Source organism: Candidatus Electronema sp. JC, from assembly GCF_048287365.2.
Classification (GTDB): Bacteria; Desulfobacterota; Desulfobulbia; order Desulfobulbales; family Desulfobulbaceae; genus Electronema.
In genome coordinates, this window is sequence record NZ_JBLWEM020000040.1 from 1 (window position 1) to 56,938 (window position 56,938).

A 56,938-nucleotide genomic window follows, 5' to 3' on the forward strand; every position below is an offset into this window, starting at 1 on the left:
CGCGACTTTGATCCGCATGAGTTTGTTGACGCGCTGTTCAGCCGTGATGACGCGGACAGCGAACCGCAATCAGTCTGATCCGCCAGCCTCCTGATGGGAAACCGGCAATCCAGTACGCCCGGCTGCGGCGGCTGCCTCCTGATCACCGTCCTTATTCTGCTGGCCATTGGCGGTTGGCAGGCAGTGGGGAATTTTGTGACATGGCTCTTCTATCTTGCCGTCGCTGTTCCGCTGGTTGGAGCCGCCGCCTTCTTCGGCTTCGTCTATTCCATGCGCAAGCGGGCCGCCGCCTATGAACGCTCGCAGACTGCCAGCCACAACCGTTTCGTCCATCTTTTAGTCAATATTCTCGTCTGCATCGCCAAGGAGGACGGACGCTTCACCCAGTCTGAGCTGCGGACGATGCTCGACTTCTTCCAGAACTCGCTCCGCTACAATCAGGAGCAGATGTACTGGGTCAAGCAGCTGATCAAAGAAGCTAAAGACCGCAGCCAGGACTTGGAGCAGCTGCTGACTGAATTCCGCAGCAGCTTCGCCTACGAGCCGCGCTTGATCCTGCTGGAGTTGATCTATCAGATTATCTACACTACCAAACCGGTGCTGGAGCAGGAGCTGGAACTTGCCCGCCGCATCGCCGCCTTCCTTCAGATCAGTGCCTATGAACGGCAGACCATTGAGAACAAGTACCGTCACGGCCACCATGCCAGTGGCGCAAGTCCGGCGACACCGGCCAGCCAGGAGCTGCGGTACCGCACGGTCTTAGGCGTGGAAGAGAACGCCGACTTTGCCGCAATCAAAAAAGCCTACCGCCAGCTTTCCATGCAGTATCATCCTGACAAAGTCGCCCATCTCGGCGCGGAGTTCAAGCGCGTGGCCGAGGAGAAGATGAAGGAGATCAACGCGGCCTACGACTATTTCCGCAAGAAGTTTGAACGGGCGTAGAACAGTCACTACGTCGTTTGACATGCAGTCGCGCACGTGCTACTGTGTGGATGAATGTGTAAACAAGTTGATTATCATCCCAAGGAGCATCGTATGGCCACCAATCTTGCAATTGACATGGAACTGCTTGAAGAAGCTCGTGAACTCGGTCAGCTTCGCACCAAAAAAGAAACGGTCAACTTGGCCTTGAGAGAATTTGTGAACCGGCGCAGGCAGCGTGAAATCACGAAACTCTTTAGGACAATGGAGCCTGACGCTTGGTATGATTATAAAAAGGCGCGGTTCCGGTGAACGTTATTGTTGATACGGTGATCTGGTCTTTGGCTTTGCGGCGGAGCGACCCAGACGAACGTGTCTGTCACGAGCTGACCCAGCTTATTGAGGAGCAACGAGTTCTGCTGCTGGGGCCGGTGCGGCAGGAAATTCTTTCCGGGTATTCGGAAGAAAGCAAATTTGAGCTGCTGCGGAACCATCTGAGCTGCTTTGCTGATGAACCGATCCTTGATGAGGATTACATCAGGGCGGCCCAATATCACAACCTGTGCCGCCGCAAAGGAATTCAAGGGTCGCACATTGATTTTCTGATCTGCTCCTGCTCATTCCGTCTTCAGGCGGCAATTTACACCCGTGATCAAGATTTCCAGCAGTACAGCAAAGTCCTTCCCATTCTTCTACATCAAGAAGACAGACGATAATTTCCTGTGATGGCAATCGAAAGTGATGCGCTTTTCTCTTCTGACTTCTGAAAGAATCACTAAAATGTTTCGCAGCAGCATGTGGGATTACCAATTCCAGTTCCTAATGAGTCAGACAGGTACGTGTAAAATACTATTCAAACTTCTTGATGAAGACTTTACACCTGAAGTCTTCTTAGTCGGAATTTTAACAAAGGAAAGAAATGACAGGTCTCCGGCCTGCGTATATCCAGAAGATGATTTCTGTATACACTCCAGTGCGTTCAATATGGTTTTGAAAACGGCAGAAGAAATTCTGCAAGGATACCCAGAAAGACAATTGAGGAGAAATCATCCATTAGAGAGAGAAAGACAAGATGATGATGAACTTTGGCGTAGATCGGTTAGAGACGCAATCCGGCAGGTGATTGAAAATAATTCTAATAAGCTGCAAGATATGGTGTACTTTGTTGCTTATCCTGCAACAGTAGAAGGTTACTTGGTTTCTGTCGTTATAGGTCTTCAGCAAGACATCCTAAAAAAATACTCAGACCTTACACTGGACTCCGTGCCATTACACGAATTTCTGAGCATACCAGTTGCAAAATCCTTAACAGATGCAGTAGTGGAATCGTACCTTAATAAGGTTTACGGAGAGTTGCAATTATCAGAACCAGGTTATGAAAAAAGTAAACTGAATGCAGAAGAAATTCTTCGTGATGGTGCAAATCGGTTTATGATGGGCTTGGCGTTTAGAGTGGATCAAGGTGCTGAAAGACGGTATAGTTTTCTGAGTTCCTGCACAAACATAGCTCGAACATACTATGAAGGGACAGAAGGGGCTGGCACCATAGTTCTCGCTCGCAAAGACCATCCTTCCCTTGAACAAGTGATTCAATTCCAAACACCCTCTAAACTCTGGGAAACCAAAGCGTCAAGAAAATTGTTACAACTCGCCTCGCAAGATTTTGCTTTACATACTAACTCCGAGGACTTGTTCGGACTCGTTAAAAAAAAGAAATTTGACGATCAACAAGAAGAGTTATTCACTATTAACGTTTTAGGCCATCACCACTGGACAGTCTCTCATAATGAACAGATTCTCATGGGAGTACGATACGGACAACCATATCTTCCTAAACCACCATTTGATGAAAATAAACTCGGAAAAGATATTTCTGTAATATTTAAAGAAGATATCACTCAAGAAAGTATTGATCTCATTGTCACGTTGGTTCGCGAAGCTGAACGTGAGCGTCATGGCACTATGCTTGTTATAAGTTCTATAGCGAAAGAAGAAGCCGAACGTCTCTCTAAAGGGGGAACTCGCATTTCACCTAAAACGCTTACAGCAGACCTGCTTCGCAATCTCACCTCAATAGACGGCGCAGTTCTATTAAACCCCGAAGGTACCTGCTATGCACTTGGTGTAATTCTCGACGGAATAGCCACCAAGTACGAAAGTTCTGCGAGAGGGGCCAGATATAATTCTGCCATTCGATATATTCACAGTAGCAAGTACCCAGCGTTAGCTGTGGTTGTATCAGAAGATGGGGGTGTAGATTTTATCTCTAATTTAAATTTTGATGAACATCAATAACCTTTTTGAAGACGGCCAGCCAGGAGTAGCGGCACCGCGCCGTTCTCGGCTCGGAGTTCAAGCGTGTGGCCGAGGAGAAGATGAAGGAGATCAACGCGGCGTATGATTATTTCCGCAAGAAGTTTGAGCGGCAGCAGGGCTGATCACAACAAAGGAGGCCGTCATGAACCGCCGCACCTTTCTCCGTCAGAGCGGCAGGCTCGGAGCCGCCGCTCTGGCTGCGGCCGCTTTTCCCAAGCTCGCCAAAGCGAAGTCCAAACCCACTGTCAATGTGGTGGGCACGCATGTCACCCTGCTGGAGCCGATCCGGCAGCGGGCCGAGCAGGATTTGGGCATCAATCTTGAGTTTCATCCCGGCGGCGACGCGGAAGTGCTGCTCAAAGCCGCCACGGATCCAACAGCTTTTGATCTCTACGAGCAGTGGTCGAACAGCATCAAGGTGCTCTGGCAGGCCAAGACCATTCAGCCCATCGACACCCGTCGGCTGACCTGCTGGTCTGAGATCGGCAGCCTGAGCAAGACCGGCCTTATCTCGGAAAAAGCCCGGCGCGGTCTCGGCGACGCGCCGGACAAGATCCTCTTTGTCCAGCCGGACGGACGGCTCGGCGGCAGCGAGACAGAGGATATCAGTTTCCTGCCCTATGTCCATAACGTGGACTCCTTCGGCTACAACTCCGCCGTGGTGCCGAAGGGCATTCCTTATGAGACCGAAAGCTGGGGCTGGCTCTTGGACGAACGCTGGCGCGGCAAGGTGGCCATTGTCAATTCGCCGGAAATCGGCGTGTTCGATCTCGCCCTGGCGGTGCGGGCCAAAGGGCTGATGGACTTCCGCGACATGGGCGGCATGAGCCGCGAAGAGGTGGATCAGCTCTTTGCAATTCTGATTGATTTCAAACGGCGGGGGCAGTTCCGGGGCGTGTGGACTTCAGTGCCGCATTCGGTGGAGCTGATGGCCTCCGGCGAGGTGGCGATTCAGAGCATGTTCTCGCCCGGTGTCAGCGCGCTCAACGGCATGGGCATCCCCTGCATCTACGCCGCGCCGAAAGAGGGCTACCGCGCCTGGCACGGAGTGATGTGCCTATCCCGCGCCTGCGTCGGCGAGCGGCAGGAGGCGGCCTACGCCTTCATGAACTGGTGGCTGTCAGGCTGGCCAGGGGCCTTCATCGCCCGGCAGGGCTATTACATCTCCAACCCGCAGCGCTCCAGGCCCTTCATGTCGCAGGCTGAGTGGGATTACTGGTACGAAGGCAAGCCCGCCGCCGAGGCGCTGCCGGGCACGGACGGCAAGATTGCCGTGCAGCCTGGCGAGGTGCGCACCGGCGGCTCCTACGTCAAGCGCTTTGAGAACATCGCGGTCTGGAACACGGTCATGGACACCTATGAGTACATCCTGACCAAGTGGAATGAATTTGTGCTGGCATAGGAGGCCGGAACGGTGACGGATTTTCTCCTGCGGACGGTCGTCCTGAAGAAGCGCATCGCCTTGGGCTACATCGTCACCGGTCTGGTGGCCTTCATGATCGCCCTGCTCTCGTACAGCGCCTTCAACCGGCTGGCGGCGGATTTCCGGCAGATCGTCCTTTTCAGCCGTCATTCCGCCGACAACATGGCCTTCACCCGCCAGATGAGCGAGATGCAGCGGCAGGCCCTGATCTACATCTACGAAGGGCACAGCTCGGCAGGCGCGCAGGTCGGCGAGATTTACAAACAGATGATGGACAGCATCGTCCGCAACCGCGAGCTGGACCGGATCGGAGCCGAAGCGGTGGTCGGGCTGGCCCGCAGGCATCTGGAGTTTTACTACGAGGCATTTCAGGAAGTGCGGCGGCAGCGGCAGCTGCAAGAGCGCCTTGTCAAAAGCGAATTCCGAGTCCATGCCACCAGGGCGCAGCAGCTGATCGAGGACGCGGTGCGGGACATTGGCGGCCGAGACCAAGGATCCACGCTCATTTCCGCGCTGATGCTCAACTCGCTTCTGCAAATTGAGAAAAACGCCTACCGCTATTTTGACTCGCTTGACGCCGCGTTTATTGATTCAGCGACATCAAGCATTCAGTCAACCCGCACGATGCTCTCCTCTTTGAGCCGCCGGCCTGAGTCTTCCAGCGGCAAAACAGCTGAGATCGCCGCCGTGCTCGACCGCTACGAGAGCACTTTTCTTGAGGCGGTGCAGCGCACCAGAGGCTATCTGTATTTGGTCAATGTGGTGATGGCCGCGCAGGCCTATGAGACCATTTACCAGTCGAACAAGCTCTCGGCCATGATGATCAGGGAAACCGAGCGGATTCAGGATGAAGCGTTCCGGCACATCGGCTCGCGGATGCGGCTCCTGCTGATCTCCATCGGCCTGCTGCTGCTCTTCATCGGCCTCTTCTCCTATCTCATCAGCCGGAGCATCACTCTGCCGCTCAAGCGGCTGACCGAGACCTTCAAGCTGCTCTCCTCCGGCTCGGCTGATGCCGAAATTCCGCCCTGCCAGCTCCAGGACGAGCTGGGCGAACTCACCGGTGCGGCGGCGAGCTTCAAGAAGAAAAACATTGAGCTGCGGGCGAGCAAGAAGGAGCTGGAGCGCTCCAATGACGAGCTGGAGCAGTTTGTCTACACGGTCTCGCACGATCTCAAGTCGCCGATTGTCACCAGCATGGGCTTCATCGGCATCATCCGCAAGCTGGCGGCGCAGGGCAAGGCTGAGCAGGCTGTCGGGATGCTGGAGAAAGTGGTCAAGGCCAATGAGCGGATGAGCCAGCTGATCAACGACCTGCTCGAACTGAGCCGGGTCGGACGGATTGACATGGACAAGAAGCTGATAAACCTCAATGCGCTGCTGGCGGATTTCGCCCGCACGCAGGCCGAGCGGCTGAAAGCGGCCCAGTTCACCCTGAGCATCGGGCCGGAGATGCCGTCAGTGCAGGCCAACGAGAGCCGCACGCTCCAAGTTTTCGAGAACATTCTTTCCAACGCCCTCAAATATGTGCGCAACGAGAACGAGGGCGGCCGTTTGGAGATCAGCGCCGAAGAGGACGGGCGTTGGCACCATATTTACTGTGCCGACAACGGACCGGGCATTCCGGCGGAGTACCGGGAAAAAATTTTCGGCCTTTTCTACCGGCTGGATGTCAACATCGAAGGCACCGGCATCGGCTTGGCCGTGGCCAAAAAAATTATGAAATTTCACGGCGGCGACATCCAAGCGGAGGAGCGGTCCGGCGGCGGTGCGGTTTTTCATCTGACCTTCCCGAAAACAGAGCTGGACAGCGCCGCTTTGCGGAATCCGGAAACGCTGCATGATGAAAACGGATAATTTCATGCGGGGCTGACAAACCGATCAAGCCCTTGCTTCGTATTATTTTTTGTTTTCAGTCCTGCCTGCTGAGACATAATAAGCGGGAGCTGCTCCCGCCCATTTCTCTTTTTATATGGAGGAAACCATGAAAGCCGCAGTTTTTTCCGCTGTGTTTTTGCTGCTCGGCCTTTTTTCCTCGCTGGCAGCCGCTGAGGAAACGTATCAGCTTAAAGATTTGGAGCAGGAGGCGCAGAAGTTCGCCGCCGGATACGCCCGCTCCAGCGTCAGTCCGCCCAGATCTGACGAAGCAGCCGTTCTTCTGCAAGCCGCTGCAATTCTGACAGCTGCGGACGACTGCTCCGCCGCTGTGGGGCTGCATAAGCAGGCGGCGTGGCGGGCAAGTCATCTGTCGGCAGATTTCTGGGCTTCGCTGGCCAAAACGGAGAGCTGCGCAGGCAACTGGACAGCGGCCAGCCAGAGCGGCTGGCTGGCCTGCCTGGCCGCAGAAAATGATTCTGCCGTGCGGAAGGAGGCCCTCGCCCTGACCGGCAAAGCCTTGGAAAACCGCACCACAAGCTACAGCAACTGGACTCCGGCGGCGATCAGCGTCTATGAGCTGCTGGCCAAGCTCGGCGACAGCGAAGATGCCGCCCGTCTGCGCAAAAAACAGGAGGACGCTCAGACTGCCGAGAACAAAAAGCAGGCTGAGGCGCTGGCCCGGCAGCGTGCGGCGGAAAAGGCGGCTCATGAGGCGAAGCTGGCTGAACTGCGGCGGAAGCAGTCGGAAGAGAAGGTGCTGAAAATTCAGCGCGCCGAGGCGGACACCGACAGCAGCCGGCCCAAGCTCTGCCTCAGCTTCAATGAGGATCTGCCCAGCCCGGACGCGTTCCACTACGGGGATTATATTCAGGTCGAGCCTCCTGTTTCGGCGGATTTCTCCGTTGATGAGCGCAGGCTGTGCATCGGCGGGGCGGAGTATGGCTTGACCTACACCGTGACAGTCCGCAGCGGCATGAAGATCAAGGAACGGACGCTGTCGGAAACGGCCAGCCGGACTATTGAAACGGAACACCGCGAGCCTTCCCTCTGGTTCAATCAGAGCGATTACGTCCTTGCCGACCGCAGCAGCCGGGGCATCGGCCTGAACACCATCAACGTGGACAAGGTGCGGTTCCAGCTCTTCCGCGTTCATGAGCGCAACATCCTCGGCAGCTTTGTGCAGGAAAATTTCCGCAAGAAGCTGAGCGGCTATGATCTTGACAGCATCAAAGACAGCGTCGGCGAGCAGGTCTGGCAGGGCAGCGCGGAGATCACGCCGGAGCAGGACAAGGTGATGACCAGCGCGGTTGTTCTGCCGCAGGAGGTGCTGGCGGTCGCGCCCGGTCTCTACGTGCTGGTTGCCGAGCGGATCAAGCCGGATCAGCGCGCCGGTTCGGAGGATGAAGAGGATGACTATGAATCCCGCTGGGAAGGCCGGGCCAGCCAGTGGGTGGTGGTTTCCGACATCGGCCTCAGCACCTATCAGGGCAGCGACGGATTGACTGTGGCCGCCCGCAGCTTGGACACCGCCCTGCCCATCGCCGGGCTGGAGATAGGCCTGTATGCCCGCAACAACAGCCCCTTGGCCACGCTGACCACTGACGCGCAGGGTTTGGTCCGCTTTGCTCCCGGCCTGCTGCAAGGCAAGGGCGGGCAGGCCGCGTTCCACCTCATGTCAGCGGACAGCAAGCACGGCTTCACCTTCCTCCAGCTGGAGCAGGCGCCGTTCGACCTCAGCGACCGGGGCGTGAGCGGCAGAACCGCGCCCGGCCCGCTTGATGCCTATCTCTACACCGAGCGCGGCATTTACCGGCCCGGCGAGACCGTGCATCTGGCGGCCATAGTCCGCGACCGGCTGGCGCGGCCCGCCGCTGTTCCGCCCATGACCCTGCAAATCAGCGGCCCGGACGGCAAGGTGCTGATTGAACGGCAGCTCAAGCCGGACGCTGCGGGCGGCTACGCGGACAGCATCAGCTTGGCGAATTCGGCCCGCTCCGGCAATTGGACTGCGGCCTTGTATGCCGATGTCGAAGACAAACCGGTCGGACAGACCGTCTTTCAGGTGAAATCCTTCAAGCCGCCGCGTTTGGAGCTGCGCTTGGAGCCGAAGGGCGAGCTGGACGAGCAGAACAAGGCGGCAGTGGCGGTGCAGGCGGATTATTTCTACGGCTCGCCGGGATCGGATTTGTCAGTCAGGGCGAAGATGAGCTTGCAGCATGAGCCGCATCCTTTTGCCGACTATGCCCAGTTCTATTTCGGCAAGGACAAGGTCGAGCCGGGGCTGGCCGAGATTGAGCTGAATGAGATCAAAACCGATGCGAACGGCCACGGCCTGCTGCCGCTGCTTCTTGAAGGGCAGCAGAATGCCACGCTCCAGCCGCTCAAGGCGGTGGTCAGCGTGGATGTGCTCGACATTGACGGCAGGGCGGTCAACGCGGCAGCCAGCCTGCCAGTGCGGCATCTGAAAGAATATCTCGGTGTGAAGCCCGGCTTTGCTGATCTGCGCATTCCTGAGTCGAGCGAGGCCAAGTTTGAGATCATCGCCTTGGACAGCAAAGGCCAGCCGCAGGAAAAAGGCCAAGCCGAATGGCAGCTGGTGCGCGAGGAGATTGATTATCAATGGTTCCGCAAAGACGGCGACTGGGCCTACGAGCGGATTGTCCGCGACAAGGAGGAGCAGCGCGGCGAGCTGGCTTGGGACAAGGCCGGGCCGCAGCCGCTGGCCATGCCGACAGGCTGGGGCCAGTACCGCTTGGAGCTGCTGAACAAGGACAAAGTGCTGCTCACCACGCTGCGCTTCACCGCAGGCGAGCAGCTTGTCGGCGAGAGCGAAACCCCGGATTCGGTCAAGGTGGTGCTCGATCGCTCCGGCTACAAGGTCGGCGAGACCGCCAAGCTGACCGTGACCGCGCCGTACCAAGGCCAAGCCAGCTTGGTGCTGGCCAACACCGCCGTGAACGGGGTGCGCAATTTTGCCCTCAGCGGCAAAGAGCAGACCATTGACATCCCGGTGGAAGACGGCTGGGGCGCGGGTGTCTATGCCTTGGTCACGGTCTATCGTCCCGGCAAGGAAGCGAAAAAAGGCGCAGACCGTGCGGTCGGTTTAGTTTGGCTGCCGGTGGATCCGGCGGACAAACGGCTGGAAGTGGCGGTCAACGCCCCGGAGCAGACCCGTCCCCGACAGGTGCTGCAAGTGCCGGTTGCGGTCAAAGGCGCGGAGGCGGGCAGCGAAATCCGCCTGACCTTGGCCGCAGTGGATGAAGGCGTGCTTCAGCTGACCAACTTCGTCTCGCCTGACCCTATTGCTTGGTTCTTCGCCAAACCACAGCTTGGCCTCGACCTGCGCGACATGTACGGCCAGCTCATCATTCCGCCGGAGAGCAAGCCGCTCGTGCTGCGCGAAGGTGCGGGCGAGGACGGCCTGCGTGGTGCACCGCAGTCGAACGTGAAGGTGGTCTCTCTCTTCTCCGGCGTGATCAAGGCTGGGCCGGACGGCATCGCCACCGTGCCCTTGGACATTCCCGATTTCAACGGCAGGCTGCGGCTGATGGCGGTCGCTTGGTCAAAAGAGAAAAGCGGCGCGGCGAGCAAAGCCATGCAGGTCAACGATCCAGTGGTGGTTTCGCCCTCGCTGCCGCGCTATCTGGCCGACGGCGACCGCTCCAGCATCCAGCTGCTGATTGAGAACATTGACGGCCCAGCTGGCGAGTATCAGGCCGCATGGACAGCGGAAGGCGCGGTGCGGCTGGAGCAGGACAGCTCCGCCGCCGTCGAGCTGCTGCCCAAGAAGCGGCAGAGCCTCAGCTTTCCGGTAACAGCTTCCGGCATCGGCAATGGCAAGCTGCATCTGAGCATGACCGGGCCGGAAGGCTACAGCTATAAAGGTGCATTTGACCTTAATGTGCGGGGCAAATATCTGCCTGCGCTGACCCGGACGTACAGCAAGCTCGATCCCGGCGCGGCGATCACTCTGAGCAAAGATAGCCTTAGCGGGCTTTATCCGGCAACCGCCAAGGTCGCCCTCAGCGTGTCGTCAAGGCCCAACGTGGATGTGGCCGGGCTGCTCGGCGAGCTGGACCGCTACCCGCACGGCTGCTTGGAGCAGCTCACCAGCCGCGCCCTGCCGCTGCTCTACGCCAACGAGCTGGCCGCCCGCTTCGAGTATCCGGCGGACAGGAAGCTGCAAGGCCGGGTGCAGGGTGCGATCGAGCTGATTCTGCAAAAGCAGCGCGGCGAAGGCAGCTTCGGCCTTTGGTCGGATGAGAGCAGCGAGGAGCCGTGGCTTTCGGCCTACGCGATGGATTTTCTGGGCCGGGCCAAAGCGAAAGGCTTTGACGTGCCGGATTATTTCTACAAAAAAGGACTGAGCTGGCTGACAGACGAGGTCAGGCGCGGCAGCGGCAGCCACAGGCGCATTGAAGCCTTGGCTTATGCCCACTGGGTGCTGGCAAAAGCTGGTCAAGCCCGGCACGAGGAGGCCCGTTATCTGTTCGACACCAAATTCGACAGCATCGGCTCGCCGCTGGCCCAAGCCCAGCTGGCCGGAACACTGGCCCTGCTCGGCGATCACGAGCGGGCGATCAACGGACTGAAGACCGCCTTGCGGGCGGCGGACACCGAGGCCGCCTCGTGGTGGAGCTACGGCTCGCGGCTGCGCGACTTGGCCTCTGTTATCAGCATTATCGGCGAGACCGGCCTGAAGGAGCTTGATCCGGCTCCGGCGTGGCAGGAGCTGACCAGCCAGATGAGCAAGAGGCGGTACTTGTCCACCCAGGAGCAGGCCGCGCTGATCATGGCCGCCCTGACCTTGGACAAGGGTCAGCCGCTCAATCTGGAGGTGACTGGAATCGATCTGCCCAAACCGCAGCCGCCGAAGCCGGAGGAGACCGGCAGTGCCTCGCTGCTGGGCCGCTTCTTCTCATCCCTCAGCAGCAAGCCGGAGGAAGAGAAAAAACCGGAGCCGGAGAAGAAATCCTTTATCTCCTTCAGCCGCAGCGGCGAGTCCCTGCTGACGAATCCGGTCACGCTGCGCAACAACGGCCAAGCCGCTGTCTGGCTGGTGACGACCGTGCAGGGCGCGCCGATCAGCGAGCCTGCGCCGGTGCAGAACGGCTTCACTGTCCGGCGGACGTGGTTCAACACTTCCGGCGAGCCGCTGACTTTGGACAAAGTGCCGCAGAGCGAGCTGGCTGTGGTGAAGGTCGAAGGCGAGGCGGATGCCGGACTGGACGCGCAGTCCCTGTTGATTGACCTGCTGCCTGCGGGCTTTGAAATTGAAAAAGCCATTGTCAGCGGCACGGACAGCGCAGCGTCCTTCAACTGGCTGCCGGAACTCAGCGCGGCGGAATACACCGACGCACGGGACGACCGCTTCATCGCCGCCTTCAGCACCCAGTCGCTGCCGAAAATGGAGGGCAACAGCAGGCTGCGGCCCTTCCGCTTCGCTTATTTAGTGCGGGCGGTCACGCCGGGCAGCTACGCCCTGCCGCCCGCCGAGGTGGAGGCCATGTACCGGCCTAAATACCGGGCGCGGAACATGGCAGGCGCGGTGACAGTGGTGCGGGAGCAGTAGGCCGCGCGTCCGCTTCTTGCAAGGGCTGGCCGCTGCAAAGCTGCCAGCCCTTCTTTTCATCGCCGGGGCAATTAATTGTTGAACTGAAGGCGGCGATGCAGGTATATCAAAGACGGCCTCCGCGCGCGGGCCGTTCCGGCTGCCGGGGCAGTCCGAGATTTCTCTCACCTTTGCAAGATGACGCTATGATTCTGAAAAACGACAAGCTGCTCCGCAGCCGCTGCTTTGTCGGCGGCGGCTGGGTGGATTCAGCAGCAGGAAGAACCATTGAGGTGCGCAATCCGGCCACGGGCGAGCTGATCGGCGCAGTCCCGTCCTTGGGCCGCAAGGAGACCAAACAGGCCATCGCCGCCGCCGAGGCCGCCTGGCCGGGCTGGCGGGACCGCACCGCTCATGAGCGCAGCCGCATCATCCGCCGCTGGCACGAGCTGATCGTCGCCAATCAGCACGATCTGGCGGCAATCATGACTGCGGAGCAAGGCAAGCCGTTGTCTGAGGCCTTGGGCGAGGTGCTGTACGGGGCCAGCTTTGTCGAGTGGTTTGCCGAAGAGGCGAAGCGGGTCTATGGCGACACCATCCCCATGGCCCAGCCGGGCAAGCGGATCATCGTCCTCAAGCAGCCGGTCGGAGTTTGCGCGGCGATCACGCCGTGGAACTTCCCCTCCTCGATGATCACCCGCAAGGCTGCCCCGGCCTTGGCCGCAGGCTGCACAGTGGTGGTCAAGCCCGCTGTCCAGACCCCGTTTTCCGCCCTCGCTTTGGCCGCGCTGGCCGAGGAGGCCGGTTTTCCGCCCGGCGTGTTCAACGTCCTCACCGGCCCGGCGCAGGAAATCGGCGGCGAGCTGTGCGCCAATCCGGCGGTGCGCAAACTGAGCTTCACCGGCTCGACCGAGGTGGGCAAGGTGCTGATGCGGCAGTGCGCGGACACGGTGAAAAAGCTCTCGCTGGAGCTGGGCGGCCACGCGCCGTTTATCGTTTTTGACGATGCCGACCTTAATGAGGCGGTGGCCGGGGCTATCGCCTCGAAATACCGCAATTCCGGCCAGACCTGCGTCTGCGCCAACCGCTTCATCATCCAGCGCGGCATTTATCAGAAATTCGCCGAGCGGCTGATCAGCGCGGTGCGCGAGCAGCTTAGGGTCGGCAGCGGCTTTGACGCGGACGTGACCCAAGGCCCGCTGATTGACCTCAATGCGATTGGCCGGATGGAGCAGCAGGTCAAGGACGCGCTCGACAAAGGGGCGCGGCTCGGCTGCGGCGGAAAACGGGTTGAAAGGGCAGGCTTTTTCTTTGAGCCAACCGTGCTGCTGGACGTGACCCCGGCCATGCGCATTGCGCAGGAGGAAACCTTCGGCCCCATCGCGCCGCTCTTCTCCTTTGCCACGGAAGAAGAGGCGGTCGCGCTGGCCAACGACACGCCCTACGGCCTCGCCTCCTATTTTTACAGCCGCGACATAGGCCGCTGCTGGCGGATGGCGGAGCAGCTCGAATACGGCATGGTCGGCATCAACACCGGCATCATGTCCACGGAGTCCGCGCCCTTTGGCGGGATCAAGGAGTCCGGCATGGGCCGCGAAGGCTCGAAGTACGGCATTGAGGAGTATTTGGAGCTAAAATACCTCTGTCTGGCCGGAATCGAGCGGTGAGCCGCTTGGACGAAAAACTGACTGCTTTTGACCGCCAGCACATCTGGCATCCCTACACCTCGATGACCGCACCGCTGCCGGTTTATGAGGCGGAGTCGGCCAGCGGCGTGCGCATCCGACTGAGGGACGGGCGCGAGCTGATTGACGGCATGTCCTCGTGGTGGGCGGCGATTCATGGCTACAGCCATCCTGCGCTCATCGCCGCTGTCCGCGCTCAGGCGGAGAAAATGGCCCATGTCATGTTCGGCGGCCTGACCCACGAGCCTGCGGTGGAATTGTGCCGCCTCCTGCTGGAGCTGGCTCCCGCCGGGCTGGACAAGATTTTTCTCTGTGACTCCGGCTCAGTGGCGGTGGAGGTGGCGATGAAAATGGCCCTCCAGTTCCAGCAGGCGCGGGGTCTGGCGGAGAAATGCCGTTTTCTCACGGTGCGCGGCGGCTACCACGGCGACACCTTTCACGCCATGTCGGTCTGCGATCCGGTCACGGGAATGCACAGTCTCTTCAGCCGCGTCCTGCCGCAGCAGTTTTTCGCCCCCCGTCCGCAGTGCCGCTTCGGCGCGGACTGGCAGCCAGAGGATATCGCCGAGCTGGCCGCGCTCTTGGCTCAGCATCAGCATGAAATCGCGGCGGTGATCATCGAGCCGATAGTCCAGGGCGCAGGCGGGATGTGGTTCTATCATCCCCAGTATCTGCGCGAGCTGCGCCAGCTCTGCGGCCAGTTTGATGTCCTGCTGATTTTTGACGAAATCGCCACCGGCTTTGGCCGCACCGGCAAAATGTTTGCCGCCGAACACGCCGGAGTCAGCCCGGACATCCTTTGTCTTGGCAAGGCGTTGACGGGCGGGGTGATGACCTTGGCTGCCACGCTCTGCACAGACCGCGTCGCCCGCGCCATTTCCGAAGGCAGGCCGGGCCTTTTCATGCACGGCCCGACCTTTATGGGCAATCCCTTGGCTTGCGCCGCTGCCGCCGCTTCGATTCAACTGCTGCGGCAGGGCGGCTGGCAGACGCAGGTGCGGGCGATTGAGCGGCAGCTGCGCGAGGAGCTGGAGCCTGCCCGACGCTTGGCCAGTGTCGCTGACGTGCGGACGCTGGGAGCGATTGGGGTGATCGAAATGCGGCAGCCGGTGAACATGGCCGCCTTGCAGGAGTTTTTTGTGACCCAAGGAGTCTGGATCCGCCCTTTCGGCAGGCTGATTTATCTGATGCCGCCCTACATCATCGCCGAGGCCGATCTGACCAGGCTCTGCGCCGCCGCTGTCCGGGCCGCGCAGCGTTGAACACCAACTTTTTTCGGCACGACGCGAACATGGCAGACGCAGGGATCCGGCGCTTCACCCGGGTGAATTTCAATCACAATGTGGAGCTGAATTTCAGCGGCAGAATTTACGACGCGCAAAAAATCTGCAATCTCAGCCTCGGCGGCTTCTGCGTCAGGGGGCAGTTTGACCAGCAGATCGGCGACATCTGCGCTGTCGAGCTGCGGGAGGCTGCCGGAAAGCCGCTCAATTTTCATGCGGAAGGCAAGGTGGTCTGGATCGGCGGGAACAGCATGGCCGTGGAGTTCACCGCCATGGATCATGACAGTTTCCTCTGCCTCCAGACCGCCCTGCTCTATCAGGCTGACGATCCGCTGCTGCTTGGCACGGAATTTGGCCGCGATGATGTGGCCTACGATCTGCTGGACAGACAATAACACCTGTTTCTTGCAGGAGACTGTCAGAATTCACTCTGCACGGAAATTCCATGAACACAACAGTCCAGCGCGTCACCCGGCGCATCATCGAGCGCAGCAAAGCCAGCCGGGAAAGCTACTTGGCGCGGACAGCGGCGGCCAAGGGCAGCAGCCCTTTCCGCAAGAAGCTGCCGTGCAGCAACTTCGCTCACGACCTCGCGGGCTGCCCTGCCTGCCGCCCTGCCTTGCTGAACGACAAGGTGCCGAACATCGCTGTCATCTCCGCCTACAACGACGTAGTCTCCGCGCATCAGCCGCTGGGCCGCTATCCTGAGCTGATCAAAGAGGCGGTGGCTGAAGCGGGCGGCACGGCCCAGTTTGCGGGCGGCGTTCCTGCGATGTGCGACGGCATCACCCAAGGCGAGCCGGGCATGGATTTGAGCCTGATGAGCCGGGACGTGATCGCCCTTGCCACGGTGATTGCCCTGTCACACAACGTCTTTGACGGCGCGCTGCTGCTCGGCGTTTGTGACAAGATCGTGCCCGGCCTGCTCATGGGCGGGCTGCAATACGGCCACCTGCCGATGATCTTGGTGCCTGCCGGGCCGATGACTTCCGGCATCAGCAACCGCGAGAAGAATCAGGTGCGCGAACGCTTTGCCAAGGGCGAGGCCACGCACGAAGAGCTGCTGGCCTCGGAGCTGCAAGCCTACCACAGCCCCGGCACCTGCACCTTTTACGGCACGGCCAATTCCAACCAGCTGATGGCTGAAATGCTTGGTCTGCATCTGCCGGGCGCGTCTTTTGTCAACGCCGAGACTCCGCTGCGCGATGCCCTGACTCAAGCCGCCGCCCGCCGCGTCGCCGCGCTCACGCATCTGGGCAAGGAATATACGCCGCTGGCCGAGGTGATCAGCGAAAAGGCGGTGGTTAATGCGATGGTCGGTTTGCTGGCAACAGGCGGCTCGACGAATGAGACCATGCACCTCGTGGCCATCGCCAAAGCCGCAGGCATCAGCATTAACTGGGATGATTTCGCCGAGCTGTCTGCCGCTGTGCCGCTCTTGGTGCGCATTTACCCCAACGGCTCTGGCGACATCAACTCCTTCCAGCAGGCAGGCGGCATGGCGTTGCTCATTCGCGAGCTGCTGACGGGCGGCTTCCTGCACGAAGACGTGCAGACTGTGGCCGGGCCGGGCTTCAGCCAGTATATGGAAGAGCCTGTGCTTACGGGAGAAAAAGCGGTCTGGCAGAAAGGGCCGGAGCAGAGCCGCGACCCGGCCATCATTGCCACGTTAGATACGCCTTTTGCCCAAGTGAGCGGCATCAAGGTGCTGTCTGGCAATCTGGGCCGGGCGATCATGAAGATATCCGCTTTGGCGGACGGCGAGAACGCCTGCGTCGAGGCCCCGGCGATGGTCTTTCACAGCCAGCAGGAGCTGGAGCAGGCGTTCAAGGACGGGCGGATGAACCGCGACTTGGTGGCCGTGCTGCGCTTCCAAGGGCCGCGAGCCAATGGAATGCCGGAGCTGCACAAACTGATCACCTTCCTGTCCATCCTCATGGATCAGGGGCGCAAGGTCGGCTTGGTCACGGACGGGCGGCTGTCGGGCGCGTCCGGCAAGGTGCCTTTCGCTATCCACTGCACCCCGGAGGCTTTGGCAGGCGGGCTGATAGCAAAAGTGCAGAACGGCGACCTCATCCGCATGGATGCGCGGAGCAATCTGCTTGAGCTGAAAGTCAGTCAAGAGATATTGGCAGAACGGCAGCCAGCTCCGCCGCCGCCAGAGTCCGCCGCGCCGGGACATGGAATCTTTGCCGCCCTGCGGAGGGGATTGTCCGGGGCTGAGGAGGGGGCGAGTGCGGTGCTATAAGAAGGCACCCTTCGACTTCGCTCAGGATGCCTTCGCTGCCCTGAGTGCGGCAGAAACAACGTGTCGCTCTTATTTGAAGGCTTCAGCAAAGAACTCGTCTTTCTTTAAACTCTCCTGCCAGCTTCTATGTCTCTCAACAGATTCCTTTCTCTTCGTTTTCGGGAGGGCAAGAAAACGAAGGGCCTCCACCTCGCCGAGCTTCTCGATGAGTATTTCAGCAGCTTTTCTTATAAGCTCTTCTTCAGCCAGAAAGACAGCAGCTTTCATTGCAGTTCCTCCTTTAGAACAAATTCAATCGGGTTATAAACAGACACCCGCACATCTTCCTTGCGACTTTTTTTGATCAGCTTGTCATCACAGGTGATGAAGACATCGGCTGTCACTTCAGCATACGCTAAATGAGCGGAATCAGCCAGCCCGAATCCTGAGCTGTGCAGCTGCTCGGCCCGCTTTGCTGCCTGTGCTTTATCAACTGCAACGTCTGACTGAAATCTTGCCAGCAGGGTCAACAGCTCAATCCGTTCAGCAAAGTTTGATATTGCCGATACTTCCAGAGTATGCACGCGGGACGCAACAGCCTGATATGTTCCGTCCCGGATCTTGCTCAAAATCAGATGAACCGCGTCTGTTTCCAGCCGAACACGCATCAGCCGCTGATCATCATAAGGCCGACAGATGGCGCAGACATCAAGGTATAACTTCATGCTTCTTCAGATGCTGACAATGGTGAGGCATTGCTCATCACGCAACCGTATCTACACCGCCACATCCAGCACATCCACCAGCCTGCCCTGATAGCTGTTGCGGATCATCTCCCAGAGTGCGGCGTAATTGTTCACATTGATTTCCAAGCTGCTCACGGCGGAGCCGATGAAACCCGGCAGAGTGTATTCTCCGTTCTGCGTCACTGGAATTTCCGCGCCGCTGGCGCCGTCATCCTTCATGTCGGTGAGCGAGAAAAGCAGCCGCTCTTCGACCAAGTCCTGAATCACCTGAATGCGCAGGCGTTCGTTGGCCGAGACCGAGCCGCCGCTGACCACGACATGCGGCGCGGCTGCGCTGCCGGTGAGGATGCCGGTCTCAGGCGGATGCGGGTGCCCCAGATTGGGAACGGCCAGCGGGCTGCGCAGCCTGCGCTGATAGGTGCCGGTGCGCGGGGTGCCGTGTTCGGTGTACTGGGTGGTCAGGATGATGGTGTATTCGTTGTTCCACGGGTGGGGCTGAGCCGGGATGTCGGGCGCAAGCAGGATCTCGGAGTTGGAGACCGTGCCGAAGGTGCTCTGCTTGGTCTCGCCGCCCGCCGTGCCCCGGATCACGCAGCTGCAATCCGGGTCGTCCTCGTCAAAGTACAGATTGCTGCCGGTCAGACGCAGCAGACCAGCCGGGTTGAGCACGTCAGGCAGCTTGAGCTTGGTGTCTTCAGCCGAGTTGATGTGCGGGAGCTTCTCGTTCATGGGCAGGCGTTCCAGCTTGGCTTCCGCCCGCAGTCTGCGCATGAAATCACGGGTGCCCCTGATGCTCGCCTGGAGCATGTCCTCATCATCAGGCAGGGGCGCGTCAGGGCTGGCCAAACGCCCTTGGGCGGAGATTCCGAAGATAAAGGCATTGGGCAGGGTGACTTGATCGCCGTTGATCATCCTCCCCTGAACCCAGTCCATGATCAGCGGGGCAAGCGAGCGCACCAGATCGGCGTTGTAAACAGGATGCGCGGCGGAGATGTCAGCGGCCATTTCCTCGTAGCCCGCGATGTTTCGGGGAATGATCTGAATGCGGCAGGAAACAGGTTTGGTGAGCGCGTTGACTGCTGGTCGCCATTGCAGAGTGGCCATGATTATTCTCCTGTGAAAAAGGCGGGATAAGCGAGGTGGGACGCTGCTGATTTTGGCAAAATACAGCGGTGCGACATGCCTGTCAAGGAAAATATGACGCAGCCGTGCTGAAGAATGCAGAAAGACGGACTGCGGGCGTGCTTATGGTGATTGCACTCCCGTGCGACTGCAAGTTGCACGAGAGTGCGACGGCAGATACTTCTCTCGATCAACGATGAATTGCACGGGAGTGCAATGGTGGATACTTCTTCAGTGCGATGGCGGATTGCACGGGAGTGCTTTTAGTGATGCTGCGGGAGTGAAAAATGCCTCGCCTGATTGCAGGGGCGAAAAATCTTTCGCCCCTGCAAGCGCGTCAAATCAGCCGCACCGCGCCCTTGTCCGCCGAGGCGGCGAACTGCGCGTAAACTTTCAGCGCCTTGGGCACCTTGCGCTGCCGCTGCGGCGTGAAGGCCGCAGCGCCCCGCAGCTCCTCCTCTTTACGGCGGCGGGCCAGCTCCTCCGCGCTGATTTGCAGATTGATGCTGCGCTCCGGGATGTTGATGTCGATCAGGTCGCCCTCGCGCACCAAGGCGATCGCGCCGCCGCCAGCCGCCTCAGGCGAGACATGGCCGATGGACAGCCCGGCGGTGCCGCCGGAGAAGCGCCCGTCCGTGACCAAGGCGCAGAGCTTGCCGAGCTGCTTGGACTTCAAATAGGAAGTGGGATAGAGCATCTCCTGCATTCCCGGCCCGCCTTTCGGCCCTTCATAGAGGATGAAGACCACGTCGCCTGCTGCGACCTGTCCGCCGAGTATGCCCTCGCAGGCCGCCTCCTGCGAGTGGAAAACCTTGGCCTTGCCCTGGAAATGCAGAATGGACGGGTCAACTCCGGCGGTTTTGACAATGCAGCCTTTTTCGGCAATGTTGCCGTACAGCACCGCAAGGCCGCCGTCCTGCGAATAGCAATGGGCCGCGCTGCGGATGCAGCCCTTCTCGCGGTCATTGTCCAAGGTCTCGTACACGCTGTTCTGCGAGCCAAGCTCCAAGTTGCGGCCCGCTCCGGCAGGCGCGCTGGCGTAGAGCTGGAAGGCTTCCGGGGCCGCGCTGCGGCGCATGATGTCGAAGCGGTCAAGGGCTTCAGCCAAGGTCAGGCCGTCGGCCCGCCGCACAGAGGTGTCCAGCAGGCCCATGCGGTCCAATTCGCCCATGATGCCGAGGATGCCGCCGGCGCGGTTCACGTCCTCGACATGATAGTGCGAGGAGGGCGAGACCTTGCAGAGGTTTGGCGCCTTGCGGGAGAGCGCGTCAATGTCCTGCATGGTGAAGTCAACGCCCGCCTCGTGGGCGACGGCGAGGATGTGCAGCACGGTGTTGGTCGAGCCGCCCATGGCGATGTCCAAGGCCATCGCGTTGCAGAAGGCCGCCTTGGCAGCAATCGAGCGCGGCAGGACGGAAGCGTCGCCGCGTCCGTACCACGCCTCGCACATCTCGACAATCCGCCGCGCCGCTTTCTCGAACAAGGCCAGACGATTGACGTGGGTGGCCACCACCGTGCCGTTGCCGGGCAGAGCCAAGCCGAGCGCCTCGTTGAGGCAGTTCATCGAATTGGCAGTGAACATGCCGGAGCAGGAGCCGCAGGTCGGGCAGGCGCAGCGTTCCACCTCCGCCACTTCCTCGTCGGAAACCGTGCTGTCTCCGGCCATGACCATCGCGTCGATCAGGTCAAAGCCGCGCTCCTTGCCTTTGATTCTTCCTGCCTCCATCGGCCCGCCGGAGACGAAAATCGCCGGGATGTTCAGCCGCATGGCCGCCATCATCATGCCCGGCGTGATTTTGTCGCAATTGCTGATGCAGATCATGCCGTCAACCTTGTGGGCGTTGCACATGTATTCGACTGAATCCGCAATCAGCTCGCGCGAGGGCAGCGAGTAGAGCATTCCGTCGTGGCCCATGGCGATGCCGTCGTCAATGGCGATGGTGTTGAACTCAGCCGCAAAGCAGCCCTGCTCCTCGATCATCGCCTTGACCTGCTGGCCGATCTCATGCAGATGGACGTGGCCAGGCACAAACTGGGTGAAGGAGTTGACCACGGCGATGACCGGTTTGCCGAGCTGCTCCTCAGTCATGCCGTTGGCCCGCCAGAGGGCGCGCGCTCCGGCCATTCTCCGGCCCTGGGTGGTCTCGCTGCTGCGAAGGGGGATGGACATGATTGTTTCTCCTTATATGCTGCGGGCTGCGTTGCCCATTGTTTTCCGCACACTGTACACCGCGCCAAGGCTGGCGGGAACATAATTTTCCTGACTGTGGACTTTGCTGCGGAAAATATGGTATCTTGTCCCGCAGCTGAATTGCTGCTTCAGACAAAAAACAACGTCGGCATCCTCTGTGCCGCTCCCTTTTCAGCCTCAGATGACCGCGCCGCTCACCCTCGGCTATTCGCCCTGCCCCAACGACACCTTCATCTTCTGCGGCCTGACGCAGGGAAACATCCCGCTCCGTCATCTCCGCTTTGCCCAGCCAGCACTTGAAGACGTGGAGACGCTCAACAGCTGGGCCATGCAAGGCCGTCTTGATGTGACCAAACTCTCCGTCCACGCTCTTGGCCATGCGCTCGATCGCTACACCCTGCTGGACTCCGGCGCGGCCTTGGGCAGGGGCTGCGGGCCGCTGCTGGTTACAGCGCGGGCTGGCAGCGGGCCAGCCTCCTCATGGACGGTCGCCATTCCCGGCCAATTGACCACCGCCGCCCTGCTGCTCCGTCTTTTTCTCGGCCAGCCCTGCCGCGCCATCGTCATGCGTTTTGACCGGATCATGGATGCCGTGCTGGCAGGCGAGGCAGACGCGGGCTTGGTCATTCATGAAAGCCGCTTCACCTATCAGGCGCGGGGGCTGCGCTGCGTGCAGGATTTGGGCGCATGGTGGGAGGAGGAGACCGGCCTGCCGATCCCGCTGGGCTGCATAGCCGCCCGCCGCAGCCTGATGCCTGAGCTGACGGCGGAGATAGAACAAGCGATCGCTGCCAGCATCCGCTGGGCGCAGGCGCATCCGGCAGACTGCCTCGGCTATATCCGCCAGCACGCCCAAGAGCTGGACGAGGCGGTGACTGCCGCGCACATCGGCCTGTATGTGAATAACTTTTCTTTGAGCTTGGGCGAGGAAGGCAGGGCGGCGGTGCGGGAGCTGCTGCGCCGGGGGCAGGAGGCTGGACTGTTTTCGCCCTCGGCCTGGCTCACTTCTTAAACAGCCCGACTACAAAGAGCAGGATTGAAGCCCGGCCACAGAGGTGACTATTATTGCAACACTAAATTGACGGGTAAAGGCAGGGCAAACGCATGACTTTCAGAATGAATTTATAAGGTTAAACAGTAAAAAATAAAACACGAACAATTTCAATTAGTTACAATTTCAAGCCATGTGTTTTTTATATTAAATAAAATCAAGATATTGCAACTTTAACCCTGTAATCATTTGAAATTTTATAGTTTGCATGCAAGATACACGAAAAATGTTATCTGTTTGATATTATTTCAAATATAAAAGTCATGCGTTTGCCCTGCGGGTAAAGGTGCTTCAGTAGACCTCTTGCATAAGTCCTGTTAGACTTTCTTGAACGGCGTTCTGCTGTTTTTGTGAATTTTTGCAATTCCCTGATATCCGGCATCGGCAAGAATAAGGACATGCGGCGGCAAAGGCGGCGATGACCTGCTGGCGGAATTCTTCGCGCAGGTCAACGAGATGCAGCGGAATGCCGAGCTGATCAGCCACCGCCTGCGCTTTGGCGGCATGTTCTCCGCTCTCCGGCAGCAGGAGCATGAAAAAACCCTGCACAGCAAAGCCCTGCTCCAGCAGCAGAGCGGCGGCGGTTGTGGAGTCAACCCCGCCGCTTAGGGCGATGCCGATGAGACGAGCGGAGGGAATCATTTGTGAAGTATGTGCAGACAGTAAAAAACGATGATGATGGCACTTGTTTTTTTGTCGCGCTCGAACTTGACGTTAGATTTTTTTTGCTACTGCCTCATGTTTTTTGATGAAGTGGTTCAGTATGAGCCAGTGATTACGAACCTGCCCTCTAATTTTACTGTTCTTCATATTGAAATGCGCCATGTTTGCATACGTCAGATAGTTTCCCCATTCATGTCGGTAGGACTTTTTCCACTTTTTTTCATCCTCATTAAAATCCCACTGCATCTTTCTTCTTGCACCAAGATAAGAAAATTTTTTAAACAGTCTTCGTCTAAATATTTCTCCACGTCCATCTTCGTAATTTGAAAATTTCGCGTAGAAAGATCCGCGCTTAACTGAATTTTTCATTCTTCTGTAAAAACTCGACAAGCTTGACGATTTCAAGTACGTGAAACTACCGTTAAACTCAAAACCTAAATAGGTAAATCTTCTTCCTATATTTAGGTTACCATTTGGGAGAATTTTGCCGCAGACGTAACCCTGTGGTGAACACTGAAATTTATATGAATTTGTCTTGCTTGCCTGAATTTCCAGATCGTATTCTTTTATCGTGGTCAGCACCAAGTTGCAGAGTCTTTCCCCTGAACTTTCAGGTGTTACTACAACAATATCATCAGAGTATCGCCGGTAGAGACCGCCGCACTCTTTAACTGCCTCTGCTATTTTCGAGTCAAAGTCCATAAGGTATAAGTTAGCAAGGATGGAACTTATTGGGGAACCCTGGGGAATTCCTTTCTCGCGCTTCGACTTCGATAGCGTTCCGTCAGTATTTTTGATGAATTTATTTGCTTTTATAATTCCAGCAGGTCGAATTTTCGACCTTAACTCTTTTGTCGTGCAGAATGCGACGATCTCTTGGTTTCTTAGATTTTCAATATCTTTAACCGCAACTCGTTCAATCGCACCAGACTTTCCATATTTAATCAAATCATTTTTGGTCACATTAAATAACGACTTGATATCTATGAACGAAAACTTGGTAATAGCTTTGAAAATATTATAATGGTCTGGAGGTAGTCGTTCAAGCCGCAGAAGGCTGGCCCAAGCGTATTTCAGTCGTAAGTGATTCAGATTGTCGAAGAAGCTCTTTATGTCAAATGTTATGGCCACGAGGACTGGTGTTTTTTGCCGCCGAATGAACGAGAATACTTCTTCTGCGAAATCAACATTGTTCATTCCGCGCCGTTTTGTCGGATGTGGAATGTTTCGGTAGGCCGTTACAAAGTCCGAGAGATTTCGACGAACCAGTTCCTCTTCATAGATTTTTCCAATCTTGGTCGTGTAATAACTGAAGACGTTTGAGTCTATATGGTTGGCATAGAATATCTCACGAATTTTTTCACTTTTCTTGCGCAGTCCTTCATTGGTTATCTCGTCAGTAAACTCGTCGTACTCTTTCCTGAATTTCCGAGTTAGCATTGTCCGATGGATAAAAGGAAAGAAGGCGTGCTTGGCGACATTTGCAGGGTTGCTTACATACTTCTCGACCCAAAGACGATCCGATTCAACCAGCGGAAGTCCAATGTGAGGATACTTTTTGATCCTGAACCAGTCATTTATTCGTTTCATAAAAATTGGGGCATGAAAGCAGAAGCATATCAGGGAGCTTGCCATAGTAAGTAGTACATGCTACTTCGACACTATAACTGTAGTGCCACCCCCTTCACGCTGGGATACAAATCACTGTGCTATTATTATGTACCACTACGCTCGCGATGACGCAGGCAAGGAGAGAAGATAACATGGACACAGCATCGTTGATCGAGTTTGTCGGGATAGTAACCAATCTTTGGCTGAATAATCCTTGCGCTACTCAAATAAACGATCCCTGACCCCTACAGGCCAGGCGACGGTTAAGAAACGTACTACTTGGCTCTGCTTTCACACCCCAGACACAACAATACTTCATTTTCTCTATTGAGTAAACAAAATTTTCACGAAATTATCTGCTCGCTTCGTTCACCGCTGCCTTTATGCTGCTTGGAATAACCGTAACTAACTGCATAACGATATAATGTTGTCGGGTCAATATCAATAATTCCGTTACAGAATTCGAGGCAACCCCATTCGGAATCAATTCGTGCTGAATTTAGATCACTCTCTGAAATGTATCTTCCAACAAGAGGATGAATGTCAACGGTAAACATTTCTCCATTTGCAAAAAACAACAAAAAATTGAATCCATAATTTTTAAAACTTTCCAGCTTCATTGTTACTCTAACGGCTTAATTGGATGGAAATTTTGAGTCTCCCACATCTCTATAAGTTCCTGCTGATGAATCTCTGCCCATTCTCGAACAAGCTGACGGCACCGTTTAGGCAAGCTGCCTTCTATGATGTTCATATTCTCAAGCTCCATCACTGCAACATATTCGCCATATTTTATGTGGATATGCCGTGGCGGATGCTCGTTGTCAATCAAGAACATCCGAATGATAATTCCGTGAAATCGGCAAATTTCTGGCATTCTTCGTGGCTGTAAATTGTAAACGGGCAAACCCTCAGCAGCTTGGCTGCACCACTCCCAGAGACTAAAACCGAACGCCGTTCTTGTCAACAGGGAAGATGCGGCAGCTCTCCCGCCGCCGCAGACCGGCAGAAAACGGCTTTTATTTTTTGACAATCCCGTCTGTCAGTGCTAAACCCCATGCTGAAGGCTTGATCCTGAATCCGAACTCCGCCCGTCCATGCCCGTTTACGACCGCAGCAAGCTGAACGACCTGCTCCGCGAGATTAGCGGCGGCGCGCCGTGCCCGGCCCTGCTGCTTTTCGGCGAACGCTCGCTTTGCCAGCAGGCTGCCGAGCAAGTCTGCACGGCCCTCTGCACCAAGGGCGGCACGGTACATGCCATTGATGGCGACAGCGAAGACCACGGCAGCACCTTGGCCAAGCTACGCAGCTTCAGCCTGCTCGGCGGCAGGCAGGTCTTCCGAGTCAACGGCAGCAGGATTTTCCATTCTAAGAATGTCGCTGAGGCCATCTGGAAAAAGGCGGTCAAAGCCTGGGAGGAAGGCAGCCCGGACAAGGCGGCCAAGCAGCTCCGGGCCATGCTCGCTGCTACCGGATTAGACAGCGCGGATGATCCCGGCAGCCTGAGCGAGGAGCAATGGAAAAAGTGCTTCGGTTTTGCCAAGCCCGCAGGCAATCTGAGTTGGACCGGCACGCTGCTTGATCAGATGGAGGCGGTTAAATCCGGTCTTTCCGCCGGAGACGCGGGCGAGCTGCTGCTGGCGGCCTTGGAAAGCGGCCTGCCCAAGAACAATACGCTGCTCCTGCTGGCTGAGGAGCTAGACAAGCGCAAGAAGCTGTATAAATCCTTCAGCGCGAAATTTGCCGTGCTCGATCTGAGCGTGGACACCGGCTCCTCGTCGCAGGCGAAAAAAGAGCAGGAGGCCGTGCTGCGCGAGCAAATCGGCAAGACGCTGCAAGAGTTCGGCAAAACGCTGGACAAGGGCGTGATCGAGCAGCTGCTGGAGCGGGTCGGTTTTCATCCGGCGGCGGCGGTGATGGAGACGGAAAAGCTGATTCTCTCGGTCGGCGACGCGCCTCGGATCACGCTCGACGACCTCAACCGCATGGTGGGCCGCACCCGCGAGGAGGCGGTCTTTGAGCTGACCGAGGCGGTGGGCAATAAAAATTTGGAAAAAGCCCTCTTCATCGCGGGCCGCCTGCAAGAAAACGGCATCCACGGTTTGGCGGTGCTGGCAACCCTGCGCAATTACGTCCGCAGCCTGCTCCTTTTCCGCTCGCTGCTGGAGCAGGAGCAGTACCGCTGGCGGCCCGGCATCGCGGCCAATGTCTTTCAGGAGCAGTGCCTGCCGCTGCTCAAGGCCAATCCGCGCTGGCAGAGCGAGCTGTCCGGCCATCCCTATGCTTTGTATATGAAATTCAAAACCGCCGCCGGATTTCCGCTGCCGCTGCTCCGGCACTGGATGCAGCTCCTGCTCGCCGCTGACCGGCGGCTGAAAGGATCGCCGGTGGCCGCCGACACTGTGGTGCAGCACCTGCTTTTGGCCATGAGCATAAGGACATGATAACATCATGATAAAATCATGATCAGAGAAAGGGAACTTGCAAAATTGAGGCGCGGCATTATACAATACAGATAGGAAGCGTTTTTTTCCTGTTCCGGCAGGCCCCTGCGCGCGGGCCAAGCAGCCGGGGCGCAAATTCAGCACAGCGGTCAGCAGCAGCATGGGCACCACCACCTGTTCAGGAACACGTGAAGAGACCTTGACAAGAGACCGGGAGAAGCTCCAAGAGCCTCCCTACTACAAGGTGCTTCTGCACAACGACGACTACACGACAATGGATTTTGTTGTCATGATACTGGAGATGATTTTTGGCAAAAGCACGGAGGAGGCCACTGCCATCATGCTCAACGTCCATCATCAGGGCCAAGGCGTGGCCGGTGTCTACACCCGTGAAATCGGCGAAACCAAGGTCGCGGAAGTGCATCAGCTGGCCCGGAAGAATCAGTTTCCCCTGAGATGCTCCTTGGAGCGGGCCTGAGCAGCCGCGCATGAACCGGAATTTAAATTTTTCACATAGAAGGCGGCCATCATGTTAAGTCGAAAATTAGAGCTGGCCCTCATCAAGGCCATCAAAGAAGCGAAATCGAAGAGGCATGAGTATGTGACAGTCGAGCACATGCTCTGGGGACTGCTCCATGATGAAACCGCCACTCAAATTATTGAAAAATGCGGCGGCAGCAATGAATCGCTGAAAGAGCGGCTGGAAGAGTTCCTTTCCGCAGGCATTCCCCTGCTCCAGACCGGCAAGGCCGAGCCGTCCCAGACTGTGGCCTTCAACCGTGTTTTGCAGCGGGCGGTCAATCATGTTCAGAGCGCGGGCAAGCGCGAGGTGGACACCGGCGACGTGCTGGTTTCCATTTTCGCCGAGCCGGACTCGCATGCCGTGTATTTCCTCGGCAGCGAAGGCGTGGGCCGGATGGAGGTGATGGAGTATCTTTCCCACCAGATGGCTGAGAGCAGCGCGCCCAAGAATGGCCCGCTGCCCATGGCCCGCCAGGCCGAGCAGCCGGACAGCCCAGCCAAGGAGCAGAAAAAGAAAGCCGAGGGCGAGGATCCGCTGGAGCTGTACACGGTCAACTTTGCCGAGCTGGCCGCCAGCGGCAAGATTGACCCGCTCATCGGCAGGGGCAAGGAGCTGGAGCGGATGATGCAGGTGCTCTGCCGCCGCCGCAAGAACAACCCGCTGTTAGTCGGCGAGCCGGGCGTGGGCAAGACCGCCATCGCCGAGGGCTTGGCTCTGCGTATTCATGAGGATGCCGTGACCCGCAAAAGCGAGCAGCCCGATCCGGCCAAATTCGTTCCGGCTTTGCTGCAAGACACGACGATTTACATGCTCGACATGGGCGCATTGGTTGCTGGCACCAAGTACCGGGGCGATTTCGAGAAGCGGCTGAAGGCGGTGGTGAACACGGTGGAGAAAATGGAGCGGGCCATCCTCTTCATTGACGAGATGCACACCATCGTCGGCGCAGGCGCGACCAGCGGCGGCTCAATGGACGCATCGAATCTGCTCAAGCCCGCGCTTCAGTCGGGCAGCCTGCGCTGCATCGGCTCGACCACCTACGAGGAGTATAAAAACCACATTGAGAAAGACCGCGCCCTGTCGCGCCGCTTCCAGAAAATTGATGTGGAGGAGCCGTCAGTGGAGGACACCTGCGCCATTCTGCGCGGCCTTCAGCCCCGCTACGAGCAGCACCATCAGCTCACCTACTCGGAAGCGGCGATTTCCGCCGCCGCCGAGCTGGCCAACCGCTACATCAATGACCGCTTCCTGCCGGACAAGGCCATTGACGTGATGGACGAGGTCGGCGCGGCCATGCGCCTGGCTGGAAAGACCGGCTCGGTCGTCACGCTGGCCGATGTCGAGGCCATTGTCGGCAAAATGGCGCGGGTGCCGGTGGTTTCCAAGGTCAATAACAAGACCGAGGGCCTGCGTCACTTGGAGCGCGACCTGAAGGCGGTGATTTTCGGCCAGGACGAGGCCATCATCGAGGTGGCGCGGGCGGTGAAGCGGGCCAGAGCAGGCTTGGGCAATCCCAACTCCCCTGCCGGTTCCTTCCTTTTCGCCGGACCGACCGGCGTGGGCAAGACCGAAGTCGCCCGCCAGCTCGCCCAGTCGCTCTCCGTTCATTTTGAGCGGATCGACATGAGCGAGTACATGGAGAAGCACGCGGTCTCGCGGCTGATCGGTGCGCCTCCGGGCTATGTCGGCTTTGAGCAAGGCGGCCTGCTCACTGACGCGATCCGCAAGCACCCGCACACCGTGCTGCTGCTGGATGAGATCGAAAAAGCGCACCCGGATGTCTTCTCGATCCTGCTTCAGGTTATGGATCACTCCACCCTGACCGACAACAGCGGCAGGCGGGCGGATTTCCGCAACGTGATCCTGATCATGACCACCAACGCGGGCGCGCGGGAGATGACCGAGCGGACTATCGGCTTCACCGGCGATTCCAAGGGCAAGGAGCAGAAGGCATTGAAAAATCTTTTCTCGCCGGAGTTCCGCAACCGCTTGGACAGCATCATCACCTTCCATCCGCTGCCGATGACAGCGGTGGAGCAGATTGTCGGCAAGATGATCCATGAGCTGGAAGGACAGCTGGCTGACAAGAACGTGCGCATCAGCCTGACCACGGCGGCCCGCAAATGGCTGGCCGGACAGGGCTACGACCCGGCCTTCGGCGCGCGGCCCATGCGCCGCCTGATCATGAAGGAGATCGGCGACGTGCTGACCGAAGAAATCCTCTTTGGCAAACTGAGCAAGGGCGGCAAGGTGCAGGTCGGGTGCAGCAAAGGCAAAATCACCTTCGAATATTCCTGATCCGTCCGGCAGGCTGCCCGCAGTTCCTCCGCAGCCTGCTGTTTTTTCTTCCATGCGCAACTTGACAGTCATGCACCGGATGCAGCGTGTCATTTTTTTGCGGCTGATCCGAGATGCGTCAAGATGATTGCATTCATTTCGTGTTCATACGTATTTCCCCAGCCGTCACCCGGCGTTCACCGCCGCAGCGGTCAAGTATAACATACCGTCCGTCCTCAGCAAGCCCTGCGCCGACCGCCGGAGTCATTCCTTGCCCGCTGTCATATTCCAGCGGTCTGCCGAGGAGATAATCCCTCTGCCGCCACGCGGCCAGCACCGCCACCTTGTCTTCTTTCAGCCGCTCCGGCGCGGCCAGCAGCTCATTGACCAAAAGCGGCAGCAGCTCGGCAGGACTGATGACCGCGCCTGCTTCGGCCAAGGTGATGATTTTGTTGCGCAGCTCCGGCGGGAAATCCTCCGGCAATGCGGCGACGTTGATGCCGACTCCGATCACGACAAATTCCGGCAGACCAGCCCGCAGCGGCCCGCTTTCCGTGAGAATGCCGCCGAGCTTTCTCTCGGCAAGATAGAGATCATTCGGCCACTTGAGCAGCGGCTGCACACCTGCCGCCTTGTGCAGGCCAGCGGCCAAGCCGACCCCGGCGGCCAAAGTCAGCAGCGGCAAATCCGCAGGCTCCAGCTCTGGCCGCAGAATCAGCGAGAAATACAGACCGCCGGGCGGCGAGCAGAACTGCTTGCCGCCGCGCCCGCGCCCGCCGCTCTGCTGATCGGCATGAACCACCGTGCCCTGCTCCGCGCCTTGACGGGCAAGATCAAGGGCATGGCTGCTGGTGGATCCGAGGACTGAAAAATGATGCAGCAGCATCAGGCGATGGACGGCGGGCTGCTCAGTTTCATCGGCATGACGATGCCGAGAAAGCCGGGATCCGCTGCCGAGCTGATCAGGCAGGGACTTTCGTCCGAGCTGACTGAGGCGGAAAGCGCGTCGCCTTCCAGCACCGACAAAGCCTCGATGAAGTAGCGACAGTTGAAGCCCATGCAGAGGTCGTGGCCGCTGTAGGTGATCTCAATCTCATCCCGCGCCGAGCCGAAATCTGCATTATCCGAACTGAGAATCAGCCGGTTGCCTTGGGCCTCAAAGCGGATGGCGTGGAAGATGTCCTCGGTGAAAAGGTTGATCCGCTTCAGCGATTCGAGGAAGAGATTCTTGTTGATGATCATGCTGTTGTCCTGCGGCAGCGAGCGCAGAATGTTCTCGAAATCCGGGAAATCGCCCTCCATCAGGCGGATGATGAGAACCGAGCTGTCGCTTTTCAGCACCAGCTTTTTCTGCTCCACGCCCATCCGGCAGGTGTCCAATTCCTCGCAGAATTTGCGCAGCTGCTGCACGCCCCGGCGCGGAATGAGGATGCTCTGGCCGAAATCCAGCCCGGCCATTGCGGCGGCCTCGCGGTTCATGATGCTCAGGCGGTGGCCGTCGGACGTGACCATCCGCAGCATGGTCTTGCCCTCCTCCTCGCGCTTTTGCAGCAGGGCGGCGGTGAGGTTGTACATGTTCTCGCGGTCAGCAGCGATGGAGAAGCTGGTCTTGTCGATCAGGTCGCAGAGCGCTTCGGCCTCGATGTCCGCCAGTGCCTGCTCGTCGTAGTGTTCAAACTGGGGGAATTCCTCGCTCACCATGCCCGCGAGGCGGTAGGTGCTGCTGCCCGCGCTGATCCGCACCCAGTTTTTCTCCTCCTCCTTGAAATTCACGGTCTCCGAGCGGGACTCGCGGGCCAGCTCAAAGAGCTTCTTCGCAGGCAAGGTCAGGCTGCCCTGCTCAAAAACCTCGGCGGACACGGTCTGGCGCAGGCTCACCTCCAAGTCGGTGCCGGTGAAGACCACCTCATTGCTGCCAACCTCCAGCAGGACGTTGGAGAGAATGGCCAATGTGCCCTTTTTGCTGGCGATGTTCTGCTGCGCGCTGACCGCGTCCAACAGGTCTTTCCGGGCGATGTTGAAATTGAACGGCATGACAACTGCTCCTTTGTTTATATAGAAAAGTTTGTTGATATTGGGGCTGTTGATTTGTTGATAAGCGGCCTAAGCTGCTGAATTCAATAAAGACAGCCTGTTGATAAGTTGTGAGTTCTTTTGTTGAAAACTCGCGCCGTTCCCGGCCTGCCCGCCAGTTATCAACAGGTTGTGAACAAGTTATCAACAAGTTTTCAACAGGGGGCGGCGCAGGGGCTGAAGAAGAAAATATACCAATTCGCCGCCGTGGTGACGATCTTTTCTTCTCCTGCCGGTTGCAATTCCGCCCGGATTGAGGTAACTCTGCGGGGAACTCAACCCCCGCGCGCCCATGCTCCATCTGATCAGCCTGAACTGCCGCTACACCCACTCCTGTCTGGCCCAGTTCTGCCTGCGGGCCGAGCTGGAACGCCGCCTGCCGGAACTGCCAGTCCGCCTCAGCCAGTTCACGCTCAACGACCCGTATTACGCGACCTTGCTGCGGATCAGCGGCCAGCCTGCTCATGCTGTACTTTTCTCGGTCTATGTCTGGAATCACGCCTATGTCCGCCGTTTGATCAACGATTTGGCTCGACTGCGGCCAGAGCTGCCGATTATTCTCGGCGGACCGCAGGCTGCGGCGATGACCAATCTGCCGCCCAACTGCACGGTTTTTATCGGTGAGATAGAAAGCGCGGAGGAAGATTTTTTCCACGATCTGCGCAGCGGAACGCTGAAGCCGCGCTATCAGGCCGCGCCCAGCCGCAGCTTTCCGTCTCCGTACAAGCCGGAGGATTTCAGCACGCATTTGAAAAACCGGCAGGTTTATTACGAATCCTCGCGGGGCTGTCCGTTCTCCTGCTCGTATTGTTTATCGTCCATTTCCAAAGGCGTGCGCCACAAGCCGCTGGAGCTGGTGAAAGAGGAGCTGCGCAGCCTGATTGCCGCCAAGCCGCTGATCATCAAGTTTGTTGACCGCACCTTCAACGACAAGCCGGAACGGGCCGCCGCGATTTGGCGTTTCCTGCTCGACGAGGGGCAAGGCGTGCGCTTTCATTTTGAAATTGCCCCTGACCGTTTCACTGAAGATTTGTTCGCTCTGCTGGAACAAGTGCCCTGCGATTTGTTTCAATTTGAGATCGGTATTCAGAGCTGCAATGCGGCGACCTTGGCCGCTGTCCGGCGGCAGATGGATTTGCCGCAAGCTGAGGCGAACATCCGCCGCTTGATCGCGCTGAACAGCATCCACATTCACGCTGATCTCATTCTCGGTCTGCCTTTTGAAGACGCAGCCAGCTTCCGTGAATCTTTCAACCGGGTTTTCCGCTGCCGACCGCATCATGTTCAGCTCGGCCTGCTCAAGGTGCTGCCGGAAACCGAGATGCAGGCGCGGGCAGCGGAATTTGGCCTGCTCCACTGCGCCGAGCCGCCCTACGAGGTGCTGGCGAACAAGTGGCTCAGTCACGACGAGCTGCGCGGGCTGCACGAGTTCTGCGAATGCGCGGAGGCATTTCACAACAACCGCTTTTTCCCCTCGCTCTGGGCGTGTCTGCTTCAGCGCGGCGAGGAGCCGTTCCGCTTTTTCCACAGCTTGCTGGAACTCTGCCGCCAGCGCGGTTTCTTCCAGCTGGCACATACGCAGGCCCTGATGAGCAGCCTGCTGGCCGAGCTGGCCCGGCAACGCGACGATGGCCCGTTGCTGCTGGATCTGCTCCGCTACGACTGGTTGCGCTGCGGCCACCGTTTTCTGCCGGAGGAGCTGGCAAGTGCGCCGCCTGCCGCGCTGCGCGACCGCCTGCGCCAAACTTTGCCGGAGGCGATTGAGGGTCTGTTCAGCAGCAGGACGCGAACAGAATTTCTCAAACAGACCAGCCTGCTGGAGTTGTCCGCCGAGGCGATGGCGGTTCTTGGTTTGGGTGAAAGGGCGGGCATTGTTGCTTTGCTGCCGGAGCAGACAGGCGGGGTGCTGAAACATTGCCGGGCGGTGGTGCTGCCGGATGATAAAAGCGGGCTATGAGAAAACTGCATAAACGGCTTTCTATCTGGACGGCGGGCATAGTGCTGATGCTGCTGATCAGCATGATCGCCGTCAATATTGTTATAAGCAGTTATGCCCGACACACCAGCGGACAGCTTAGTGCTTTTAAAACAGTGCAGTGCGCCATACTCCTCGGCACCTCAAAATGGCTGAAAGGCGGCAGGAGAAACCTGTATTACCAATATAGGATTATCGCGGCTGCTGAGCTGTATAAAACTGGAAAATGCAGAAAGATTATTGTTTCAGGCGACAACGGCACCATTTACTATAACGAGCCGATGACAATGAAGCGGGATTTGATGAAAATGGGCATCAAAGAGGAGGACGTGATCTGCGACTATGCTGGATTCAGAACCTTGGATTCGATCATCCGCTTCAAGGAAATATTCGGTCAGCGGGAGGGAATTGTTGTTTCTCAGCAGTTCCATAATACCAGATCCGTCTATATAGGAAGGTCATACGATATTGATCTGCATGGATACAACGCCCGTGATGTCAGCTTGCGCTATGGCTTAAAAACTCGAATTCGGGAATTTTTCTCCAAAGTGAAGTGCTTCATTGACGTGCATCTGCTCTATACGCAGCCGAAATTCTTGGGTGAAAAGGTCAGTGTCGGCGAAGAGGCGGAAAAAGAATCCTTCTGAAGGAGGTCAAACCAGCCATGAGCCTGCCCAGACCAGCCCGTTCCGTCTGCCCTTTTGTCACCGCCGGAAAGATTGAAAACCCCAGCCTCTTCGCAGGCCGGAAGGACGAGCTGCGCCGTCTTGCCGGATGGATGAGCGGCAGCCAGCCGGTCAGCGTGAATGTGGTCGGCGGGCGGCTGTCCGGCAAGTCCTCCCTGCTTCAGCACTTCACCCAGACTTATGCGCAGCGGGTGGCGAAACCGGGCCGCTTCCTTGTGGTCTGCATCTGCCTGCGGCTGGCCAAGCCCAAGACCGAGGCCGAGTTCTACCAGACTTTGGCAGCTGCCCTGAGCAAGCTGCGGGCGGTTGAGCAGTGCAAGCCGCTGCGCGCTGCGCTGGCTGCATGTTCCAGAGGCGGCAAGAAGGAATTCACTGATCTGCTGGAGCTGCTGTCCGGGCGGGGTCTGCTGCCGGTCTTCTGCCTAGATGAGTTCGAGAAGCTCTTTGACCACAAGGACACGCTGGGCAAGGATTTCTACGACGGCCTGCACAGCCTGATCAACAGCAACAAGATGATGCTGATCATCGCCACGCGCGAGCCGGTGGAAATTGTCGCTGAAGGCCAGCAGCTTCTGTCGCCGTTCTTCAACTTCGGCCAAGCCTGCGAGCTGAAGGACTTCAGCGAGGAGGAGGCGGAGGAGCTGCTGCTCCTGCCCAGCCCGCTTGCGCCCGCGCTGGATGCCGATGAGCGGCGGCTGGCCCGCAAGTGGGGCGATCTCCAGCCGCATCTGCTGCAACTGGCCGCCTCGTTCCTTTTTGAGGCGCGGCGGCACGGCAAAAGCCGGAGCTGGGCGGAGAAGGCGTTCAAGCAGGAGCGGGGCAGACGGCTGGAGAAGAGCGTCTGGACAAAGCCGCTGTCAGCGAAAGCGATTGCGCAGGGCAGCCGCAAGTTCCTGACGGCCTTGGCCGAGGATGCGGAGAAGTGCAAGAAAGTTCTGCTGGCGCTTGTCCCGCTGGCGGTGCTGGCCGGGCTTGCCTATGCCCTGCTGACTGGAAAGATGCCCACGAAAGACGCGCTGGACTGGCTGCTGAAGCTGATGGGGGCGAAGTGAGGACGGATCACCGCTTCTTCCTTTAGACGACAAACCTGCGGCGGCAAACTGGCAAGGAACCTTACCGTCAGCCGCGAAGGATCCTTCTCGCAATACGGCAAGGATCCTTCCCGGAAAACGCCAAGGATCCTTGGCGCAATACGAGAAGGATCCTTCGCGTAAATCGGCAAGGCTCCTTGCTGCAAAACGTGAAGGATCCTTGCGCCGCCGCGCCTGCCTTCCTGCCAAACCACGGAGATGCCCCATGCAATACGTGAAAGAATGCCTCCAGCTGCTGTATTGGATCTACTTCAAGCCCTACACCATGAAACAGCATGTGCGGGAGATATGCCCAGAGATAACCGATCCATACAAAGACAGTTTTTACAGGCTTTCTGCAGAAGCGCAGGCCAACCCGCGCCTGAAGTATTACGATGAGCAATTATTCTGGCTGACAGTCTTGGTGCCGATAATATCGACTCTTTTTTGCATGCTTCTGATTGATCTTATAGCCGGAACTGATGAATTCCAGTTCAACTGGTGGTTGAGCTGCTTGTTTTGTCTTGGATGGATGACGGGAATGTTCTTCGGTTTTGCGGTCAGGAGAAAATTGAAAAGGGAAACATATGCCTTTCTGGCATCTTTCTTGGCATTTGCGTTGATAATTTTCTATGATGATCTTTTTTATGACCCTCTGCTGAGGATGACGGCAAAAGGCATGATGACTGGCGCAGCATTAGGTTTTGCGCATGCAGTGATGGTCAGTATGGCTAGTGGCGTAATGGGGGGAGTGCTGCACTGCGTAACGTTCGGCGTGATATCAGGAACGGTGAAAGTGATTGACAGCAGCTCAGCATTCATGTTGATCCTGTCTCTCGTCATTTTTGCCATGCCGCGCCTGTACATTTGGCTGCCGGAGCTGCTGTGGATGTGCATCCTCAAACTCTGGCCGGGCAAAGCGGAAGACAAGCTGCCTTGGCTGCCGCCGCAATTCGACCAATCTGTCGAATTTCCTCTGCCTTTCCTGCACGGACTCATCGCCGCAGCCTACTGCGAGAACCAAGCCGCCGCCCGCCAAAGCATCAACTACCTCATAACCTCCACCAATCAGCAGAAGACGGCCAGCAAGGCCATGCTCCTCATCGCTGCGGAGAGCTTCGCCGCCTGCCGCTCTGCTGGCGACATCGCCGCTGTGAGGGAGCAGCTTGACTGGCTGCCTAATGAGCTTGCCGGGAAGATCACGGACTGCTTGGAACTGAGCCAAGACACTGCCGCCGCCTTGGAGGCCAGCTCGCCCTACCGCCAGGCGCAGCGGCTGGAGCATGTCTGCGCCAAGATCGAGCAGCGGCGCAACGCCTTGGCCTCTGCTTCTGCCCGCGAGGCCACCACGCTGGGCGGTGTGCTCGATCAGTGGCAGGGCATCCTGCGCACAGCCTGCCGCACTCTGCACGAGACCGCCAAGCGCAGCGGCGAGCTGCTGCAGGTCTATCTGCCCGGCCCGCCGCTGGAGCCGGGCAAGGCAGGCAGCCTGTTCAAGGGCCGCAAAGACCTCTTCCGCCATATCGAAAGCCTGCTGCTCTCGGCCCAGCCGCCCACGCTGGTCATGCACGGCAACAGGCGCAGCGGCAAAAGCTCGGCCCTGCGCTACCTGCCCAAGCAGATGCCCTCGGACATCCTGCCCTTGTTCGTGGACTGCCAAGGCGCGGCGGTGTCCAGCTCGCTGCATGGCCTGGCTGACCGCATCGCTCATCAGCTCATCAGCTCGGCCCGCGAGACGCACCGCCTGACCCTGCCGGCGCCGGACAAGGAGGAGCTGCGCCTTGACCCCTTCGCCGCCCTGCTGGCTTGGTTGGACGCGGCAGAGCAGGCCGCGCCGGGCAAGACCTTCCTCCTCTGCTTAGACGAGTTCGAGCGCATTGACGAGATTGTCACCACCACGGGCAGCCGCGCCCCGCTCAACTTCCTCCGCCACCTCATCCAGCACCGCCGCCGCTGGCTGCTCCTCTTTGCCGGGGAGCACACGCCGGAGGAGCTGTCCCTGCACTGGAGCGACTGCTTGATCAACACCCGCAGCCTGCGCGTGAGCTGCTTGGACAAGGACGATGCGCTGGAGCTGATCCGCAGGCCGGTGGAGGACTTCCCGGAGATTTGGCAGGACGAGGCGGCGGAGGCGGTCTGGCAGCTCACGCAGGGGCAGCCGTACTGCATTCAGCTCATCGGCCAAGAGGTGATTGAGCGGCTGAACAAACAGAAGCGAAGGCTGGCTGAGGCCGATGATGTCGAGGCTGTGCTGCCGACTGTCTTTGAGCGGGGCAGCGAGTTCTTCCTTGAATTCTGGCGCAGCCGCAGCAAGGAGGAGCAGACGCTGCTGGCCGCTCTGGCCAAGAGGGAGATCATTACGCCGGATATGACCGCAGCCGCGCCTGCCTTGGTCCGCAAGGAAATCCTTGCGCAAGAGCAGGGCGGCTGCGCCTTCAAGGTGCCGCTGCTGGGGAGGTGGATCGAGGGACTGTAGGGGCGGTTCGCGAACCGCCCCTACACCTTAAACCGCCGCTTCGCCGTGCTCGCCGGTGCGCACCCGCACCACATCATCGACCGGCAGGACGAAGATTTTGCCGTCGCCGATCTTGCCGCTCAGGGCCGCGTCGCGGATGGCCGTCACCACCTTCTCGGCCATGTCAGCCCGCACCACCAGCTCGATCTTGATCTTCGGGTTGAACTCGACGTGGTACTCGGCTCCACGGTACATCTCGGTGTGGCCTTTCTGGCGGCCATAGCCCTTGACCTCGCTGATGGTCATGCCGGTGATGCCGAGGCCGGTCAGGGCGTGCTTCACGTCGTCCAGTTTGAAGGGCTTGATGATCGCTTCAATTTTCTTCATGATAGGCTCCTTGTGGCCGAAAGTTAGTCTCTGGTGAACTCAGGATAGGCTTCCAAGCCGCATTCCGCAAGATCCACGCCTGCCAATTCGTCCTCTTCGCTGACCCGGATGCCGACAGTCTTCTTCAGAACCATCCAAGTGGCGAAGGAGGCGGCGAAGGTCCAGACGAAGATCGCGCCGATGCCGGTCAGCTGCACAAGCACGGAGCCGTCCGGGTTGGTCAGCCCTGCGGCGAGCAGGCCGAAGGTGCCGGTCACGCCGTGGACAGAAAGCGCGCCCACCGGGTCGTCAATTTTCGCCTTGTCGATGAAGATGATGGATGCCACCACAATCAGGCCCGCAATCACGCCGATCAGGGTTGAAACCACCGGCGAGGGGCTGAGCGGATCGGCGGTGATCGCCACCAGACCGGCCAGCGCGCCGTTGAGGGCCATGGTCAGATCCGCCTTGCCGAACCAGAACTGCGCCAGCAGCAGGGCCGCGACCAAGCCGCCTGCGGCTGCGGTGTTGGTGTTGACAAAGACCATCGAAACCGCGTTCGCCTCTTTGATGTTGCTGACCATCAGCTCGGAGCCGCCGTTGAAGCCGAACCAGCCCAGCCAAAGGATGAAGGTGCCGAGTGTAGCCAAAGGCAGGTTGCTGCCGGGAATGGCCTTGGCTCTGCCGTCCGGGCCGTATTTGCCCTTCCGTGCGCCCAGCAGGAGCACGCCGGCCAGCGCGGCAGATGCGCCGCAAAGATGCACCACGCCCGATCCGGCGAAGTCAACAAAGCCGAGTCCTTTCAGGAAGCCGCCGCCCCAGTGCCAGTAGCCGCCGACTGGGTAGATGACCAAGCTCATCACTGCGGCGAAGGCGAGGAACGACCAGAGCTTCATCCGTTCGGCCACTGCGCCGGAGACGATGGAGGTCGCGGTGGCGACGAAGACCACCTGAAAGAAGAAGTCGGCCATCTTCGAGTGGGTGATGCTGCCTCCGCTCTTCAGGATTGCGTCCGCAGTGTGCTCCGCACCGAGGAAGAAGCTGAGGCCGGGAATGAAGCTGCTCAGGCCGGGGCCGTACATGATGTTGTAGCCCGCGATCAGGTACATCAGGCAGGCGACAGCATACAACGCAATGTTTTTGGTTAAGATCTCAACCGTGTTCTTGCTCCGCACCAAGCCCGCCTCGAGCATGGCGAAGCCCGCCCCCATCCACATGACCAATGCGCCGGTCATAAGAAAATAGAAAGTGTCCAGCGAATAGGCGAGCTGAATCATAGTCTCGCCCGCGCTGGCTGCTTCCTCCGCCGCTGCCGGGCCAGCCAGCATCACGCCGGCCAGAGCCGCCGCGCCCGCCCAGAAGCGTTTTGTCCTGCTTGTTGCCGAGTTCTTCATGTCTCCCTCCTCGTGCCTGATAAGTTGTTCCAGAATGGAATGGGTAGCGAACGCCGTGTTCTTTTGCTATGGATATAGCAAAGAGTATGCCATTTTTGCACCATTTTTTATTTTTTGATCAACTTCAGCAGGTTGCCGCCAGCGGAAGTTCTGCTTTTCATGGCAGGCGCAAACGTTTGATACATTTTTGCGTGATAAATCTGAAATTGTCATACGAAAATGTATTGAATCTGCCTCGAATAAAAATACGCCGAACCCTGCCGCAGGGTTCGGCGCAACAAGCTGCGGCACTGCGTTCAGGCTACGTCCACCAGATCGAACGCTTAGGCGGGTTGCCGTACTTCTCAAAGACATCCCCCGACTCCTTCAGCACCGCCTCCAGCTCCTCGACCGTGAAGCTGTAGCCGTCCTGCGCGGCCAGCGCGACAAACTCCTCCTTTGTGGCCGGAACATCGTATTTCGCTTTGATCTTTTTATCTTTGCCGCCCGCTGTCAGCAGCTTTTCCACGTCCGCTTTCGCCATGACCTGACCTCTCCTGTGATGTTTATTGATGAGGGAAAAATTCAATCCGCAGGCTGTCTTCGCCGTCCTGCGCCAAGGCGTAGCCGCCGCCGTCGTCAATCCGCATTTCCCGCTCCTGCGCCGCCTGCTTGAGCAGGCCGATCTGCTCCTGCGCCAGCTCCTCCTCCGCGTCGCGGTTGAGGTGGAGCAGCAGGCAGCCGCTGTCCTTGGTGAACTGGAGCAGGAAGGCGTTGTGGTTGAGGAAAACCAAATCCTCATAGACATGAGCAATGCCCATGCCCGCCGCTTCGACGATATCCTTGACCACACCGAGTTTTCGTTCTGACATGGGCACGTTATATAGTGAGAAGTTGCTCCTGAACCAGCTGCCGCAACCGTTCCGCCAGCTTCAGCATGGCCGGGATTTCCTCCATCATCGGCGGGCTGATTTTGAAGCCGTCCAGCGAGCAGATGTCCTGATACTGATCCATCTTCAGCAGGCCCTCGCCAATATCCCCCATCTTGCCCGGAAAGACCTGTTCCATCGCCGCGACTAAATCGGCCATGGTATGATTGTACGGCAGCTCGCCGTGGCGCATCAGCGCGGCCATGACGAACTTCTCTATGGCCATGGCGATGAGGTTATACAGTATTTCCGGGGTGAAGGCCAGCACGCCCTTGCTGTGCGCCTGCGCCGCCGTGTTCAGGAAGCCCTCGCCGTGGCGGAAGTACTCCTCCCAGCCCTTGACCGGGCGCAATTCGTGCAGCGGCTGAATTTTCATAGCATTTTCCGCAGGCAAATCATCGCCGTTGTCTGGAATTCCATCTTCTGATAAAAGGCCAAGGCTGGCGCGTTGTTCCGGTCTGCCAGCAGCTGCATACGGCTCGCTCCTTGGCTGACCGCCCAGGACTCGGCAGCAGCCACAAGCCGCCTGCCCACGCCTTTGCCCTGCTGCGCGGGCAGCACCGCCACGTCCTCAATCAGCGCGGACAGCCCGCCCTGCGCCGTGGAGATCAGCAGCTGCCCCGTGCACATGCCGATCACCTCGCCGTCCTGCTCCGCCGCGAAAACTGCCGCCTCTGCCCGGCTCAAGAGCAGCCGCAGGCCGCGCTCCTGCTTGGCCGCATCGAAAACAAAGTCTTTTTCAATGCTGAAGAGCAGCCGCAGCAGGCCGACAAGGGCCGGGATGTCCTCCGGCCCGGCGCGGCGGATAATGGCGTTCATTCGGAAATCAGATACTTTGCCGCTGGCTCGCCTTCCTCAAGGCCGTCGAGGATTGCATCAACCGCCTCCTCGCTGCTCACACGACCGAACCACCAGTTCTCCGGCTGCACCACCATGACCGGCCCCTTCTCGCATTGCTTGAGGCAGGATGTGGCGGTGATCAGGCAGTCCAAGCCGCGATCCAGCACTTCCTCCTCGATGTATTGCAGCAGTCCTTCGCTCTGCTTGTGGCAAAGCCCTTTCTTGTCGCCTGCGGCGCGGAAACTCTGGCAGAGCAATATCTGCCTCTTTGGTATGGCCATCTTTCTTTCCTCGTTCAGATGAGATTATTTCTTGCACTTTTGTTTCTTGCCGCCGCCGTAGAGCACATCCACCAGACCTTCAATGCTGTCCTCTGCCAACAGCACCTTGATGCCCTGTTCCGCCAGCACCTTTTGCGGATTCTCGCCTGCCTTGGCTGCCAGCAGGGCGAAGCAGTCAAAGAGGCACTCGCGGGCCAGCGTCTCCCAGCGGGAGCTTCCGGCACCTGCCTCCGGCGTGTTGCGCACTGTGAGCAGCGAGGGCAGCTCGTCGCCGCAGCGCGGGCCATAGATGAGCATCTTCTCCGCCTGGCCGAGGTGCAGATCCACCTCCATGCCGCTGCTGCTGACCACGGCCACGTTGGGCCGCGCCTGCGTCGGCTTGGGCAGCAGCGTTCCGGCGAAAGCAGTGCCGCTGCTCGGCGGACTGAGCAAAGTTGCTCCGTATTCGGCCAGCTCCAGATGCGCCGCCGCCGCTGCTTTGGCCTGCGCCAGAAGGGCCGCGTCGCAGCTGGGCGGGTCGCCTTCTTCCTCTGCGGCCGCAAACGGCAGCAGGGTCATGGATGACGCGCCGAGCTTGGCCATTTTCTCCGCAATCGCAGCCACGTGCTGGTCGTTGATGCCCGGATAAACCGTGGTCTGAATGTTCACTTTCAGCCCGGCCTGCACCAGAGCCACGACCGCCTGTTCTTGCTCGCTGATCAGCAGTGCCGCCGCCTCAGCCAGCGGGAGCGTCCGCTTGCCCGGACGGATCCATTTGTAAATCTTCTCCGCAAGGCCTGCGGCAACCGCCTCCACTTGCAGGCTCATCTGAGCAAGGCCCCGCTCCGCCAGCTTGTGCGCAAGGGCCGCCGCGCCTAATCCGGCAGCAGTCAGGTGCAGGCTGAACGCAGGATGCCTGGCGCGGATCAGGTCAAGCGCGGCAAAGAGGATGTCCGGCGCGGCCAAGGCATCGCCCGGCCCGCAGACCGTCACCCCGCCGATGCTTTTGCCGCCTTTGAGCAGCTCGTCAAGCCACGCGACCGCCTCTGCCGGCGGCAGGGCCGCAGCCGCTTTGTCGCCGCCGAAACGCCTGCCGCAGACCGCCTGCGGCGCAATCGGCAGGAGCAGGCTTTCAATCCGCATCGAGCGGGGGCAGGCGCATTGTTCTTGGGGAAATTGCAGCATGGTGTCATCCTCAGCAGCGGGCGGCGTTTGTCGCCGCCCTTCTGCTTTGTATCAAAGCAAAGGCCGTGCCAAGAGGAGGAATGCTGGATTTCTGCTGTGAAACCGTTTAAATGGAAGGGAACAGCCCGGCAGCGCGGGCTGCTCGTTTTTGCAGCGGGGATGACGAATTGGTACAGGCGTGGCGTTTTTGTCAAATACTCGTTCAAACAGAGAAGCTGACTTTCCCCTCCTGCCGCATCTCCCTCCGCGCCGCCGCCGGGCTTTTGCCGCACCAGCGCCGGAACGCCTTGCGGAAGCCGCGCTCGCTTTCAAAGCCCAGCCGGAAGGCCGCTTCGTCCACACTCAGGCCGCTGTCCGCCAGCAGACCTAAGGCGTTGACATGCCGGGCCTCGTCAATCAGCCTGCTGGCGCTGGTGCCTGCCTCATGCAGCCGCCGTTGCAGGCTGCTCAGGCTCATGCCCAAGCTCTGCGCCAGACCGGATGCGCTGTAGTCGCCCTTCAGCGCATTGCGCATCACGGCCTGGCGGATTTTGGCAACTTCATTTCTGCCGCTGGCCAGATCAAGATCGCGGCGCAGACCATCCAAACGCCGGGCCAGCACCTCCTTGCTCTCCGCACGGGGTGCCCGGCTGGGCATATCTAACACCGTGCTGTCAAAAATCAGGGCGTTGAACTGCGCTCCAAACGAGATCGGCGCCTTGAAGAAGTCCTCATAGGCTGTGACCGGCCCGACCGACTGATGCCGGAACTGCGCCCGCAGCAGCGATTTTTCTCCAAAGCACTCTTGGGCGATGCGCGCGCCCATGCCCAGGCCGATTTCCGCGCTCATGCCGCCGTCATGCAGGCTCAAAGGCTGATGGGTGCGCAGCACTGTTTCTGCTTTCCCCCATTCCACCACCTCCATTTCCAGCCGGTCGGCGATCAGGTCGCAGTGTTCGGAAAACAGCTCCAGCATCGAGCGCAGATCCGGGGCGCGGCGCAGCAGTTTGCCCGGCGTGCCGAGATAGGAGAGCGGCGCAATCTGAGCCAGCTCCAAGGCCACGTTTCTGCCGGGAAACGTGGCCGCCAGCAGCCGGAAGAACTGCTCGAAAAAGGCTTCCGGCAGGTAGGTGTCAGGATTCATCAGCACTGAAGGCGGAACGCCGGTCTCAGCACTGACGCGCTCCACGGACAGGCCGACATAGGCGGCGTAGAACACCGCCACGTTGCCCATGCTGCTCAGAATGCGGTGCTGCGGGGGTATTTCAGGATTTGATGCCATAAGACGCGCCGGTGCAAGAGTCAAAAATTATTTTGAGACGCAAGTTCCGTTCTTTGCCGCCTCAGGACATGCGCAAAAGCGGAGGAATTGAGTACCATGCAAGACAGAGGGGCAGAGCAGGAGCGGCAGCCCTCCGCAGCGGCGCCAGCATCCCGGAACGCAGCATGTTACCATAGCTGTTTGAAGATGGCGAAGGTTTTATTGTGCTGCCAATGGAAGGGCAAGCCTGTTGATCAACGACACTGAAAAGGTGAATCAAATGAAAGCAATCCAAATCAGCTACGATAAAGCCCGCGATAGAATGCGGCCCGGCGACGTGATCGCCTTTGGCGGGAAGGGGAACAGCTCGGACATCATCAAGTTTGCCACGTTCTCCGATGTCTCGCATGTCGCGGTGATCTTGCAGACCAAGGCCTTGAATGACAAGACCGGCAGATTTTTCAACGAAATCATTGAATCTACCACTCTGAACGGCGCGGCTGGCGTGCGGACAACCCGGTTGAGCGACTGTCTCAACATCTACGAGGGGGAGATCTGGTGGCTGCCGCTGGCCGAGCGGATCAGGCCGTACCATTTTGATGAAGAGAAATTTTACAACTTCCTCTTCCAGCAGAAAGGGAAAAAATATGACTTGCCGCAGGCAGTCAAGGCGGGCATTGACCTGCTGGATCGTCTGCCCTTCAGCGGCAAGGACGGCCCGACATTGAACAAAGAGGATTTCAGCAAGTTCTTCTGCTCCGAGCTGGTGGCGGCAGCCTTTGAGCAGGCGGGCGTGACTGGCCCGGTCAACGCCTCGGAGGTGACTCCGATCGACCTGTGCAGATGGCGGATTTATCAGAGCAGCTATTATCAGCTTAAAGGTGATCCGAGTAAAAAAATTTCCCGCTTCAACACCGCCTCGCCTGCGGACTGGAATGTCAGCGGCCAGCAGGACAGAGATGACGGCAAAGAGCCGGTTGCGGAAGAAACGGCCTTAGTTATTCAGGAAAAATAAAATCAAGCCGGGACAGCGCGCTGCTGCCCGGCCTTTTTTTGTCACAGCGTCAGCCAGAATTTGCTGTCCAAATAATCAGGATATATATTGCGCGTTCTTCAACTCCGCTCAGAGTGCTTATTCGTGCAAGTGCTCTGAGCGGAGCCGAAGGGCATTAGCTATAGCGGCGGCGGCCAAACTGAAAATTGCCAGGGGCTGTATAACTTCTTGAGTTCAAATATTTATTTCCAACTGCACAAAAGCATTCAAAGCAAACAGCGGTGATGAGGCGCGGCACTGGTTGATAATCAGACGCAGACACGATAAACTGCGCCTGAAATCAACCGCGCAAGAGGGAGAGCATGAAAACCATCGCCGCCTGTGAAATGGAAAAGCAACGGCCTGCTGAGTCGCACCGCTTTGGTTCCCTGCTTCTCCTTCTCCTTTTTTGTTCCTCCTGCGACAGCCGCCCGCCCAAGCTCGCGCTTGGCGCGCTGGAGCGCGACCGCGTCGCTCATGCGGCTGCGGCCAGCGAAGTGATCATCGCCCTGCCAGCGGCGCAAGGCAGCATAGTGAAACAGGGGGACATATTAGCCAGACTGGACGACACCTTGCAGCAGGCGCAGGTCAGGCGGGCGGAGGCGGAGCTGGCCCAGGCCGCAGCCCAGCTGGACAAACTCCGCAACGGGGCGCAGGCGGAAGAAATTGCCGCCGCCACGGCCAAGGTTGCTGGAGCCAAGGCGGTGTTGGCGGAGAGCGAGAGCCAGCATGAGCGTCTGCGCGGCCTGCTGACGCAGCGCATCAGCAGCAAAGGAGAGCTGGACAAGGCGCTGGCCGCCCGTGATGTCGCCCGATCCAATCTGAATGTGGCGCAGGAGGAGCTGCGCCTGCTGCTCAAGGGCAGCCGCGAGGAAGACCTGCGGGCGGCCACGGCCAAGCTCGATGCCGCCGCCGCTGTCTTGGCGATAGAGAGGAAAAAGCTGGCCGACCTCACTGTCACTGCCGCCTGCGACGGCATCCTTGATGATCTGCCGTGGCACGTGGGCGAGCGTCCTGCTGCCGGAACACCGCTGGCTGTGGTGCTGGCTGGCAACGCGCCCTACGCCCGCGTCTATCTGCCTGAGCCGTATCGGGTCAAGATCAAGATGGGCGACACGCTGACTGTGCATATCGATGGCCTTGATGTGCCCATCAGCGGCCAGGTGCGCTGGATTGCCGCCGAACCCGCCTTCACGCCCTACTACGCCCTCAACCAGGAAGAACGCGCCCGCCTGATGTATTTGACCGAAGTGCAGCTGCCGGACAGCGCGGCGCAGCTTCCTGCTGGTCTGCCTGCCCAAGTTGACCTGCCATGAGCGAGGCGGTCATTCAGGCTGAACAGCTCTGCCACAGCTTTGGCCCGCTTATGGCCGTGCGCGATCTTGATCTGGAAGTAGCTAAAGGCCGCATCTACGGCTTCCTTGGCCCGAACGGCAGCGGCAAGACCACGGCCATCCGCGTCCTGACCGGACTGCTCGCGCCCAGCTCCGGCACTGTGCAGGTGCTTGGTTTGAATTTGCCCCAAAATGCAGAACTGCTGCGCCTGCGCATCGGCTACATGACCCAGAAGTTCTCGCTCTATGACGATCTGACGGTGCAGGAGAACTTGCAGTTCACCGCCCGCATCTATGGCTTGTCAGGCCGGGCGCAGAGGCAGCGCATTGCCGAGCTGCTGCGCCTCTACGAGCTGGACGAGCGCAAAAGCCAGCTCGCCGGACGGATGAGCGGCGGCCAGCGGCAGCGGCTCAGTCTGGCCGCAGCCACGCTGCATCGCCCGGAGCTGCTCTTCCTTGATGAACCAACCTCTGCTGTTGACCCGGAGAACCGCCGGGAGTTTTGGGAGCAGCTCTTTGATCTCAGCGACCAAGGCACGACCATCCTTGTTTCGACGCACTACATGGACGAGGCCGAACGCTGCCACTGCTTGGCTATTTTGGAGAACGGCATGAAACGGGCCGAGGGGCCGCCAGATGAACTGATGCGGCAGATGGGCGCGCATGTGATTGAGATTGCTTCGGCCAATCTGCGCCAGCTCAAGCAGGAACTGCTCAAACTGCCGGAGGTGCTTGCCGCCGCCCAGCTTGGCGCGCGCCTGCGGGTCTTGGTCAAAGATGCGGTCGCCGATCCGCTGGCCTTTCTCGCCAGCCAGCCGTGCATTGGGCCGCAGGACAGCCTCGCCGCCGCGCGTCCCAGCTTGGAGGATGTTTTTGTCACTTGCACGGGGAGGAGTGAGGAGGACGGAAAAACGCATCCGCGCTGATCAACGGCAGCAGCTTGCTGCTGAGCAGTTAAAGATTGCAAGCAGCTGCTTTTTCTAACTTCTACAGCTGAAGTGCTATAAAATGCTCTTCGACTCCGCTCAGAGCACTTGCACGAACAAGCGCTCTGAGCGGAGCCGAAGGATGAGTTTTCAAATTATTCTGCTCTATCTATAACTGGCTGAAAGCAAAGAGGGCCTCGTGGACATTGTTGGCATCATCATAGGCGGCGTTTTGGGCGCGGCTCTGCTCCGACATGCAGGCGGCTGGCTGGCTGGAATGCTCTTCGGCTGGCTGCTGGCGCGGAGTTTCCGTCAGAGCGCGAAGATTGAGGGCTTAGAGCGGCGGCTGCGGGATATTGAAGCTCTGATTGAGGAGCAGCCTGTTGAAGATCCGGAAATTGCCTCTGTCCCGCCGCGCCGCGAGGAGCGCGAGGAAGCTCCGCTGAAGGTCTTTTCCCCGCCCGCGCCTGAACCTGCTCCGGCAGCAGTGCGCAGCGAGATCAAACCGCCGCCGCGCGCGCCGTCCTTGGAAGACCACCTGCAAGCCAAGATCAAAGCCTTTTTCACTGAAGGCAACGTGGTGCTCCGCGTCGGCCTGCTGGTGCTCTTCTTCGGCGTGGCCTTCCTGCTTAAATACGCTGCCGAGCGCAACGTGATTTCCATTGAAATGCGGCTGCTCGGCGTGGCGTTGGGCGGACTGGGCCTGCTCGGCTTCGGCTGGCGGCAAAGGCAGGCGCGGCCCGGTTTCGCTCTGCTGGCGCAAGGCGGCGGCATCGGCATCATGTACCTGACCGTCTTTGCCGCTTTCAAGCTCTATCATCTGCTGCCGACACCGCTGGCTTTTGCTGTTATGCTGGGCCTGGTAATCACATCCACCGCTCTTGCTCTGCTGCAAGATGCCAGCTCGCTGGCCCTCTTCGGCGGGGCGGGTGGCTTCCTCGCGCCAGTGCTGCTCTCCACCGGCAGCGGCAATCACGTCGCGCTCTTCAGCTACTACGCCCTGCTCAACTCCGGCATTCTCGCCGTGTCGTGGTTCAAGGCGTGGCGCAGCCTGAACCTGCTCGGCTTCATCTTCACCCTAGGAATTGGCTCAATGTGGGGCCTGAACAGCTACCAGCCCCAGCATTTTGCCACCGCCGAGCCGTTCCTGATCCTCTTTTTCTTGATGTTCAACGCCATTGGTGTGCTCTTCGCCTTCCGCCAGCCGCCCAACCTGCGCGGCTACGTCGATGGCACCTTGGTCTTCGGTACGCCAGTGGTCTGCTTTTCCCTGCAAGCGGGCATGGTGCAGGAGGGCATGCCGCACGGCCTCGCCTACAGCGCATTGGCCGTGAGCCTCTTCTACATCGTGCTGGCGCGATTCTTATGGAACAAGGGCGACGAGCGGCTGCGGCAGGGAATGCGGACGCTGACCGAAGCCCTGCTGGCCTTGGGCATCGTGTTCGCCACATTGGCCGTGCCGCTGGCTCTGAGCGGACGCTGGACCGCCGTCACTTGGGCGATGGAAGGCGCGGCATTAGTCTGGGTGGGGAACAGGCAGAACCGCGTCCTTGCCCGCAGCAGCGGCTTCCTGCTTCAGTTCGCGGCAGGCTTCTGCTTCCTCGCGGACGGCGGTTATTACGGCACACGCCTGCCTGTGCTGAACGGCACCTATCTCGGCTCGGCGATCATCGCCCTGTCCGCGCTCTTCTCCTCATGGCAGCTTTGCAAGGCCGACACTCTCCGCCGCTGGGAGAAATGGCACCATCTGCCGCTCTTCTTCTGGGGCTGCCTCTGGTGGTTCTGCGCCGGGTTCATTGAGATTGACCGAATTTTCTCGCACCGCAGCGAAGATCATTGCAACCTGCTTTTCACCGCCCTGAGCTGCGCGGTCATGACCCGGCTGGCCGCGCGGCTGAACTGGAAGACCGCCGCTTGGCCAAGCCTGCTGCTGCCGCTTTTCATGACTCTGATGTGCTTGGACAAGATCGGCTGGCAAAGCCATAGGCATCTTTTCTTTGCTGATGGGGGCTGGGCGGTTTGGCCGCTGGCCTTCGTCCTTCTGCACGACAGCCTGCGGCAGGGGCGCGGCCTGCTCAATGCCCGCTGCCTGTCGGTCAATCACATCATCGGCTATCTTCTGCTGACCTTGATTGTCACCTCCGAAGGCGGCTGGCTGACGCACCAGCTCATCGGCGGCGCAGGCGTATGGAACGACCTTGCTTGGGGCCTGATTCCGGCGGGCATGATTCTGCTGGCGCACAGCCGCTGGCTGGAGTTCCGCTGGCCGCTGGCTAAGTACGCCAGAGCATATCAGCGGCATAGCTCGCTGGTACTGGCTTTCCTGCTCTGGATATGGCTGCTGGCGGGCAGCTTCGGCAGCGCAGGCAACGCGCCGCCGCTGCCCTTCATCCCATTGCTTAATCCGCTCGAACTGAGCCAGATCGCGGTGCTGCTCCTGCTGGTCTGGTGGCTGCTGCGCCATCGTCTGCTGCCGGAACCTGCGCTGGCCGCCTTTGGCGCAGGCACGGCGTTCCTCTGGCTCAACACCGCCTTGGCCCGCGCCGTGCATCATCTCGCCGCTGTTCCCTTCAATGCGGACGCGATGCTCTCGTCCCGCCTCTATCAGACCGCGCTGGCCATCTTCTGGGCCTTGCTTTCGCTGGCCCTGATGACCGCCGCAGGTCGCCGCCGGAGCCGCAGCGTCTGGTTCGCGGGCAGTGTCCTCATTGCGGCCACCGTGCTGAAGCTCTTCTTTGTTGATCTGGCGGCCAGCGGCAAGGTGGAGCGCATCGTCTCCTTTATCGCCGTGGGCATCCTGCTCCTGCTCATCGGCTATTTCTCGCCCCTGCCTCCGAAAAAGGAGGAAGCCCCATGAACCGTCTGCTCATTCTCTTGATTCTGCTGGCCGCGCCGCCCTGCTGGGCCAAGGATGAACCGCAGCCGCTGCGGCTGGAAGATTTCGCCTACGGCATGGAGCTGAAGGTGAGCGGCGGCAGTCCAGTGGTCAGCCTGAGCCTGCCTGCTGAGGTGTACAAGGGATGCACCCGGCCTGATCTCGGCGACCTGCGGGTCTTCAACGCGCATGGCCCGGTGCCGCATCTGCTCCGCCCGCCGCAGCCGGAGCAGGCCGCCCGTCCCGCGCAGAGCCTCCCCTTCTTTCCGCTCGCCGAGCCGACGAACGACAACAGCAGCATTGCCGATCTTGGCATCAGCATTGGCAGCAGCGGGGCAATCATCGCTTTCCGCGCTGGCCAAGCTGCGCCAGTCAGTCAGCACGCCGCCGCCTACCTGCTCGATGCCTCTGCTCTGCAAAACCCGCCGGACTGGCTGGAGTTTGCGTGGAGCGGCAGGCAGTTCTCCGCCTCGGTGCGGGTCGATACCAGCGATGACCTGAACCGCTGGCAAACGCTCATCCCTTCAGCGGCCTTGGCCGAACTGAGCTTCGGCGGTCATCAGCTTCTGCGCAAGCGGATTGAGCTGAGCGGGCAGGCGGCTGGGAAATACCTGCGCCTGTCGTGGCCGCAGGGCAGGGAGGGCATCAGCCTGAGCGCGGTGCAGGCTGGTTACGAAAGCGAAACACGGGCGCAGGTCCGCTCGCTGCTGCCGCTGAACGGCGCGCCTGATTCCTCCGCCGCACCGGGCCGCATTGCGTGGCTCTACAACACCGGCGGCTTTTTCCCAGCAGATCAGCTCAACATCCGCCTGCCGGAGCAGAACGCGCTGGCCGAGTTCGCTATTTCCTCCCGATCGGGCGAGCAGGCGGCGTGGCAGCGGCGGACTTCGCTCTTAGTCTGGCAGCTGACTGTTGACGGAGTGAAGCTAGAGAGGGGGCGGCTGACTTTGCCGCCGGTCACTGACCGCTTCTGGCGGCTGGAAACCGAGGCGGGCAGCGCGGCTCCGGTGCTGGAGCTGGGCTGGCTGCCGGGTCAGCTCGTCTTCATGGCCCAAGGCGAGCCGCCCTACACGCTGGCTTATGGCCGAGCCGGGCTGGAGCCAGCCCGCTCGCAGGTGGGGCAGCTCCTCAAGGCGGCGGAGCCAGTCAGCGGCGGCAAATTAGTTGCAGCCGCCGAGGCGGGGCCGCAGCGGGTGCTGGCTGGCCAAGCAGCCTTGGAGCTGAAAAAGGAAATCCCGTGGCGCGTCTGGCTGCTTTGGGCCGGACTGATCGCCGGGGTGCTGGCCGTGGGGGCAATGGCCTTGAAGCTGTTCCGGGAAATGGAGAGGAAATGAGGCGGCCAGCGGCGTTCACGCCTCCGGCTCTGCGACCTTCTCCTTGGATTTCTTCACCAAAGCCTCCTTCACCTTGCCGGACAAGGCGGCATCGCTCATCATGGCTTGCAGCAGCTTGTCGTCAACGGTCTGATTCTGCGACTGGGAGAAACTGCGCAGCTTCCAGATAAACCAAAGCAGCGACACCGCCAGCAGGGCGAGCATCGCCAGAAAAAGCAACCACATCAGACTGCTCATGATTTGTTCCTCCTGCTCCTGCGCCGGGGTTGATTCGTCTGTTCATTTCCTTGAATTATACCGGCTGCTGCGGCGCCTGCATAGCGTTTTCACTCCCCCGCCCTGCTCCGCAGCGCATCAGCTTGCATTCTTTTCACTTCTCTGTTCTCCAACCGATTCCAGCTTTTCATCCGGCGCTGAGGGCTTGTTAGAAAAAAGATGAATGTCACGAATATTCTTCTGCACAACCACTGATGCGAACAAGGCCAGCAGGAAGGATATCCCGTAGAAACCTTTCTCGTTGAGCGGCAGCTCTGAGTTCCAAAGTCCAACTGTCAGGAGGAAAATAGACATGCCCAGCGATGCCCAGCAGATCGTATAATAGATGCCAGTGACCTGAATGCCATCCAGTTTGTCCCGCACTATCTTTTGCAGTGACACCGCAGCAAAGAGGCCGTAGAGAAGAACTGTGAAGTAGAAGCCTTTCTCATTCAGCTGCATGGTCGCATTCCATAAGCCGATCAAGTATGCGCCGATGCCAATAACAAGCGCGCCCCACGATGCGCCGACAAAGGCGCCTGTAGGTTTTTGCGCGCTGCGGTCTGAAGCAGGTGCTTCCATAATGCCGTTTCCTTGTATTGAATGATTGATGCGGCTGGTGCCGACAGACGAATTCAGCTATTTCTCAGCAACAGAGGCAGGCCCAGCGGCCTGCCCCTGCATCCGTCACATCCCCAACGCCTTGGCCACGCCCGCCCCGTAGGCCGCATCAGCCTTGGCACAATTCTCAATGTGCCGCCGCTTGACAGCTTCCGGCGCGTCGCCCATCGCCCGTGCGGTGTTGTCGAACAGCGCCTGCTGCTGCGCCGGAGTCATCATGCGGAACAAGTTCCCTGGCTGCGTGTAGTAATCGCCGTCATCCTCGCGGTGGCTCCAGTGATCCGCCGCGCCGCTGAGGGCCAAAGCAGGTTCGCGGGCCTCGCGCTGCTCCTGCCACTCGCCGTAGCTGTTCGGCTCATAGCCCAGCGTGCTGCCGAAGTTGCCGTCCACCCGCATGGCCCCATCCCGATGATAGCAGTTGACCGGGCAGCGGGCGCGGTTCACGGGAATCAGGTGGTGGTTCACGCCCAAGCGGTAGCGCTGCGCATCGCCGTAGGAGAAGAGCCGCCCTTGCAGCATCTTGTCCGGGGAAAAGCCGATGCCCGGCACGATGTTCGCGGGATTGAAGGCCGCCTGCTCGACCTCTGCAAAATAGTTGTCTGGGTTGCGGTTCAGCTCCAGCACGCCCACGTCAAGCAGCGGGTAGTCCTTGTGCGGCCAGACCTTGGTCAGGTCAAAGGGATTGAACGGGCAGCTCTTGGCCTGCTCATCGCTCATCACTTGGATCTTCATATCCCATTTCGGGAACTCCCCCTTCTCAATGCTCTCGTAGAGATCGCGCTGATGGCTTTCCCGGTCTTTGCCGACCAGCGTTTCCGCCTCCGCGTCCGTGAGGTTCTGGATGCCCTGCCTGCTCTTGAAGTGGAACTTCACCCAAACCCGTTCCCCGGCGGCGTTGATCAGGCTGAAGGTGTGGCTGCCATACGCGTTCATGGTGCGGTAGGACGCGGGAATGCCGCGCTCGCTCATGGTGATGGTGACTTGGTGCAACGCCTCTGGCAGGTTCGTCCAGAAGTCCCAGTTGTTGCGCGCGCTACGCAGGTTGGTGCGCGGGTCGCGTTTCACTGCGTGGTTGAGGTCAGGGAACTTGAGCGGGTCTTTGAGAAAGAAAACCGGGGTGTTGTTGCCCACTAAATCCCAGTTGCCCTCCTCGGTGTAGAACTTCATCGCCACACCCCGGATGTCGCGCTCCGCATCCGCTGCGCCGCGCTCGCCCGCAACCGTGGAGAAGCGGACAAAGACTTCGGTCTGCTTGCCAACCTGCGCGAAGATATTGGCCTTCGTGTATTTGCTGATGTCATGCGTCACCGTGAAAGTGCCATACGCGCCGGAACCTTTGGCGTGCATCCGCCGCTCCGGGATCACTTCGCGGTCGAAATGAGCGAGCTTCTCCAAGAACCACACGTCTTGCAGCAGCATCGGCCCGCGCGGCCCGGCGGTCATCACATTCTGGTTGTCGGCCACTGGCGCGCCCACATTGTTGGTCAGCTTTGCCATATTGCAGTTCTCCGTTGTTCAGGTTGATGTTGTTCAAGGCAAGGACGATGAATCTTCTGCCCCTGCCGTAATCGCGTTCAGTGCCAGCACCTACACCCCTGTCTTCACCACCAGCACATCCACCACCCGCCCACTGTACCCGCTCCTGATCATTTTCACCAGATCGGCGAAGTTGCTGACGGTGACATTCAGGCTGCTCAACGCGGAACCCGTGAAGCCCGGCACGGTGTATGCGCCATTGGCGAGAACCTGCACCGGCGCGCCCGCCCTGCCGCCTTCGCTCATGTCGAGCAAGTTGAAGGCGAGGCTGCCCGCGTGCGCATCGAGGATGACTTGGATGCGCACGGTCTCGTCCGCGCTCAACGAGCCGCCCGTGACTTTGACATAGGGCGAGGCGGCCTTGTCGGTGAGGATGCCGACTTCCGGCGGATTCGGATGACCCAGCTTGGTCACAGTGAGCGGCGTGCGCAGCCGTCTGCGGTAGATGCCGGTGCGCAGGGTGCCGTTTTCGGTGTAGCGGGTGCTGACGGAGAGGATGTACTCGTTGTTCCACGGCTCGTTCTGCGCCGGGATGTCAGGCAGGAGCGTGACTTCCGTATTGGCAATGCCGGCAAAGCGGGTCTGCGCTGTCCGCCCGGAGCGCGTCCCCTCGATCAGACAGCCCTCGTCCTCGCGCTTCGGCTCAAAGAGCAGATTGCTGCCGGTCAGCCGCAATGCGCCGCCGCTGTGCAGCACGTCGCTCAGGCCGAGCACCGTGTCTTCCGCCGCGCTGATCAGCGGAGCCTTCTCGGTCATGGGCAGGCGTTCAATCTGGGCCTGCTGCCGGATTTCCTTGAGAAAGGACGCGAGGACGTGGACATCGACATGGAGCATTTCCTCAACCGGCGGCAGCGGGTCATCCGGGTTGTCCAGCCTGCCGGTGAAGGAAAAGCCGAACGTGAACGCGCCGTCAACCGTGCTCTGCGTGCCGTTGATCAGGTTCTTCTTGAGGACACGCACCAGGTTCGCCAGCATGGTTGTGTTGTCCTCGACGCTGTAGTTCGGATTCTCCGCCGCCATCGCGGCGGCCAGGCCGTCCGTGTCCATGCTGTCGCGGGGCACGAAACGCATCTTGTAAGACTGGGGAACGGTGAGGGCGTTGACTTCGGGCCGACATTGAATTGTTGCCATAACAAGCTCCAATGCAAAGGGAAATGAAGCGCAGACAGGTGGGATGATGCTTCCCGGCAGCGTAAATCGCAGCGGGGATCTTGTCAAGAGCTTTGTGGAGGGGGTGGGTTTAGCATCCCGCAGGGAATTCTACGGGCGATGAATTGCAACTGGGTTGCTCATCCCGCAGAGGATTCATCGCCCGTAGAATTGAAGACGGGATTCCCATCCCAGTTGCATCGGAACGGGAATCCTTTTTTGGCAGGAACGGCGGATGCGGCGGCAGGCGGAACGCAGTCCGGCCCGCGCCCTACCGGCCTTTCTTAGAAGGGGTCATCGGCTTGGGCGGCGGCGGCGCGACATAGCCTCCGGCCTTGCCTTTTTTCTGACGGCCCGGCGACGGGGTCGGTCGCGGCGGCGTTGCTGCGGGCGGTTTTTTCTCGCTCATATCATGCTCCTTGTGGTTGATGAGATGCTCCGGCGGCGCGGATGCCGCGTTCAACTATACGCCGCCTGCGGCAGACCGCAAGCAAATTGGCGGCTGCGGCTGTCGGGGCGGCGCGGCAATGGCGAATGCGGATGCGGCTCTCCGGCTTGCGCTTTATCACGTCACAGATAGAGCCATTCCAGCAAATCCTGCCCGAAGAGGCAGCCGGCAGCGGCAATGCCGACACACAGCCATATCCAGTGCAAAAGAAAGAGTTCTTCAAAGAGGAGCAGCTTGATCTTGGAGCCATCTTTGCTTCTCAGCACCGTGACGGCATCGCCTTTCCTTTTTGAAGGATTGCTAGCAGACACGCTTCCAGTGGCCATGTGTCTCTCGCCGCTTTGGTCACGATACTCAACGTTCAGAGAATAAACAGTGCCGCCTTTGCTCCCTCTTCCTTCTTCATAGCTGACAACTGTTCCAGGCAGATTCTGCGCTGATCTGAGCGAGCAATGAAGCTGAAGCATCAAGAAGACGCATGGAACAAGGGAAAGAACGAGAAGCCATCCAACTATCTTAAACATATTCATACCAACTATGGTGAATAACAGTACTGCGAGCGAAAGCCAAACAAGGAAGACTACAGTCATGCAGAAGCATGAGGATGCGATGTTCAGCGTATTCCGCATCTGCTCCTGTCTGTTTTCATATTGCCCCAGCGTCCTTCTGACATGCTCTGTTTCACCCTTGCTCAGCCCGCTGTCAGTGAAAATGACATACGGCGATTCGACGGCATGGCGGGTGATGATGCTGAACTCCGCCGGATCGGGATGGAGGAGCTGCGGTGCTGAAACGTCGGCATCCGGCCTGACTTGTTCCTGCTGCGGCGTGTCCGTCATGGCAATCGGGTCAGTTACAGCATCCGCTGGTCAGCCGCTTCCTCGCAGGTGAGGAGCCGCTCCTTGGCCGCGTCCTCCAGCACATGGCGGGCGGTCTCCACATCCCTGCGGATTTGCGCGGCCAGCTCCTCTGCCGAATTGAACTTGATTTCACCGCGCAGGTGGCGGAGCAGGTTCAGGCGGATGGGCTGGCCGTAGATGTCGTCGCTGAAGTCGAAGATGTG

At 59.1% G+C, this 56,938-nt stretch carries 52 protein-coding genes (1 of these 52 cut by a window edge); 25 read left to right on the forward strand and 27 right to left on the reverse strand.

The genetic code is table 11. The features are described 5' to 3' along the window. Window positions 1-93 precede the first annotated feature (93 nt). The 11 genes from ACNKH3_RS06430 (at window position 94) to edd (ending at window position 17,305) form a co-directional block, all read left to right on the forward strand. Window positions 94-942 (forward strand): DnaJ domain-containing protein, encoded by an 849-nt coding sequence (locus tag ACNKH3_RS06430; RefSeq protein WP_420208661.1) that lies wholly within the window; start codon window positions 94-96, stop codon window positions 940-942. A 93-nt stretch (window positions 943-1,035) separates the two neighbouring features. Beyond that, window positions 1,036-1,233 (forward strand): type II toxin-antitoxin system VapB family antitoxin, encoded by a 198-nt coding sequence (locus ACNKH3_RS06435; protein WP_420208662.1) that lies wholly within the window; start codon window positions 1,036-1,038, stop codon window positions 1,231-1,233. Continuing rightward, the gene (gene vapC / locus ACNKH3_RS06440; RefSeq protein ID WP_420208663.1) at window positions 1,230-1,637 is read left to right on the forward strand and encodes a type II toxin-antitoxin system VapC family toxin; all 408 of its coding nucleotides are present in this window, start codon (window positions 1,230-1,232) and stop codon (window positions 1,635-1,637) included. Before ACNKH3_RS06435 ends, vapC begins: the two co-directional genes overlap by 4 nt. A gap of 79 nt (window positions 1,638-1,716) precedes the next feature. Beyond that, window positions 1,717-3,216 carry a DNA integrity scanning protein DisA nucleotide-binding domain protein gene (locus ACNKH3_RS06445; RefSeq protein WP_420208664.1) on the forward strand — a complete coding sequence of 500 codons (1,500 nt, stop codon included), beginning with the start codon at window positions 1,717-1,719 and terminating at the stop codon, window positions 3,214-3,216. 163 nt (window positions 3,217-3,379) lie between these two features. Beyond that, window positions 3,380-4,639: an ABC transporter substrate-binding protein gene (locus ACNKH3_RS06450; protein WP_420208665.1), complete on the forward strand. Its 1,260-nt coding sequence runs from the start codon at window positions 3,380-3,382 to the stop codon at window positions 4,637-4,639. A 12-nt stretch (window positions 4,640-4,651) separates the two neighbouring features. Beyond that, on the forward strand, window positions 4,652-6,517 hold the full coding sequence (locus ACNKH3_RS06455) for a sensor histidine kinase (protein ID WP_417916063.1): 1,866 nt from the start codon (window positions 4,652-4,654) through the stop codon (window positions 6,515-6,517). A gap of 127 nt (window positions 6,518-6,644) precedes the next feature. Continuing rightward, on the forward strand, window positions 6,645-12,110 hold the full coding sequence (locus ACNKH3_RS06460) for an alpha-2-macroglobulin family protein (RefSeq protein WP_420208666.1): 5,466 nt from the start codon (window positions 6,645-6,647) through the stop codon (window positions 12,108-12,110). A 185-nt stretch (window positions 12,111-12,295) separates the two neighbouring features. Further along, window positions 12,296-13,756 carry an NAD-dependent succinate-semialdehyde dehydrogenase gene (locus ACNKH3_RS06465; RefSeq protein WP_417917127.1) on the forward strand — a complete coding sequence of 487 codons (1,461 nt, stop codon included), beginning with the start codon at window positions 12,296-12,298 and terminating at the stop codon, window positions 13,754-13,756. Window positions 13,757-13,761: 5 nt separating this feature from the next. Continuing rightward, window positions 13,762-15,036: an adenosylmethionine--8-amino-7-oxononanoate transaminase gene (bioA, locus tag ACNKH3_RS06470; protein WP_417917129.1), complete on the forward strand. Its 1,275-nt coding sequence runs from the start codon at window positions 13,762-13,764 to the stop codon at window positions 15,034-15,036. 29 nt (window positions 15,037-15,065) lie between these two features. Then, complete coding sequence (locus ACNKH3_RS06475) at window positions 15,066-15,452, forward strand: PilZ domain-containing protein (protein ID WP_420208667.1); 387 nt, start codon at window positions 15,066-15,068, stop codon at window positions 15,450-15,452. A gap of 50 nt (window positions 15,453-15,502) precedes the next feature. After that, window positions 15,503-17,305 carry a phosphogluconate dehydratase gene (edd, locus tag ACNKH3_RS06480; protein WP_417916497.1) on the forward strand — a complete coding sequence of 601 codons (1,803 nt, stop codon included), beginning with the start codon at window positions 15,503-15,505 and terminating at the stop codon, window positions 17,303-17,305. A 69-nt stretch (window positions 17,306-17,374) separates the two neighbouring features. On the opposite strand, the gene ACNKH3_RS06485 is transcribed toward edd, so the two are convergent. The 4 genes from ACNKH3_RS06485 to ilvD form a co-directional block, all read right to left on the reverse strand. Next, complete coding sequence (locus ACNKH3_RS06485; protein WP_417916496.1) at window positions 17,375-17,572, reverse strand: hypothetical protein; 198 nt, start codon at window positions 17,570-17,572, stop codon at window positions 17,375-17,377. Then, window positions 17,569-17,952 carry a hypothetical protein gene (locus ACNKH3_RS06490; protein ID WP_420208668.1) on the reverse strand — a complete coding sequence of 128 codons (384 nt, stop codon included), beginning with the start codon at window positions 17,950-17,952 and terminating at the stop codon, window positions 17,569-17,571. Before ACNKH3_RS06490 ends, ACNKH3_RS06485 begins: the two co-directional genes overlap by 4 nt. Before the next feature lie 108 nt (window positions 17,953-18,060). Then, a complete protein-coding gene (locus ACNKH3_RS06495; protein ID WP_417916494.1) occupies window positions 18,061-19,134 on the reverse strand; it encodes a hypothetical protein in 1,074 nt (357 codons plus the stop codon). Window positions 19,135-19,489: 355 nt separating this feature from the next. Beyond that, window positions 19,490-21,322: a dihydroxy-acid dehydratase gene (gene ilvD / locus ACNKH3_RS06500; protein ID WP_420208669.1), complete on the reverse strand. Its 1,833-nt coding sequence runs from the start codon at window positions 21,320-21,322 to the stop codon at window positions 19,490-19,492. Window positions 21,323-21,524: 202 nt separating this feature from the next. Between ilvD and ACNKH3_RS06505 the strand changes: the two genes are divergently transcribed. Beyond that, window positions 21,525-22,355: a 1,4-dihydroxy-6-naphthoate synthase gene (locus ACNKH3_RS06505; RefSeq protein WP_420208670.1), complete on the forward strand. Its 831-nt coding sequence runs from the start codon at window positions 21,525-21,527 to the stop codon at window positions 22,353-22,355. A 330-nt stretch (window positions 22,356-22,685) separates the two neighbouring features. Here ACNKH3_RS06505 and ACNKH3_RS06510 read toward each other — a convergent pair whose 3' ends face one another. From ACNKH3_RS06510 to ACNKH3_RS06525, 4 genes are all read right to left on the reverse strand, one after another. Then, window positions 22,686-23,036 (reverse strand): asparagine synthase-related protein, encoded by a 351-nt coding sequence (locus ACNKH3_RS06510; protein WP_420208671.1) that lies wholly within the window; start codon window positions 23,034-23,036, stop codon window positions 22,686-22,688. Between the two features lie 72 nt (window positions 23,037-23,108). Continuing rightward, window positions 23,109-24,647, reverse strand: a complete 1,539-nt coding sequence (locus tag ACNKH3_RS06515; RefSeq protein ID WP_420208672.1) for a reverse transcriptase domain-containing protein — start codon at window positions 24,645-24,647, stop codon at window positions 23,109-23,111. A gap of 365 nt (window positions 24,648-25,012) precedes the next feature. Continuing rightward, entirely contained in the window at window positions 25,013-25,288 is a 276-nt protein-coding gene (locus tag ACNKH3_RS06520; protein ID WP_420208673.1) for a DUF2442 domain-containing protein, read from the reverse strand. Between the two features lie 2 nt (window positions 25,289-25,290). After that, window positions 25,291-25,701 carry a DUF4160 domain-containing protein gene (locus tag ACNKH3_RS06525; RefSeq protein ID WP_420208674.1) on the reverse strand — a complete coding sequence of 137 codons (411 nt, stop codon included), beginning with the start codon at window positions 25,699-25,701 and terminating at the stop codon, window positions 25,291-25,293. 64 nt (window positions 25,702-25,765) lie between these two features. Between ACNKH3_RS06525 and holA the strand changes: the two genes are divergently transcribed. From holA to clpA, 3 genes are all read left to right on the forward strand, one after another. After that, window positions 25,766-27,112, forward strand: a complete 1,347-nt coding sequence (gene holA / locus ACNKH3_RS06530; protein ID WP_420208675.1) for a DNA polymerase III subunit delta — start codon at window positions 25,766-25,768, stop codon at window positions 27,110-27,112. Between the two features lie 160 nt (window positions 27,113-27,272). Further along, a complete protein-coding gene (clpS, locus tag ACNKH3_RS06535; RefSeq protein WP_417915758.1) occupies window positions 27,273-27,590 on the forward strand; it encodes an ATP-dependent Clp protease adapter ClpS in 318 nt (105 codons plus the stop codon). Window positions 27,591-27,641: 51 nt separating this feature from the next. Next, window positions 27,642-29,933, forward strand: coding sequence for an ATP-dependent Clp protease ATP-binding subunit ClpA (gene clpA / locus ACNKH3_RS06540; RefSeq protein ID WP_417915759.1), 2,292 nt, complete (start codon window positions 27,642-27,644; stop codon window positions 29,931-29,933). A 133-nt stretch (window positions 29,934-30,066) separates the two neighbouring features. Here clpA and ACNKH3_RS06545 read toward each other — a convergent pair whose 3' ends face one another. Further along, complete coding sequence (locus ACNKH3_RS06545) at window positions 30,067-30,798, reverse strand: biotin--[acetyl-CoA-carboxylase] ligase (protein ID WP_420208676.1); 732 nt, start codon at window positions 30,796-30,798, stop codon at window positions 30,067-30,069. Next, window positions 30,798-31,946, reverse strand: a complete 1,149-nt coding sequence (gene dnaN, locus ACNKH3_RS06550) for a DNA polymerase III subunit beta (RefSeq protein ID WP_420208677.1) — start codon at window positions 31,944-31,946, stop codon at window positions 30,798-30,800. The genes ACNKH3_RS06545 and dnaN overlap by 1 nt, the downstream gene beginning before the upstream one ends. A 110-nt stretch (window positions 31,947-32,056) precedes the next feature. Here dnaN and ACNKH3_RS06555 point away from each other — a divergent pair, with 110 nt between their 5' ends. The 5 genes from ACNKH3_RS06555 to ACNKH3_RS06575 all read left to right on the forward strand — a co-directional run bounded on the left by ACNKH3_RS06555 (window position 32,057) and on the right by ACNKH3_RS06575 (window position 38,192). After that, window positions 32,057-32,242, forward strand: a complete 186-nt coding sequence (locus ACNKH3_RS06555; protein WP_420208678.1) for a hypothetical protein — start codon at window positions 32,057-32,059, stop codon at window positions 32,240-32,242. 35 nt (window positions 32,243-32,277) lie between these two features. Beyond that, window positions 32,278-33,942, forward strand: coding sequence for a DUF4080 domain-containing protein (locus ACNKH3_RS06560; RefSeq protein ID WP_420208679.1), 1,665 nt, complete (start codon window positions 32,278-32,280; stop codon window positions 33,940-33,942). A gap of 47 nt (window positions 33,943-33,989) precedes the next feature. Continuing rightward, window positions 33,990-34,607, forward strand: coding sequence for a SanA/YdcF family protein (locus ACNKH3_RS06565; RefSeq protein WP_420208680.1), 618 nt, complete (start codon window positions 33,990-33,992; stop codon window positions 34,605-34,607). A gap of 17 nt (window positions 34,608-34,624) precedes the next feature. Continuing rightward, window positions 34,625-35,698 carry an ATP-binding protein gene (locus tag ACNKH3_RS06570; protein WP_417917171.1) on the forward strand — a complete coding sequence of 358 codons (1,074 nt, stop codon included), beginning with the start codon at window positions 34,625-34,627 and terminating at the stop codon, window positions 35,696-35,698. A gap of 838 nt (window positions 35,699-36,536) precedes the next feature. Then, window positions 36,537-38,192: an AAA family ATPase gene (locus ACNKH3_RS06575; RefSeq protein WP_417917172.1), complete on the forward strand. Its 1,656-nt coding sequence runs from the start codon at window positions 36,537-36,539 to the stop codon at window positions 38,190-38,192. Window positions 38,193-38,219: 27 nt separating this feature from the next. On the opposite strand, the gene ACNKH3_RS06580 is transcribed toward ACNKH3_RS06575, so the two are convergent. The 10 genes from ACNKH3_RS06580 to ACNKH3_RS06625 all read right to left on the reverse strand — a co-directional run bounded on the left by ACNKH3_RS06580 (window position 38,220) and on the right by ACNKH3_RS06625 (window position 44,385). Then, the gene (locus ACNKH3_RS06580; RefSeq protein ID WP_417917173.1) at window positions 38,220-38,558 is read right to left on the reverse strand and encodes a P-II family nitrogen regulator; all 339 of its coding nucleotides are present in this window, start codon (window positions 38,556-38,558) and stop codon (window positions 38,220-38,222) included. Between the two features lie 23 nt (window positions 38,559-38,581). Beyond that, window positions 38,582-39,814 carry an ammonium transporter gene (gene amt / locus ACNKH3_RS06585; protein ID WP_420208712.1) on the reverse strand — a complete coding sequence of 411 codons (1,233 nt, stop codon included), beginning with the start codon at window positions 39,812-39,814 and terminating at the stop codon, window positions 38,582-38,584. 183 nt (window positions 39,815-39,997) lie between these two features. Continuing rightward, window positions 39,998-40,222, reverse strand: coding sequence for a hypothetical protein (locus ACNKH3_RS06590; RefSeq protein ID WP_417917105.1), 225 nt, complete (start codon window positions 40,220-40,222; stop codon window positions 39,998-40,000). Between the two features lie 10 nt (window positions 40,223-40,232). Beyond that, entirely contained in the window at window positions 40,233-40,454 is a 222-nt protein-coding gene (locus tag ACNKH3_RS06595) for a Nif11-like leader peptide family natural product precursor (RefSeq protein WP_417917104.1), read from the reverse strand. A 22-nt stretch (window positions 40,455-40,476) separates the two neighbouring features. Continuing rightward, entirely contained in the window at window positions 40,477-40,782 is a 306-nt protein-coding gene (locus ACNKH3_RS06600) for a hypothetical protein (protein ID WP_417917103.1), read from the reverse strand. Window positions 40,783-40,789: 7 nt separating this feature from the next. Next, window positions 40,790-41,215, reverse strand: a complete 426-nt coding sequence (locus tag ACNKH3_RS06605) for a hypothetical protein (RefSeq protein WP_417917102.1) — start codon at window positions 41,213-41,215, stop codon at window positions 40,790-40,792. Beyond that, a complete protein-coding gene (locus ACNKH3_RS06610; RefSeq protein ID WP_417917101.1) occupies window positions 41,212-41,658 on the reverse strand; it encodes a GNAT family N-acetyltransferase in 447 nt (148 codons plus the stop codon). Before ACNKH3_RS06610 ends, ACNKH3_RS06605 begins: the two co-directional genes overlap by 4 nt. After that, entirely contained in the window at window positions 41,655-41,960 is a 306-nt protein-coding gene (locus ACNKH3_RS06615; protein WP_417916798.1) for a (2Fe-2S) ferredoxin domain-containing protein, read from the reverse strand. The genes ACNKH3_RS06610 and ACNKH3_RS06615 overlap by 4 nt, the downstream gene beginning before the upstream one ends. A gap of 24 nt (window positions 41,961-41,984) precedes the next feature. Continuing rightward, window positions 41,985-43,124 (reverse strand): dinitrogenase iron-molybdenum cofactor biosynthesis protein, encoded by a 1,140-nt coding sequence (locus ACNKH3_RS06620; RefSeq protein WP_420208681.1) that lies wholly within the window; start codon window positions 43,122-43,124, stop codon window positions 41,985-41,987. A gap of 202 nt (window positions 43,125-43,326) precedes the next feature. Then, window positions 43,327-44,385, reverse strand: a complete 1,059-nt coding sequence (locus ACNKH3_RS06625; protein ID WP_420208682.1) for a helix-turn-helix domain-containing protein — start codon at window positions 44,383-44,385, stop codon at window positions 43,327-43,329. Between the two features lie 259 nt (window positions 44,386-44,644). Here ACNKH3_RS06625 and ACNKH3_RS06630 point away from each other — a divergent pair, with 259 nt between their 5' ends. The 5 genes from ACNKH3_RS06630 (at window position 44,645) to ACNKH3_RS06650 (ending at window position 51,866) form a co-directional block, all read left to right on the forward strand. After that, window positions 44,645-45,379 (forward strand): hypothetical protein, encoded by a 735-nt coding sequence (locus ACNKH3_RS06630; protein ID WP_417916256.1) that lies wholly within the window; start codon window positions 44,645-44,647, stop codon window positions 45,377-45,379. Window positions 45,380-45,720: 341 nt separating this feature from the next. Beyond that, a complete protein-coding gene (locus ACNKH3_RS06635) occupies window positions 45,721-46,713 on the forward strand; it encodes an HlyD family secretion protein (RefSeq protein ID WP_417916255.1) in 993 nt (330 codons plus the stop codon). Beyond that, window positions 46,710-47,657 carry an ATP-binding cassette domain-containing protein gene (locus tag ACNKH3_RS06640; RefSeq protein ID WP_420208683.1) on the forward strand — a complete coding sequence of 316 codons (948 nt, stop codon included), beginning with the start codon at window positions 46,710-46,712 and terminating at the stop codon, window positions 47,655-47,657. The genes ACNKH3_RS06635 and ACNKH3_RS06640 overlap by 4 nt, the downstream gene beginning before the upstream one ends. A gap of 199 nt (window positions 47,658-47,856) precedes the next feature. Next, window positions 47,857-50,514, forward strand: a complete 2,658-nt coding sequence (locus tag ACNKH3_RS06645; protein ID WP_417916815.1) for a DUF2339 domain-containing protein — start codon at window positions 47,857-47,859, stop codon at window positions 50,512-50,514. Then, window positions 50,511-51,866 (forward strand): DUF3999 domain-containing protein, encoded by a 1,356-nt coding sequence (locus ACNKH3_RS06650; protein ID WP_417916816.1) that lies wholly within the window; start codon window positions 50,511-50,513, stop codon window positions 51,864-51,866. The genes ACNKH3_RS06645 and ACNKH3_RS06650 overlap by 4 nt, the downstream gene beginning before the upstream one ends. 15 nt (window positions 51,867-51,881) lie before the next feature. Here the strand turns inward: ACNKH3_RS06650 and ACNKH3_RS06655 are convergent, their stop codons facing one another. The 7 genes from ACNKH3_RS06655 to ACNKH3_RS06685 all read right to left on the reverse strand — a co-directional run. Continuing rightward, a complete protein-coding gene (locus ACNKH3_RS06655; protein ID WP_417916817.1) occupies window positions 51,882-52,103 on the reverse strand; it encodes a hypothetical protein in 222 nt (73 codons plus the stop codon). Between the two features lie 117 nt (window positions 52,104-52,220). Continuing rightward, window positions 52,221-52,703, reverse strand: coding sequence for an inner membrane protein YiaA (gene yiaA, locus ACNKH3_RS06660; protein WP_417916818.1), 483 nt, complete (start codon window positions 52,701-52,703; stop codon window positions 52,221-52,223). A 105-nt stretch (window positions 52,704-52,808) separates the two neighbouring features. Then, entirely contained in the window at window positions 52,809-54,239 is a 1,431-nt protein-coding gene (locus ACNKH3_RS06665) for a catalase (RefSeq protein WP_420208684.1), read from the reverse strand. A 90-nt stretch (window positions 54,240-54,329) separates the two neighbouring features. After that, on the reverse strand, window positions 54,330-55,409 hold the full coding sequence (locus tag ACNKH3_RS06670) for a hypothetical protein (RefSeq protein ID WP_420208685.1): 1,080 nt from the start codon (window positions 55,407-55,409) through the stop codon (window positions 54,330-54,332). Between the two features lie 289 nt (window positions 55,410-55,698). Further along, window positions 55,699-55,836: a hypothetical protein gene (locus ACNKH3_RS06675; protein WP_420208686.1), complete on the reverse strand. Its 138-nt coding sequence runs from the start codon at window positions 55,834-55,836 to the stop codon at window positions 55,699-55,701. 161 nt (window positions 55,837-55,997) lie between these two features. Continuing rightward, complete coding sequence (locus ACNKH3_RS06680) at window positions 55,998-56,714, reverse strand: DUF3592 domain-containing protein (protein ID WP_420208687.1); 717 nt, start codon at window positions 56,712-56,714, stop codon at window positions 55,998-56,000. A 14-nt stretch (window positions 56,715-56,728) separates the two neighbouring features. After that, window positions 56,729-56,938, reverse strand: partial view of a bifunctional riboflavin kinase/FAD synthetase gene (locus ACNKH3_RS06685; protein ID WP_420208688.1) — the 3' end only. Its footprint extends 777 nt past the window's final position; only the last 210 of its 987 coding nucleotides appear in the window; its start codon lies beyond the right edge, outside the window; it ends in the stop codon at window positions 56,729-56,731.

Bases quoted from the DNA above. Each gene is read 5' to 3' on its own strand.
- ACNKH3_RS06430 (WP_420208661.1), top strand. From the start codon at position 94: ATGGGAAACCGGCAATCCAGTACGCCCGGCTGCGGCGGCTGCCTCCTG.
- ACNKH3_RS06435 (WP_420208662.1), top strand. From the start codon at position 1,036: ATGGCCACCAATCTTGCAATTGACATGGAACTGCTTGAAGAAGCTCGT.
- ACNKH3_RS06445 (WP_420208664.1), top strand. From the start codon at position 1,717: ATGTGGGATTACCAATTCCAGTTCCTAATGAGTCAGACAGGTACGTGT.
- ACNKH3_RS06450 (WP_420208665.1), top strand. From the start codon at position 3,380: ATGAACCGCCGCACCTTTCTCCGTCAGAGCGGCAGGCTCGGAGCCGCC.
- ACNKH3_RS06460 (WP_420208666.1), top strand. From the start codon at position 6,645: ATGAAAGCCGCAGTTTTTTCCGCTGTGTTTTTGCTGCTCGGCCTTTTT.
- ACNKH3_RS06465 (WP_417917127.1), top strand. From the start codon at position 12,296: ATGATTCTGAAAAACGACAAGCTGCTCCGCAGCCGCTGCTTTGTCGGC.
- ACNKH3_RS06475 (WP_420208667.1), top strand. From the start codon at position 15,066: ATGGCAGACGCAGGGATCCGGCGCTTCACCCGGGTGAATTTCAATCAC.
- edd (WP_417916497.1), top strand. From the start codon at position 15,503: ATGAACACAACAGTCCAGCGCGTCACCCGGCGCATCATCGAGCGCAGC.
- ACNKH3_RS06485 (WP_417916496.1), bottom strand. From the start codon at position 17,572: ATGAAAGCTGCTGTCTTTCTGGCTGAAGAAGAGCTTATAAGAAAAGCT.
- ACNKH3_RS06490 (WP_420208668.1), bottom strand. From the start codon at position 17,952: ATGCGTGTTCGGCTGGAAACAGACGCGGTTCATCTGATTTTGAGCAAG.
- ACNKH3_RS06495 (WP_417916494.1), bottom strand. From the start codon at position 19,134: ATGGCCACTCTGCAATGGCGACCAGCAGTCAACGCGCTCACCAAACCT.
- ilvD (WP_420208669.1), bottom strand. From the start codon at position 21,322: ATGTCCATCCCCCTTCGCAGCAGCGAGACCACCCAGGGCCGGAGAATG.
- ACNKH3_RS06505 (WP_420208670.1), top strand. From the start codon at position 21,525: ATGACCGCGCCGCTCACCCTCGGCTATTCGCCCTGCCCCAACGACACC.
- ACNKH3_RS06510 (WP_420208671.1), bottom strand. From the start codon at position 23,036: ATGATTCCCTCCGCTCGTCTCATCGGCATCGCCCTAAGCGGCGGGGTT.
- ACNKH3_RS06515 (WP_420208672.1), bottom strand. From the start codon at position 24,647: ATGAAACGAATAAATGACTGGTTCAGGATCAAAAAGTATCCTCACATT.
- ACNKH3_RS06520 (WP_420208673.1), bottom strand. From the start codon at position 25,288: ATGAAGCTGGAAAGTTTTAAAAATTATGGATTCAATTTTTTGTTGTTT.
- holA (WP_420208675.1), top strand. From the start codon at position 25,766: ATGCCCGTTTACGACCGCAGCAAGCTGAACGACCTGCTCCGCGAGATT.
- clpS (WP_417915758.1), top strand. From the start codon at position 27,273: ATGGGCACCACCACCTGTTCAGGAACACGTGAAGAGACCTTGACAAGA.
- clpA (WP_417915759.1), top strand. From the start codon at position 27,642: ATGTTAAGTCGAAAATTAGAGCTGGCCCTCATCAAGGCCATCAAAGAA.
- ACNKH3_RS06545 (WP_420208676.1), bottom strand. From the start codon at position 30,798: ATGCTGCTGCATCATTTTTCAGTCCTCGGATCCACCAGCAGCCATGCC.
- dnaN (WP_420208677.1), bottom strand. From the start codon at position 31,946: ATGCCGTTCAATTTCAACATCGCCCGGAAAGACCTGTTGGACGCGGTC.
- ACNKH3_RS06560 (WP_420208679.1), top strand. From the start codon at position 32,278: ATGCTCCATCTGATCAGCCTGAACTGCCGCTACACCCACTCCTGTCTG.
- ACNKH3_RS06565 (WP_420208680.1), top strand. From the start codon at position 33,990: ATGCTGCTGATCAGCATGATCGCCGTCAATATTGTTATAAGCAGTTAT.
- ACNKH3_RS06570 (WP_417917171.1), top strand. From the start codon at position 34,625: ATGAGCCTGCCCAGACCAGCCCGTTCCGTCTGCCCTTTTGTCACCGCC.
- ACNKH3_RS06575 (WP_417917172.1), top strand. From the start codon at position 36,537: ATGTTGATCCTGTCTCTCGTCATTTTTGCCATGCCGCGCCTGTACATT.
- ACNKH3_RS06580 (WP_417917173.1), bottom strand. From the start codon at position 38,558: ATGAAGAAAATTGAAGCGATCATCAAGCCCTTCAAACTGGACGACGTG.
- amt (WP_420208712.1), bottom strand. From the start codon at position 39,814: ATGATTCAGCTCGCCTATTCGCTGGACACTTTCTATTTTCTTATGACC.
- ACNKH3_RS06595 (WP_417917104.1), bottom strand. From the start codon at position 40,454: ATGGCGAAAGCGGACGTGGAAAAGCTGCTGACAGCGGGCGGCAAAGAT.
- ACNKH3_RS06600 (WP_417917103.1), bottom strand. From the start codon at position 40,782: ATGTCAGAACGAAAACTCGGTGTGGTCAAGGATATCGTCGAAGCGGCG.
- ACNKH3_RS06605 (WP_417917102.1), bottom strand. From the start codon at position 41,215: ATGAAAATTCAGCCGCTGCACGAATTGCGCCCGGTCAAGGGCTGGGAG.
- ACNKH3_RS06610 (WP_417917101.1), bottom strand. From the start codon at position 41,658: ATGAACGCCATTATCCGCCGCGCCGGGCCGGAGGACATCCCGGCCCTT.
- ACNKH3_RS06615 (WP_417916798.1), bottom strand. From the start codon at position 41,960: ATGGCCATACCAAAGAGGCAGATATTGCTCTGCCAGAGTTTCCGCGCC.
- ACNKH3_RS06620 (WP_420208681.1), bottom strand. From the start codon at position 43,124: ATGCTGCAATTTCCCCAAGAACAATGCGCCTGCCCCCGCTCGATGCGG.
- ACNKH3_RS06625 (WP_420208682.1), bottom strand. From the start codon at position 44,385: ATGGCATCAAATCCTGAAATACCCCCGCAGCACCGCATTCTGAGCAGC.
- ACNKH3_RS06630 (WP_417916256.1), top strand. From the start codon at position 44,645: ATGAAAGCAATCCAAATCAGCTACGATAAAGCCCGCGATAGAATGCGG.
- ACNKH3_RS06635 (WP_417916255.1), top strand. From the start codon at position 45,721: ATGAAAACCATCGCCGCCTGTGAAATGGAAAAGCAACGGCCTGCTGAG.
- ACNKH3_RS06640 (WP_420208683.1), top strand. From the start codon at position 46,710: ATGAGCGAGGCGGTCATTCAGGCTGAACAGCTCTGCCACAGCTTTGGC.
- ACNKH3_RS06650 (WP_417916816.1), top strand. From the start codon at position 50,511: ATGAACCGTCTGCTCATTCTCTTGATTCTGCTGGCCGCGCCGCCCTGC.
- ACNKH3_RS06655 (WP_417916817.1), bottom strand. From the start codon at position 52,103: ATGAGCAGTCTGATGTGGTTGCTTTTTCTGGCGATGCTCGCCCTGCTG.
- yiaA (WP_417916818.1), bottom strand. From the start codon at position 52,703: ATGGAAGCACCTGCTTCAGACCGCAGCGCGCAAAAACCTACAGGCGCC.
- ACNKH3_RS06665 (WP_420208684.1), bottom strand. From the start codon at position 54,239: ATGGCAAAGCTGACCAACAATGTGGGCGCGCCAGTGGCCGACAACCAG.
- ACNKH3_RS06670 (WP_420208685.1), bottom strand. From the start codon at position 55,409: ATGGCAACAATTCAATGTCGGCCCGAAGTCAACGCCCTCACCGTTCCC.
- ACNKH3_RS06675 (WP_420208686.1), bottom strand. From the start codon at position 55,836: ATGAGCGAGAAAAAACCGCCCGCAGCAACGCCGCCGCGACCGACCCCG.
- ACNKH3_RS06680 (WP_420208687.1), bottom strand. From the start codon at position 56,714: ATGACGGACACGCCGCAGCAGGAACAAGTCAGGCCGGATGCCGACGTT.